This window comes from Streptomyces sp. WM4235 (genome assembly GCF_001279725.1).
GTDB lineage: Bacteria > Actinomycetota > Actinomycetes > Streptomycetales > Streptomycetaceae > Streptomyces.
Window position 1 is genome coordinate 1 of the sequence record NZ_LGDE01000428.1, and the last position, 51,117, is coordinate 51,117.

Consider the following 51,117-nt stretch of genomic DNA (forward strand, 5'->3'; position numbering starts at 1 on the left):
GAAACGCCCGGTTTACATTCCGAACCCGGAAGCTAAGCCTTTCAGCGCCGATGGTACTGCAGGGGGGACCCTGTGGGAGAGTAGGACGCCGCCGAACAACCCGCCCTTTTAGCTCAGTCGGTAGAGCGTCTCCATGGTAAGGAGAAGGTCAACGGTTCGATTCCGTTAAAGGGCTCAATCAAAAAGGCCCCCGCCTCATGGCGGGGGCCTTTTTGCGTTCCCGAGGCCTTTCGGTGGATGCCGGACCTTGGGTGCCGGACACAGAAAGGGCCGGCGCCGTGGAACGGGCCGGCCCTGACAGAGGGGACAGTGTTACTCGCCTTCGCGCTGATGCGGCACCCGGAAGGTGAGGATGGCCATGTCGTCCGAGGCGGGCTCGGCGGCGAAACGCTCGACGGCGCGCAGGACACGCGAGGCCACCGCGCCCGCGGTGAGGCCGGTACACGTGGTGAGAACCTCGGTGAGGCCGTCGTCGCCGAGCATGCGCGGGCCCTCGCGGCGTTCGGTGATGCCATCCGTGACACAGAGCAGGACATCGCCCGGATCCAGCATGAGGGTCTGCTCGTAGAGCTCCAGGTCATCCATGACACCGAGCAGGGGCTGCGGGTCCGCCGCAGGGGTGACCTCGCCGTTCGGACGCAGACGCAACGGCAGCGGATGGCCCGCGCAGACCACCTTCATCAAGGCGCCGCCATTGGGCTGGGGATGGAGCTCGCCGTAGAGAAGGGTGAGGAAGCGGCTGCGGGCACCCTCGTCGAGAATGGCCGCGTTCAGCCGTTCCAGGACGGCCGGGCCGCCGAGGCCCTCGCGAGCCAGGAGGCGCAGGGCGTGCCGGGCGAGACCCGTGACCGCGGCCGCCTCCGGGCCGGTACCGCAGACATCACCGATGGCGAAGCCGTACACACCAGGGCGGATCGGAAAGACGTCGTAGAAGTCACCGCCGACCTCGTTGCCCTCGCCCGCCGCTCGGTAGATGACCTCGACCTCCATGCCGGGGATGGCGGGAGAGCCGGGCGGCAGCAGACTGCGTTGCAGGGAGCGGCTGATGGCGGTGCGCTCGGAGTACAGGCGCGCGTTGTCGAGGGCGAGAGCCGCCCTGCGGGACAGGTCGTCGGCGAGTTCGAGGATCTCCTGACGGAAGTGTTCCTCGCTCGGCCGGCCGAGCGTCAGCATCCCGATCACACGGTTGCGCGCCAGCAGGGGCAGGACGACCGTTTCGCCGCCCACCGTCAAGGACGCGTCGGGCCACGGGCGGGCGCCCGCCTCACGGACCGGCTCGGGCGGACTGACCTGCGAGAGCAGGTCCTTGAGCCCGTCGATGCGTTCCTCGTCCTCGTGGAGCACGTACGACAGGTACGGATCGGAGGTCTGGTCGGCGATCGTGTAGACGGCACACCAGGTCGCCAGGGTCGGAACGGTCATCTGGGCCATGAGGGCCAGGGTCTGGTCCCGGTCGAGGGTGCCGGCCAGCAGGTCGGAGGCCTCCACGAGGAAGGAGAGGGAGCCGCGCCGCAGACGTTCGAGTTCGCCCAGGCGGGCCGACTCCACGGCGAGGGCGATCCGGTCCGCGGCGAACTGCAGCCGCAGGGCGTCCTCGTTGGAGTAGCGGCCCGGATACTCGGTGGCCACGCCCAGCGATCCGGTCAGCCGACCTTCGACCTTGAGCGGAACAGTGACCACCGACCGCATGCCGGTGGCCTCCAGGAGCGGCACGGCGCCCGGGACCGCGGAAAGGTCGTCGTGGACGGCGGGCATGCGCGCCGAGCCGTACCGATTGGTGCCGGCCTCGACCGGAACGCGGGCGAACCGCTGACGGGTCGAGGGAAGTCCGGTGGTGGCACGGACCTCCAACTCCGTTTCGTCGTCGGTCGCGAGCAGCAGGAAAGCCGAGTCCGCGTCGAGCATGTCGCGGGCGCGTTCGACGGTGCGCTGGAGCAGTCCGTCGAGGTCGTCGGGGGCCGGCGAACCGATGAACATCTCGAAGGGGTCCGGCAGTCGCGCCTCGTTGAGCTGGGCGCCATCGGAAGGAACCCGCAAGGGGCTCTGGAGCAGGGCGCGTTCGTCGTCGTGCACGAGCAGACAGACGATGGACGGTTCGCCGTGGGCGTCACGGACCCGCAAGTGGGAGGCGTAGACGGGGATGACGCGACCGTCGGCGCCGCGAATGCCGTAACTGCCCTCCCAGCGGGACAGCCTCAGCGCCTCGGCGATACCGGTACCGGTACCGGGAGTCTGCGGCCAGGCCGCGAGCTCGGCGAGCGGACGTCCGACGGCCTTCTCCGAGGGATGCCCGAAGATGTGCTCGGCATCCTCGTTCCAGGCGGAGACGGTGTCGGCGCCGTCGATCTGGAGGACGGCGACACGGACCCGGCTGTCGGCGAGGGGGAGCAACTGATCAGGGACGACGGGCCCGGCGGATCGGGTACCGACCGGACGGTCCGGGAGGTCCAGCCGGAACCACACGTGCTTGTGGGTGGCCGTGTACTCGACTCCCCAGCGGGTGGCGAGGGCGGCGCAGAGCATGAGGCCGCGGCCGTTCTCGCGGTCCGGATCGGCGTACGGGCGCTCTCCGGGGTGCTGGAGCGGAAGTTCACGCTCCGGGTACCTGTCGGCGACCTCGACGCGCACGCCGTCCTCGGCACGCAGGCACAGGACCTCGGCCCGGGTGCCGGCGTGGACCACGGCGTTGGTCACGAGTTCGCTGGTGAGCACCACCGCGTCGTCGACGATGTCCGCGAAGCCCCAGCCGTGGAGGGTGTCGCGGACGAACGCGCGGGCAGCGGCGACCGAACGCCCTAGAGGATCGAAACTGGCAGCCGCCCGTGCCGTGATCACAAGACTCCTTCGACGCGGTTGGACATCGGGTGCCAGGTTACTTACCTTCGCGGTTCCCGTGGTGCCGTCGTCCTGGATTCCACTCGCAGGGTACGGCCGGTGTGCGATGGTGCCGAAGTGTTATGGCCTGGTTCGGACAGGGTGAAACACTGGGCAGGCTTGAACAGCCGGGTTGTGGATAGAAGAGCCGGGTTGTGGTTGTTCGGAAATCCGGTGGAACAGTGGTCGACCCTTTCGGGAGGGACACGGTGGAGTCTGGCGCAGCGGTGCGGCGTACGGGAACGCGCCCCAAGGGGGGTCGCTCTCGACGCAGCGGTACGACGGAAGTCGATACCGCCGCTCTGAACAGGCTGCTCACGGCCCTGGTGTCGATGCGGGACGGGAACTTCCGCAAGCGGCTGACGGTGTCCGGCGAGGGCGTGATGGCGGAGATCGCCGCCGTCTACAACGAGGTCGCCGACCGGAATCTGCACCTGACCGGGGAGCTGTCCCGGGTCCGGCGGATGGTGGGCCGCGAGGGGAAGCTCGGCGAACGGCTGGAAACAGGCGCTTGCGAGGGCTCCTGGGCGTCCGCGATCGACGCCTCGAACCAGTTGGTCGACGACCTGGCCAGGCCGGTGTCCGAGGTGGGTCGGGTGCTGTCGGCGGTCGCCGACGGCGATCTGGACCAGCGGATGGAGTTGCGGACGCAGACGGCCGACGGGGCCGGGCATCCGCTGCGCGGGGAGTTCCTCAAGGTCGGGCGTACGGTCAACAACCTGGTCGACCAGCTGTCCGCGTTCACCGACGAGGTGACGCGTGTGGCGCTGGAGGTGGGCACCGAGGGCAAGCTCGGTGGTCAGGCCCAGGTGCGCGGGATGTCCGGGTCCTGGAAGGACCTGACCGATTCCGTCAACACGATGGCGTACCGGCTCACCGCCCAGGTGCGTGACATTGCTCTCGTCACGACGGCGGTCGCGAAGGGCGACCTGTCGCGCAAGGTCACGGTGCACGTGGCCGGCGAGATGCTCCAGCTGAAGAACACCGTGAACACGATGGTGGACCAGCTGTCGTCGTTCTCCTCCGAGGTGACCCGCGTCGCCCGGGAGGTGGGTACGGAAGGCGAGCTCGGTGGCCAGGCGAAGGTGCCCGGGGTCGCGGGCGTGTGGAAGGACCTGACCGACTCCGTCAACACGATGGCGGGGAACCTGACCGCCCAGGTGCGGGGAATCGCCCAGGTGACGACGGCCGTCGCGAACGGCGACCTGTCGCAGAAGGTGCGGGTCAGCGCGCGCGGCGAGGTGGCGCAGCTGGCCGAAACGATCAACCAGATGACCGAGACGCTGCGGACCTTCGCCGACGAGGTCACGCGCGTGGCCAGCGAGGTCGGGGCCAAGGGAACGCTCGGTGGCCAGGCGCAGGTGCCGGGGGCCGCGGGGACGTGGAAGGACCTCACCGACTCGGTGAACACGGTCTTCCGCAACCTCACCACGCAGGTGCGGGACATCGCGACGGTGACGACGGCGGTCGCCAACGGCGATCTGTCGCAGAAGGTCACGGTCGACGTGGCCGGCGAGATGCTGGAGTTGAAGAACACCGTCAACACGATGGTGGACCAGCTGCAGTCCTTCGGCGCGGAAGTGACGCGTGTGGCCCGCGAGGTCGGCGTGGAGGGCGAGCTGGGCGGGCAGGCGCAGGTGCCGGGGGCCGCGGGCACGTGGAAGGACCTCACCGACTCGGTGAACACCGCTTTCCGCAACCTCACCGGGCAGGTCCGCAACATCGCCCAGGTGACGACGGCGGTCGCGAACGGTGATCTGTCGCAGAAGGTCACCGTGGACGTCTCCGGCGAGATGCTCCAGTTGAAGAACACCGTGAACACGATGGTGGATCAGCTGTCCTCGTTCGCGGACCAGGTCACGCGGATGGCGCGGGACGTGGGCACGGAGGGCCGGCTCGGTGGTCAGGCGCGGGTCGAGGGGGTGTCCGGCACCTGGAAGGAACTCACCGACTCCGTCAACTTCATGGCCGGCAACCTCACGTCCCAGGTGCGGCAGATCGCCCAGGTGACCACGGCGGTGGCGCGCGGTGATCTGTCGCAGAAGATCGACGTGGACGCCCGGGGCGAGATCCTGGAGCTGAAGAACACCATCAACACGATGGTCGACCAGCTCTCGGCCTTCGCGGAGCAGGTGACCCGGGTGGCCCGGGACGTGGGCACGGAGGGCCGGCTCGGCGGTCAGGCGCAGGTGCCCGGCGTGGCCGGGGTGTGGCGCGACCTGACCGACTCGGTGAACGGCATGGCCGGGAACCTGACCTCGCAGGTGCGCAACATCGCGCAGGTCGCCACGGCGGTGGCGCGCGGTGATCTGTCGCAGAAGATCGACGTGGACGCCCGGGGCGAGATCCTGGAGCTGAAGAACACCCTCAACACGATGGTCGACCAGCTGTCCAACTTCGCGGAGCAGGTGACCCGCGTCGCCCGCGAGGTGGGCACGGAGGGCATCCTCGGCGGCCAGGCGGAGGTGAAGGGCGTCTCGGGCACCTGGAAGGACCTCACGCAGTCCGTCAACTTCATGGCGAACAACCTGACCTCGCAGGTGCGCAACATCGCCGAGGTGACCACGGCCGTCGCGATGGGTGACTTGTCGAAGAAGATCACGGTTGACGCCAAGGGCGAGATCCTGGAGCTCGTCACCACCGTGAACACGATGGTGGACCAGCTGTCCTCCTTCGCCGAGCAGGTGACGCGAGTGGCGCGCGAGGTGGGCACCGAGGGCATCCTCGGCGGCCAGGCCCGGGTGCGGGGCGTGACCGGCATCTGGAAGGACCTCAGCGACAACGTCAACACCATGGCCGGGAACCTGACGGCGCAGGTGCGCGGGATCGCGCAGGTCTCGGCGGCGGTCGCCAACGGCGATCTGACGAAGAAGGTCACGGTCGAGGCGCGCGGCGAGGTCGCGCAGCTCGCGGACACCGTGAACACGATGGTCAAGACGCTGTCCTCGTTCGCCGACGAGGTGACCCGGGTGGCCCGCGAGGTGGGCACCGAGGGACGGCTGGGCGGCCAGGCGCACGTGCCCGGTGTGTCGGGGACGTGGAAGGACCTCACCGACTCGGTGAACTTCATGGCGTCCAACCTCACCGGTCAGGTGCGGCAGATCGCCATGGTCACGACCGCCATCGCCAAGGGCGACATGACCAAGAAGATCGACATCGACGCCCGGGGCGAGATCCTGGAGCTCAAGACCACCATCAACACGATGGTCGACCAGCTGTCCTCCTTCGCCGACCAGGTGACCCGGGTGGCCCGTGAGGTGGGCACCGAGGGCATCCTCGGCGGCCAGGCGCGCGTGCGCGACGTGGACGGCACCTGGCGGGATCTGACCGAGTCCGTGAACGAGATGGCCGGGAACCTGACCCGGCAGGTGCGGGCCATCGCGGCCGTGGCGACCGCGGTGACCCGCGGGGACCTGAGCCTGAAGGTCGACGTGGACGCGGCCGGTGAGATCCAGGTCCTCCAGGACAACATCAACACGATGATCGTGAACCTGCGCGACACCACCTTGGCCAACAAGGAGCAGGACTGGCTCAAGGGCAACCTCGCCCGGATCTCCGCCCTGATGCAGGGACGCCGGGAGCTGGACGACGTGGCTTCGCTGATCATGAGCGAACTGACCCCCGTGGTCTCCGCGCAGCACGGCGCCTTCTTCCTGGCGCTGCCGGCCGGGGGGACCACCGAGATCGGGACGGAGGGCGGCGCGGACGGCTCGTACGAACTGCGGATGCGCGGCAGTTACGCGTACGCGGGCGGCCAGATGCCGATCTCGTTCCGGCCGGGGGAGGGGTTGATCGGGACGGTCGCGGAGGAGAAGCGGACGATCCTCGTCGAGAACACCCCGCCCGGCTATCTGAGGATCTCCTCGGGCCTGGGCGAGGCGCCGCCGGCGCACGTGATCGTGCTGCCGGTGCTGTTCGAGGGGAAGGTGCTCGGTGTGATCGAGCTGGCCTCCTTCACCCCGTTCACGCAGATCCAGAAGGACTTCCTGAGTCAGATCGCCGAGATGATCGGCACGAGCGTCAACACGATCAGCGTCAACTCCAAGACGGAGATGCTGCTCAAGCAGTCGCAGGAGATGACCGAGCAACTGCGAGAGCGCTCCGATGAGTTGGAGAACCGGCAGAAGGCGCTCCAGGCGGCGAACGCCGAGTTGGAGGAGAAGGCGGAGCTGCTGGCCCAGCAGAACCGCGACATCGAGGTGAAGAACACCGAGATCGAGGAGGCCCGGCAGGTCCTGGAGGAGCGCGCCGAGCAGCTCGCGGTGTCGATGCGGTACAAGTCCGAGTTCCTGGCGAACATGTCGCACGAGCTGCGGACCCCGCTCAACTCGCTGTTGATCCTGGCGAAGCTGCTGGCCGACAACGCGGACGAGAACCTGTCGCCGAAGCAGGTGGAGTTCGCGGAGACCATCCACGGCGCCGGTTCCGACCTGCTGCAGCTGATCAACGACATCCTCGACCTGTCGAAGGTCGAGGCCGGGAAGATGGACGTCTCGCCGACCCGGATCGCGCTGGTCCAGCTCGTGGACTACGTGGAGGCCACCTTCCGGCCGCTGACCGCGGAGAAGGGCCTGGACTTCTCGGTGCGGGTGTCACCTGAGCTCCCGGCGACCCTGCACACCGACGAGCAGCGGCTGCTCCAGGTGCTGCGCAACCTGCTGTCCAACGCGGTGAAGTTCACCGACGGCGGGGCGGTGGAACTGGTGATCCGGCCCGCCGGCGCGGACGTGCCGACGGCGATCCGGGAGCAGTTGCTGGAGGCGGGTTCGCTGCGCGAGGCGGACGCGGACCTGATCGCGTTCTCGGTGACCGACACCGGGATCGGGATCGCGGCGAGCAAGATGTTGGTGATCTTCGAGGCGTTCAAGCAGGCGGACGGCACCACCAGCAGGAAGTACGGAGGCACGGGGCTCGGACTGTCCATCAGTCGGGAGATCGCCCGCCTGCTGGGCGGTGAGATCCACGCGGCCAGCGAGCCCGGTCGGGGCTCGACCTTCACGCTGTACCTGCCGCTGCACCCGAGCGAGCTGCCGCCGCAGGGGTACGCCCCGCCGGCGCCCGGTGGCGCGCGCGGGGAGTACCGCAGGCCGGTCGAGGAGGCACGGCCCGCACCGGCGCTGCCGGCGGCGCCCGCGCCCGCACCGCAGGCCCAGGACCGGTCGGCGCGGCCCGCGCTGCCGGCGGCCGAGGTGGGCGGGGGCGGTCAGCAGAGCGGCCCGGCCGCGCTGTTCCGGCGGCGCCGCAAGTCGCTGAGCGACCTGGAGCCGCGTACGGCGGTTCCCGGGCAGCCCCACGCCGAGGACGGCTGGGGCGGCGCCGAGGACGAACTCCCGGTGGTTCCGCGCAAGTACGACTTCCATGGCGAGAAGGTGCTCATCGTGGACGACGACGTGCGCAACGTCTTCGCGCTCACCAGCGTCCTGGAACAGCACGGGTTGTCGGTGCTGTACGCGGAGAACGGGCGGGAGGGCATCGAGGTCCTGGAGCAGCACGACGACGTCACGGTCGTGTTGATGGACATCATGATGCCGGAGATGGACGGGTACGCCACGACCTCGGCGATCCGGCGGATGCCGCAGTTCGCGGGTCTGCCGATCATCGCGCTGACGGCGAAGGCGATGCAGGGCGACCGGGAGAAGGCGATCGATTCCGGCGCTTCCGACTACGTCACCAAGCCGGTTGAACCCGACTACCTGCTGTCGGTGATGGAGCAGTGGATGCGTGGGAAGTGATCGTCGGGCGACAACCCTGATATCAATTGTTGACTCAGTGTGGCCGTAACGGTGTGGGAGGACGGGATGCGGGGAACCTTCTGCTCTCCCACACCGTTTCTGCTTCGTGCACAGTGACATCTTGGTGACAGGGTGTGGCGATCTCGGGACTGGGGCTACGATGACCGGCACAAGGACGGACGGCGCAAGGATGCCGTCCTCTGGGGCGGGGCCCGGCGTACAGGCCGGTGCCCGGAGCCGGGGAGGCCCCATGCCGGGGCGAGGAGGACAGGGCATGGTGCAGAAGGCCAAGATCCTCCTGGTCGACGACCGGCCGGAGAATCTGCTGGCGCTGGAGGCCATCCTCTCCGCGCTCGATCAGACACTGGTCCGGGCGTCGTCCGGGGAGGAAGCGCTCAAGGCGCTGTTGACGGACGATTTCGCGGTCATCCTGCTGGATGTGCAGATGCCGGGCATGGACGGTTTCGAGACGGCCGCGCACATCAAGCGGCGGGAACGGACCCGGGACATCCCGATCATCTTCCTCACCGCGATCAATCACGGTCCGCACCACACCTTCCGCGGTTACGCGGCGGGCGCGGTCGACTACATCTCGAAACCGTTCGACCCGTGGGTGCTGCGCGCCAAGGTGTCGGTCTTCGTGGAGCTGTACACGAAGAACTGCCAGCTGCGGGAGCAGGCGGCGCTGCTGCGACTCCAACTGGAGGGCGGCGGGACCAACGGCGACGGCAGCAAGGAGACGGCCGGACTGCTGGCCGAGCTCTCCGCGCGGCTCGCGGCGGTCGAGGAACAGGCCGAGGCGCTGACGAAGCAACTCGGTGAGGAATCCGCCGACGCGGCCGTGGTGGCGACCGCGGCGCATCTGGAACGCAAGCTGACCGGACTGCGCAGAGCGCTGGACGCGCTCGAACCGGGAACCGGCGGCGGAGCGGCGGTACTGCCCGCCCAGGGCTGACGGCGTCGGCCCCGCGGGCCCCGGTGCGGGCCCGCCTGGGTGTGCGTCAGGTCTGGCGGTGCGTCAAAGCACCGCCGACCGCGGCGACACGAACGGGTGAAGGGGTGGGCACGCGCGTCCACCGGCGTGCGCACCGGTAACCTCGCCCCCATGGCCTCAAGTACGTCCGGCAAGGGTTCCCAGCGCGCCGCGGGCACCGCGAAGGGCCGCACCGGCCGTACGGCGGCCCCGGCGAAGAAGACCGCTCCCGCGCGCAAGCCGCCCGCGAAGAAGGTCGCGGCGGCCCGTCGCGCCCCGGTCAAGAAGGTGCCGGCCAAGCCCGCGCCGTCCCCGACCGGGGGCGTGGTGCGGCTGGTGCGCGCCTGTTGGCTCGGCCTCGCCCACGGGGTCGGCGCCGTCTTCCGCGGTGTCGGCCAGGGCGCCAGGAACCTCGACCCCGCGCACCGCAAGGACGGCCTCGCGCTGCTGCTCCTCGCCCTCGCGCTGATCGTCGCCGCCGGAACCTGGTCGAACCTGAGCGGTCCCGTCGGCGATCTGGTCACGATGTTGGTCACCGGTGCATTCGGGCGACTGGATCTGCTCGTACCGATCCTGCTCGGCGTGATGGCCGTGCGGTTCATCCGGCACCCCGAGCAGACCGACGCCAACGGCCGGATCGGCATCGGCCTGTCCGCGCTCGTGATCGGCGTCCTGGGCCTGGTCCACATCGGCTGCGGGGCACCCGGCCGCGACGAGGGCACCACCGCGATGCAGAACGCGGGCGGGCTCATCGGATGGGCCGCCTCCAAGCCGCTGATCTTCACCATGGGTGCGCCGCTGGCCGTGCCCATGCTGGTGCTGCTCACCGTCTTCGGCCTGCTGGTGGTCACGGCCACGCCGGTCAACGCGATCCCGCAGCGGCTGCGGCGGCTCGGGATCCGGCTCGGGATCATCGCGCCGAACGAGTACGACGAGGACTACGGGGACGCGGAGCAGCCCGCCGACCGGCACGACGCCGAGCGCTGGCGGGCCCGCGCCGGGGCGGAGGAGCCCGCCGGGCCGCTGGATCCCACCGACGCCGCCGAGGAGGCCGCGCTGGCCCGGCGCCGCAGGCCGAGGCGGTCCGCGCCCAGGACCGGCATGGACGCCGTCGACGTGGCGGCCGCGGCGGCCGCCGCACTGGACGGGGTGGTCTACGGCGGAATGCCGCCGTCCCCGCTGGTCGCGGACCTCACCCAGGGGATCTCCCCCGACCCCGAGGGCGCGGAGCTCACCACTCCCGTGCCGCCCGCGCGCGGTGCGCGGCCCGCCGTCCTCCCGGACCCCGCACCCGCCCCGAGGCCCGCGGCGCCCGAGCCCGCCGCGTCGGCCGCGTCCGCTCCGGCGGCCGTGCCCGCGTCCGCCGAGCGCCCGCACGACACCACCGCCGCGGCCTCCGGGACCCTGTCGGTACCGGACCTGACGAAGGCGTCGCCGGAACCCCGATCGCTGTCGCCGCGCTCCGAGCAGCTCCAGCTGCGCGGCGACATCACGTACGTCAAACCCCGGCTGGACCTGCTGGAGCGCGGCGGTCCCGGCAAGACCCGCAGCGCCGCCAACGACGCGGTCGTCGCCTCGCTGACCAACGTCTTCATGGAGTTCAAGGTCGACGCGTCCGTCACCGGTTTCACCCGGGGCCCGACGGTCACCCGCTACGAGGTGACGCTGGGCGCGGCCGTGAAGGTCGAGCGGATCACGGCGCTGGCCAAGAACATCGCCTACGCCGTCGCCTCGCCGGACGTACGGATCATCAGCCCCATCCCGGGCAAGTCGGCGGTCGGCATCGAGATCCCGAACACCGACCGCGAGATGGTCAACCTCGGCGACGTGCTGCGCCTCGCGGACGCCGCCGAGGACGACCACCCGATGCTGGTGGCGCTCGGCAAGGACGTCGAGGGCGGCTACGTCATGGCCAACCTCGCCAAGATGCCGCACGTGCTGGTCGCCGGCGCCACCGGCTCCGGCAAGTCCTCCTGCATCAACTGCCTGATCACCTCGGTGATGATCCGCGCCACCCCGGAGGAGGTGAAGATGGTGCTGGTCGACCCCAAGCGGGTGGAGCTGACCGCGTACGAGGGCATCCCGCACCTGATCACGCCGATCATCACCAACCCCAAGCGGGCCGCCGAGGCCCTGCAGTGGGTCGTACGCGAGATGGACCTGCGCTACGACGACCTCGCGGCCTTCGGGTACCGGCACATCGACGACTTCAACCAGGCCATCCGCGACGGCAAGATCAAACTGCCGCCGGGCAGCGAGCGTGAGCTCACCCCGTACCCGTATCTGCTGGTGATCGTGGACGAGCTCGCCGACCTGATGATGGTCGCGCCGCGCGACGTCGAGGACTCGATCGTCCGCATCACCCAGTTGGCCCGAGCGGCCGGCATCCATCTGGTGCTCGCCACCCAGCGGCCCTCGGTGGACGTGGTCACCGGCCTGATCAAGGCGAACGTGCCCTCGCGGCTCGCCTTCGCCACCTCCTCGCTCGCGGACAGCCGGGTCATCCTGGACCAGCCCGGTGCCGAGAAGCTGATCGGCAAGGGTGACGGACTGTTCCTGCCGATGGGCGCGAACAAGCCGGTCCGTCTCCAGGGGGCCTTCGTCACCGAGGAGGAGATCTCCGGGGTGGTCCAACACTGCAAGGAGCAGATGACCCCCGTCTTCCGCGACGACGTCACGGTCGGGCAGAAGCAGAAGAAGGAGATCGACGAGGAGATCGGCGACGACCTGGACCTCCTGTGCCAGGCGGCGGAGCTGGTCGTCTCCACCCAGTTCGGCTCCACCTCGATGCTCCAGCGCAAGCTGCGGGTCGGTTTCGCCAAGGCCGGACGGCTCATGGACCTGATGGAATCGCGCGGGATCGTCGGCCCCAGCGAGGGGTCGAAGGCCCGCGACGTGATGGTGAAACCGGACGAGCTGGACGAGTTCCTGGCCGTCATCCGAGGCGAGTCCCACCCGTAACAAATGGGCGGGCAACCGTTTCCCCTCGGCGCGCGTCAAGTTGAGGGAGACGCAGGCCCCGCGCCCTCGGCACGAGGTCGTCCCACCCGTTTCACCTGTTCCACTCGTCACGCACCGCTGCGGAATCCCCGCGCTGTTCGGATCACCATTCGGATGGCGTAGGGAGTCCACCCTCCGGTTGCTCCACCCTTTCGTCACCCCCCTAGACTGGTAATCCAGCAGGTGGCTACACGCTCGAAAGGCGCCCTCGTGTCCATCGGCAACGCCAACTCCCCCGAAGAAGAGCGGCCTTCGACCGACGACCGGTCCGAGGACCGCATCGTCGAACGTCCCGTCGAAGGACCGTCCATCGGGACGGCCCTCAAGAAGGCCCGGATCGTCGCCGGGCTCACTGTCGACGAGGTCAGTTCCACCACCCGCGTGCGCATCCCGATCGTGCACGCGATCGAAGAAGACGATTTCACGCGGTGCGGCGGCGACGTCTACGCCCGCGGTCACATCCGTACCCTCGCCCGTGCCGTGGGCCTCGATCCGGAACCCCTGGTCGACGCGTACGACGCGGCTCACGGCGGCCGGCCGGCACCCACCCCCGCCGCGCCGATGTTCGAAGCCGAGCGGATCCGTCCCGAACGGCAGCGGCCCAACTGGACCGCCGCCATGGTCGCCGCCATCGTCGCCGTGATCGGCTTCGTGGGCTTCACCGCCTTCAGCGGTGGCGACGAGAAGGGCAAGCGACCCGTCGCGGAGGGAACCGCCTCCCCGAAGCCCGCTCCCAAGCAGGCCGGGAAGCCGGCCGCCTCGCCGTCGCAGAGCCCGAAGGCCCCCAAGCCGGAGCCCTCGGACAGCGCCATCGCGGCCGCGCCCAAGGACCTCGTCACGGTGGTCCTGACGGCCGACAGCGGCGAGAGCTGGATCTCGGCGAAGGACCACAACGGCCGACTCCTGTTCGACGGCACTCTCGCGCAGGGTGAGTCGAAGACCTTCACGGACAAGGAGTCCATCGACCTCGTACTCGGCGACGCCGGGGCCGTGCACCTCTTCGTGAACGGCAAGGAGATCAAGGACACCTTCCAGGCGGGTCAAGTGGAACGTCTCACCTACACCAAGGACGACCCGCGCCAGGGCCAGGCCCAAGCGGGCTGAACCCCTACGGAACAAGCACTTCCGGATCCCCGGGACGCCGCGCCGCGTCCCGGGGATCCTGCCGTGGTGGGACGTGGGGCGGGGGCCGCCGCCGGGACGAAGTAGTCTTGAGTCCATGCCCGAACGCCGTACCGTCGCCCTTGTCACTCTTGGCTGCGCCCGTAACGAGGTGGACTCGGAGGAGCTCGCAGGCCGCTTGGCGGCGGATGGCTGGGAGCTCGTCGAGGACGCCGCCGACGCGGACGTCGCCGTCGTCAACACCTGCGGCTTCGTCGAAGCCGCAAAGAAGGATTCCGTAGACGCCCTGCTGGAAGCCAACGATCTCAAGGATCACGGCAAGACCCAGGCCGTCGTCGCCGTCGGCTGTATGGCCGAGCGCTACGGCAAGGAACTCGCCGAAGCGCTCCCCGAGGCCGACGGCGTGCTCGGATTCGACGACTACGCCGACATCTCCGACCGCCTCCAGACCATCCTCAACGGCGGCATCCACGCCTCCCACACCCCCCGCGACCGGCGCAAGCTGCTGCCGATCAGCCCCGCGGCCCGCCAGGACGCGGAGGTGGCCCTGCCCGGCCACGCGCAGGAGCCGATCGCCGAGGCGCCCGCCGACCTGCCCGACGGGCTCGCGCCCTCCTCCGGGCCGCGCGCCCCCCTGCGCCGCCGCCTGGACAAGAGCCCCGTCGCCTCCGTCAAGCTGGCCTCCGGCTGCGACCGGCGCTGCTCCTTCTGCGCCATCCCGTCCTTCCGCGGCTCCTTCATCTCGCGCCGTCCCAGCGACGTGCTGGGCGAGACCCGCTGGCTCGCGGAACAGGGCGTCAAGGAGATCATGCTGGTCTCCGAGAACAACACCTCGTACGGCAAGGACCTGGGCGACATCCGCCTGCTGGAGACCCTGCTGCCGGAGCTGGCCGAGGTGGAGGGCATCGAGCGCGTCCGCGTCAGCTACCTCCAGCCCGCCGAGATGCGGCCCGGGCTGATCGACGTGCTGACCTCGACCCCCAAGGTCGTCCCGTACTTCGACCTGTCCTTCCAGCACTCGGCCCCCGACGTGCTGCGCTCCATGCGCCGCTTCGGTGACACCGACCGGTTCCTGGAACTGCTCGACACCATCCGCTCCAAGGCCCCGCAGGCCGGCGTCCGGTCCAACTTCATCGTCGGGTTCCCCGGCGAGAAGGAGTCGGACTTCAAGGAGCTGGAGCGTTTCCTCACCCACGCGAGGCTCGACGCCATCGGCGTCTTCGGCTACTCGGACGAGGACGGCACCGAAGCCGTCACCTACGACGGCAAGCTGGACGAGGACACCATCGCGGAGCGGCTCGCGCACATGCAGCGGCTGGCCGAGGAGCTCACCTCGCAGCGCGCGGAGGAGCGGATCGGCGAGACCCTGGAGGTCCTCGTGGAGTCCGTCGAGTCCGTGGACGAGGACGGCGAGGGCGCCTACGGGCGCGCCGCCCACCAGGCCCCCGAAACGGACGGCCAGGTGGTCTTCACGGACGGCACGGGTCTGGTCCCCGGGCGTATCGTCACGGCAAAGGTGGTCGGCACCCTCGGTGTCGACCTGGTCGCGGAGCCCTTGGGCCTGGATCTTGAGGAGGCGGCCGGATGACCGGAGTCCCGGCGTCTGCGGCGGGCGGGACCGGCCGCCGGCCGGCACCCGGCGCGAAGGTCGGGGCTACGGCCGTCCATGAGGCGGGCCTGTGGAACATCGCCAACATCCTGACGATGATCCGGCTCGTGCTGGTGCCGGGATTCGTCCTGCTGCTGCTCGCCGACGGGGGATACGACCCCGTCTGGCGGGCGTGGGCGTGGGCGGCGTTCGCCGTGGCCATGATCACGGACATCTTCGACGGGCACCTCGCCCGGACGTACAACCTGGTCACGGATTTCGGGAAGATCGCCGACCCCATCGCCGACAAGGCGATCATGGGGTCGGCGCTGATCTGTCTCTCCTGGCTCGGTGACCTGCCCTGGTGGGTCACCGGGGTCATCCTCGGGAGGGAACTCGGGATCACGCTGATGCGCTTCTGGGTGATCCGCTACGGGGTCATCCCGGCGAGCCGGGGCGGCAAGATGAAGACCCTCGCGCAGGGGACGGCCGTGGGCATGTACGTCCTCGCGCTGACCGGACCGCTGGCCACGATGCGGTTCTGGGTGATGGCGGTCGCCGTCGTGTTGACCGTGGTCACCGGCCTGGACTACATCCGGCAGGCCGTCGTACTGCGTCGCAAGGGCCTCGCCGCGGAGCTGGCCGTGGAGCGGGCCGCGAGGTGACGCACGGCGCGGGTGATTTCTCGGTGGCCGATGGTGCGGCGGAAGCCGGCGCCGGGGTCGTCGAGATGGCCGGAGACGTACTGCGACTGCTCGCGGAGAGTGACCAGACGGTCGCCGTCGCGGAGTCCCTCACCGGCGGCATGGTGGCCGCGGGGATCACCTCCGTGCCCGGAGCGTCGAAGTCCTTCCGCGGCTCGGTCACGGCGTACGCGACCGAGCTCAAACACCGGATCCTCGGAGTGGACGCCGATCTGCTGGCCGCCGAGGGCGCCGTGAACGCCCAGGTGGCGCTGGAGATGGCCACCGGCGTCCGACGGATCACGGGGGCGTCGTGGGGGATCGCGACGACCGGGGTGGCCGGTCCGGACCCGCAGGACGGGCAGCCGGTGGGAACGGTTTTCATCGCCGTGGTGGGGCCCGCGGGCAGGAAAACAGCCCGGCTGTGGTTGAACGGCTCCCGTACGGAAATCCGTAGGGAGAGTGCACGGACAGTGCTCGAACTTCTCTCGAGCGAACTCCGCGAGAATCTGCGGGGGCAGGATACGGAACAGAACGGGGGGATTTGATGTTTGCAGCCCTGAGTGAACACGACATAGCTCCCCGCACGGCCGCGGCGCGAGGCGGTACGGTGGGGCGTGAAGGTTACGGCTACACGGTCAGAGGAGGGAGCCACCGATGATTCTGCTCCGTCGCCTGCTGGGTGACGTGCTGCGTCGGCAGCGCCAGCGCCAGGGCCGTACTCTGCGCGAGGTCTCCTCGTCCGCCCGAGTTTCGCTCGGCTACCTCTCCGAGGTGGAGCGGGGGCAGAAGGAGGCATCTTCCGAGCTGCTCTCCGCGATCTGCGACGCGCTTGACGTACGGATGTCCGAGCTGATGCGGGAAGTCAGCGACGAACTGTCGTTGGCAGAGCTTGCGCAGTCGGCCGCGGCAAGCGAACCGGTGCCGGCACCGGTGCGCCCGATGCTCAATTCGGTCTCCGTGACCTCGGTCGCGGGAACCACGGAACGGGTGACCATCAAGGCCCCCGTGGAAGCGGTGAACGTCGTAGCCGCGTGAGTCCAAGCGTATGAGTGTGGCTGGAGCCCCGGTCGGTGCGAGATGCATCGGGTGGGGTTCCTTGCTGTGTGCCCTTCGTCGTCGCGCTCCGTGCCTCAGGTGTCTCCGCGGGAGCGTGCCGGGTCGTTCTGGGTGCGGCGGGCAGGGGGGTGCGGGAGGATGGGCGCGTCCGGATCCCCGCCTCCCGGGAGGCAGCCGTGCGGCGGCTACTGATACCCCTTGCGCTGACCGTGGGCGTGCTGTGGTGGTGGGCCGTGCTGCGGCTGGCCCTGGCGCCCGTGGAGTCCGGACCCGTGGAGGGTGCGGTGGCGATCGGCGGCTGGGGGCTGGGGCTCCTGCCGGTGCACTGCGTCCCGAGGCCCGAGCGGGCGCGCCGGAAGGGGGGACCGGGGGACGGGGGAACCGTCGTACCGGGTGTCACGACCTCGGCCGTGCCCGCCGGTCCGGCGTCTACCAGGGCATCGACACTCCACCGTTCGGGCGAAGGATCTGGCCCGTCATGAAGGACGAGGCGTCCGAGGCGAGGTAGAGCACGGCCTGCGCGATGTCCTCGGGCTCGCCGACCCGGCCGAGCGGGGACATCCGTACCATCATCGCCTCGGTCCGCTCCTGCGCCCGCGCGCCGTGGCGGCCGGTCATGGGGGTGCGGATCCACCCCGGCGCGACGGCGTTGACGCGGATGCCGTGCGGGCCCGTCTCGGTGGCCAGGGTCTTGGTCAGCTGGACGACGGCGGCCTTGGCGGCGCTGTAGCAGAGCAGACCGGGCTGGGCGGCGTCCACGGCGCCGGATGCCATGGTGACGATCGAGCCGGGGCGGCCGGCGGCGATCATGGCGCGGGCGGATTCCTGGCAGGTGCGCAGGACACCCTTGAAGTTGATGTCCAGGACCCGGTCGAGGTCCTCGTCGGTGGTCTCCAGGACGCTGCTGGTGTGCATGATCCCGGCGATGGCGGCCGTGATGTCGAGGGGGCCCGCGGCCGCGACGGCCGCCCGGAGCGCGGTGCGGTCCGTGACGTCGAGGGCGTGGACGGTGGCCCGTCCGCCGGCCTTGGCGACCAGGTCGGCGGTCTCCCGAAGGCCGTGCGTGTCCCGGTCCGCGCAGTGCACGGCCGCACCGGCCTCGGCGAGGAGCACGGCGGTGGCGCGGCCGATGCCGCTCGCGGCGCCGGTGATCAGCGCGGTGCGGCCGGTGAGGTCGTACGAGGCTGTGGACATGTCGGGACCGTACGACCGAACCTGACGGACCGTCAACTACGGGGTCGGGCCGGATTGGCAGCTCGGACACCAGTAGGTGGGCCGGTCGTCCTGCGGGGCCTCGCGGACCGGGGTGCCGCAGCGCAGGCAGGGGCGGCGCAGGCGGCCGTAGACGAACAGGTCCTGCCCGGGGCGGCGACTGCCGGTGGTGTTGCGGTGGCCGTCGTGGCCGCCGCGCTCGCCGATGTTGGCGCGCAGGAGCCGGTGCGCGGCCCCGGCGAGCCGGACGGTCGTGACCTCGGGGTCGGGGAGGGCGCCCACCGGGGTCCACGGGGTCACCTGGGCCAGGAAGCAGAGCTCGGACTTGTAGATGTTGCCGATGCCGGCCAGGTTGCGTTGGTCGAGGAGGGCCTCGCCGAGGGGGCGGTCGGGGGCGGCGAGGAGGTTCGCGGCGGCCCGGGCGGCATCCCAGTCCGGGCCGAGGAGGTCCGGGCCGAGGTGGCCGACGACGCGTTCCTCGTCGGCGGTGCGGATCAGTTCCACGACGGGGAGGCGGTAGCCGACGGCGGTGGAGTCGGCGGTGCCGAGGACGACGCGGATCTCGTGGACGGGGCCCCCGCGCCACTTCGCGGCCGCGGGGAAGACGTGCCAGGCGCCGTCCATGCGGAGGTGCGTGTGGAGGGTGAGGCCGTCGTCCCCGTCGCCCCCCTCGAAGCGGGCCAGGAGGTGCTTGCCGCGGGGGATGACGTCGAGGGTGGTGCGGCCCGTGAGGTCGGCGGTGGCGAAGCGGGGAACGCGCAGGTCGGAGCGCGTGAGCCGTTTCCCGGCCAGGGCCTCGTGGAGGCGGGCCGCCGCGCGCCAGACGCTGTCTCCTTCGGGCATGGGCCCATTGTCGACCTCGGGGCGGGGATTCTGTGCCGCACCCCGGTGTACGGCGAGCCCCCGCGGCCGTTCGCCGCGGGGGCCCGAGTGGCGGCTGGGCCTACTTCCAGGTGAGGCCCTTCTTGTCGCTCAGGGAGTTGTAGGGCTCGCCCCAGTACTCGGCGCCGACCACCTTGGTCTGGGCCGAGGGGGCCAGGGCGACGGCGCAGTTGGTCTGCGACTTGCCGTTGGTGAAGTCGCGCGGCAGCGAGTCGTCGTCACACTTCTCGAACGTGCCGATGATCGAGAGGCCCTGGGCCTCGCTGCCGTCCGGGAGGAGGCCCTTGATGTGGCCCACGGAGGTGTGCGACAGATCGGTGGTGCCGACGTTCTTGACCGAGTAGCGGATGTAGTACGGAACCATCCCCTTGACCTTGTCGCCGAGCTTGAGCGCGGCGAGGTCGGAGGCCTGGCCCTGCTCGATGCCGGTCACGGTGAGGGCGATGGTGCCGGCCTTCTCCGTGCCGTACTTGAACGGGACGGTGGCCGCCTCGCCGATCTTGAAGCTCTGGCCGGACTTGGCGGTGCCCGCGGTCCCGGGGGCCGGTGCGTCGCCGCCTCCGGCCGACGGGGAGGCGCTCGTGTCGGGCTCCGCGGACTTGGAGGGCTGGGCGGCGGACGGGGAGGACGCCGGCGCCGGGTCCTTCTCCTCGTTGCCGCTCTTGCAGCCGGTCAGAGCCAGGCCGACGACCGCCAGGCCGATGAAGCCGACCGCGGTCCCGCGGGTGCCTATGCTGCTCACTGTTCTCGTCCCCCATGAATGTGCGTCGGGCATCTGGATGTGCGTCGGGCATCGCGTCGAACGCGACGCCTTATGCGATCTTGATAACGCACAAAAGGCCGCGATTGCCAGGTGGGCGGGGTCTCGTGACGTGTTCAGTACAAGACCGGCACACTTGGGTCCGTTTCGTGGAGATCAGTTGCGCAGCCGCAGGCCCCGCGGGGTCGCATGGAAGCCGGCAGCCTCCAGGGCCGGCCCCAGGGGCGAGGTCAGCGCCGGCGCGGCATTGATCCGCTCCACCGTCAGGGCGGGGACGGTGCCCGCGCGCGAGGCCGCGACGAGCGCCGCCGTCGCCGCGGCGAGGCGCGGGTCCTCCGCCGGCGGCCAGGCCAGCAGGGTCTTGCCACCACGCTCCAGATACAGCGTGAGTTCACCGTCGACCAGCACCACGAGGGAGCCCGCCTTGCGGCCCGGCTTGTGGGTGGCGTCGGCCGGGGGCTCCGGCCAGGGCAGGGCAGCGCCGTACGCGTTCGCCGGGTCGGCCGCGGCCAGGACCACCGCCGCCAGGGGAGGCGGGGTGCGCTCGGCAGCGCGCAGCCGGTCCACCGCGCCGTCCATCGCGAACTGGGCCGCACCCAGACCCTCGACCACATACCCCCGGCGGGCCTGACCGCTGTCCTCGAAGGCCGACAGGACGCGGTAGACCGCGCTGAAGCCGCCCTGCACCCCCTCCGCCGCGACCGCGCCCCGGGTGACCACCCCGTGCCGGTCCAGCAGGGTGCGGGCCAGGGCGTGGGCCCGGTGGGTGGGGTCCGGGGCGTGCGTCGGCAGGAGGGACCAGCGACCCGAGACCGTGGGCGGGCCCGTACGGGACACGGTGGCGCCGAGGGTGCCGTAGCGGCCGCGCGGGACGGTGCGCCGCGCCCGATGGGCGGTGGCCCCCGCCGTGCGCCCCGAACCCAACAGGGACCGCAGCGGGGCCAGGGTGTCGTTGGTCAGCCGGCCCGACCAGGCCAGGTCCCAGACGGCGGAGGAGAGTTCGGCGTCCGAGACCGCGGGGTGCCCGGCCCGCACGGCCTCGGTGAGCTGGCGGAAGAACAGGCCGTACCCGCCCGATAGGGCGTCCAGGACGGCCTGGTGGATCGGGGTCGTCTCCAGCGGATGCGCCGGCGGGAGGAGCAGGGGCGCCGTCTCCGCGAGGTAGAGGGAGACCCAGCCGTCCTTGCCGGGCAGTGCCCCGGCGCCGGCCCAGATCACCTCGCCGGTGGTGGTCAGTTCGTCCAGCAGGGTCGGGGAGTAGCCCGCGACCCGGGAGGGCAGGATCAGGCGCTCCAGTGCGGAGGCCGGCACCGGGGCCCCCTGGAGTTGCTCCACCGCCCGGGCCAGGCCGTCGATCCCGCGCAGGGTCCCGCCCAGGTGCTGCCACTGCGGCAGGAACGTGGCCAGCGCCGTCGGCGGTACGGGCTCCAGCTCCTGCCGGAGCGCCGCCAGCGAGCGGCGACGCAGCCGGCGCAGCACGGCCGCGTCGCACCACTCCTGACCGATGCCGGCCGGATGGAACTCGCCCTGGACCACCCGGCCCGACGCGGCGAGCCGGTGCAGGGCGCCGTCGGTGACGGCCCCGCCCAGACCGAGGCGGGCGGCGGCCGCGGCCGTGGTGAACGGTCCGTGGGTGCGGGCGTACCGGGCCAGGAGATCGCCGAGCGGGTCCTTGACCGGTTCGGTGAACGCCTCGGGGACCCCGACCGGGAGCGCGGTGCCCAGGGCGTCGCGCAGCCGGCCCGCGTCCTCGATCGCGGCCCAGTGCTCGGCTCCGCCGATCCGTACCCGGATGGCCCGGCGGGCGGCGGCGAGTTCACCGGCCCAGGAGGACTCGGCCCCGCGCTCGACCAGTTCGGCGTCGGTCAGCGGGCCCAGCATGCGCAGCAGGTCGGCCACCGACTCGGCGTCCTTGGCCCGGCGGTCCTCGGTGAGCCACTGGAGCTCCCGCTCCAACTCCTCCAGCACCGAGGCGTCGAGCAGCTCGCGCAGCTCCGCCTGGCCGAGGAGTTCGGCGAGCAGGCGGGAGTCCAGGGAGAGCGCGGCGGCTCTGCGCTCGGCCAGCGGCGAGTCGCCCTCGTACAGGAACTGGGCGACATAGCCGAAGAGGAGGGAGCGGGCGAACGGCGAGGGCTCGGGTGTGGTGACCTCGACCAGGCGGACCCGGCGCGCCTCGATGTCCCCCATCAGCTCGGTCAGGCCCGGCACGTCGAAGACGTCCTGGAGGCATTCCCGTACGGCTTCCAGCACGATCGGGAAGGAACCGAACTCCGAGGCCACCTGGAGGAGTTGCGAGGCGCGCTGGCGTTGCTGCCACAGCGGGGTGCGCTTGCCCGGACTGCGGCGCGGCAGCAGCAGGGCGCGGGCGGCGCACTCGCGGAACCGGGAGGCGAACAGGGCCGAGCCGCCCACCTGGTCGGTGACGATCTGGTTGATCTCGCCATGGTCGAAGGCGACGTCGGCGGCGCCCAGCGGGGCCTTCTCGTCGTCGAACTCGAAGGAGCGGTCGGGCTGCGCGGGGTCGTGGTCCAGCAGGTCCATGCTCAGGAGGTCGGCGTCCGGCAGGCGCAGCACGATGCCGTCGTCGGCGTGCATGACCTGCGCGTCCATTCCGTACCGCTCGGCGAGGCGGGCGCCGAGGGCGAGCGCCCACGGGGCGTGCACCTGCGCACCGAAGGGGGAGTGGACCACGACCCGCCAGTCACCCAGCTCGTCGCGGAACCGCTCCACCACGATGGTGCGGTCGTCGGGGACGTGGCCGCAGGCCTCGCGCTGCTCGGAGAGGTACGCGAGGACGTTGTCCGAGGCCCAGGCGTCCAGGCCGGCCGCCAGGAGGCGCAGTCGGGCGTCCTCGTCGCTCAGGGCCCCCAGCTCGCGCAGGAACGCGCCGACGGCGCGGCCCAGTTCGAGGGGGCGGCCCAGCTGGTCGCCCTTCCAGAAGGGCAGCCGCCCGGGAACCCCCGGGGCGGGCGACACCAGGACCCGGTCCCGGGTGATGTCCTCGATCCGCCAGGAACTGGTGCCCAGGGTGAAGACGTCCCCGACGCGCGACTCGTAGACCATCTCCTCGTCGAGCTCACCGACCCGGCCGCCGCCCTTCTTCGGGTCCGCGCCCGCGAGGAAGACGCCGAACAGGCCCCTGTCCGGGATCGTGCCGCCGGAGGTTACCGCCAGCCGCTGGGCGCCCGGCCGGCCGGTGATCGTCCCTGCGACCCGGTCCCACACCACGCGCGGTCGCAGTTCGGCGAACGCGTCCGACGGGTAGCGGCCCGCCAGCATGTCCAGGACCGACGTGAACGCAGAGTCGGGCAGCGCCGCGAACGGCGCGGCCCGCCGCACCAGGGCCAGCAGGTCGTCCAGTTGCCAGGTGTCCATGGCCGTCATCGCGACCAGCTGCTGGGCCAGGACGTCGAGCGGATTGGACGGGACGCGCAGCGCCTCGATCGAACCGGTGCGCATCCGCTCGGTGACCACCGCCGCCTGCACCAGGTCCCCCCGGTACTTGGGGAAGACCACACCCGTGGAGACCGCGCCCACCTGGTGTCCGGCGCGGCCCACGCGCTGGAGCCCGGAAGCGACCGAGGGCGGGGACTCGACCTGCACCACCAGGTCCACCGCGCCCATGTCGATGCCCAGTTCCAGGCTGGAGGTGGCGACCACGGCAGGCAACCGGCCCGCCTTGAGGTCCTCCTCGACCAGCGCCCGCTGTTCCTTCGACACCGACCCGTGGTGTGCGCGGGCCAGCACCGGCGGGGCGCCCCGCGCGGCCCCCGACTGGGCCATGATCTCCGCCGGCGGGGCGTCCTCGGGCAGCTTCTCACCCGTGGCGCGCTCGTACGCGATCTCGTTGAGCCGGTTGCAGAGCCGCTCGGCGAGCCGGCGGGAGTTGGCGAACACGATCGTCGAGCGGTGCGCCTGGACGAGGTCCGCGATCCGCTCCTCCACATGCGGCCAGATGGACGGCTTGTCGCCGCCGTCCTTGCCCTCGGACGCGGGGGAGCCCCCCAACTCGCCCATGTCCTGGACGGGGACGACCACCGACAGGTCGAACTCCTTCGTCGAGGGCGGCTGGACGATCTCCACCTTGCCGCGCGGCGCCAGGTACCGGGCCACCTCGTCCACCGGGCGGACCGTCGCCGACAGGCCGATCCGGCGGGCCGGACGCGGCAGCAGTTCGTCCAACCGCTCCAGCGACAGGGCGAGATGGGCGCCGCGCTTGGTCCCCGCGACCGCGTGCACCTCGTCCAGGATCACCGTCTCGACGCCCGCCAGGGCGTCCCGGGCGGCCGAGGTCAGCATCAGGAACAGGGACTCGGGGGTGGTGATCAGGATGTCCGGCGGTCGGGTCACCAGGGACCGGCGCTCGGCGGGCGGGGTGTCCCCGGAACGGATGCCGACCCGGATGTCCGGCTCCGGCGACCCCAGCCGGACGGACTCCTGCCGGATGCCGGTCAGCGGGCTGCGGAGATTGCGCTCCACGTCGACGGCCAGCGCCTTCAGCGGCGACACGTACAACACCCGGCAGCGCTTCTTCGGCTCGGCGGGCGGCGGGACGGACGCCAGCCGGTCGAGGGCCGCCAGGAAGGCCGCCAGGGTCTTCCCGGAGCCGGTGGGCGCCACGACGAGCACGTCCGATCCGGCGCCGATCGCCCGCCAGGCACCCTCCTGCGCGGCCGTGGGCATGTCGAAGGCCCCCGTGAACCACGAGCGGGTCGCGGGGGAGAACGAGTCGAGCGCGCTACCGGACATGCCCCCATCGTGCACCCGGCCACTGACAACCGGCCGGACCTGCGCAAACGTGCCGCGCTCCCGGGGCGCAGAATGGGGGGATGGGCACGGACGAGGGCCGCCGGGAATGGGCACGGCACTGGCGGCACGCGGAGCTGCCGGGCCTGGACCTGCTGCGCGCCCACTACGTACGGCACACCTTCCCGCGCCACGCCCACGACGGCTACGTCATCGCGGCCGTCACCGGCGGCATCGAGGAGATCGGCCTGCCCGGCACCACCCTGCGCGCCGGCCCGGGCAGCGTGGTCCTGATCAACCCCGAGGTCCCGCACACGGCCCGCGCCGGCGTTCCCGAGGGCTGGGCGTACGCCACCCTCTACCCGTCCCGGGAGCTGATCACCGAGGTCGCCGCCGAGATCGGCACCCTGCGGGGAACGCCGGGCTTCACGGTCGACATGGTCACCGATCCGCACACCTCCCGGGTGATCGCCGAGGTGCACCGGGCCGCCGAGGCCGGCAACGCGCTGGCCGCCGACACCCTGCTGCGGGGCGCGGTCGCACGGATGCTGACCCGGCACGCCGGACCGCTGCCGGCCCGCGAGTCGCGCCGGGCGGGCGCCTCGGACGCCGAACGGGCCCGGAGCGTCCTGGAGGACCGGATGGCCGAGCCGCCCTCGCTGGAGGGGCTGGCGACGGAACTGGGCACGAGCCCGTTCGCCCTGCTGCGGGCCTTCCGGGAGCGGTACGGAATGCCCCCGCACACCTGGCTCACCGACGCCCGGGTCCGCCGGGCGCGCCGGCTGCTGGACGCGGGCACCCCGCCCGCCGAGGCGGCGGTCGCCGTCGGCTTCACCGACCAGCCGCACCTGAACCGCCACTTCACCCGGATCGTGGGCGTGCCCCCGGGCGCCTACCGGCGGGAGCGGGCCGCCTGGGGCCCCGTCCCGTAGGCGGCGGGTCCGCGCCCGAGGCGAGAAGGACGGAACGCGGGGATCCGGGCCGCAAGAACGTACAAGACCGGACCGTCCCTCCCCGCTTAGGTTCGCGGGGTGGGAGAACATCAGATGGTGATACGAGAGGCCCCCGACGAAGGGGTCGTCGACAAGCCGCGGGCCGCCGTCGTCCGGGACGCCCTCGGTGTCGGCGTGGCCGTCGGGCTGTCCGGATTCGCGTTCGGCGTGACGGCGGCCGGGGCGGGCGTCAGCGTGCTCCAGGCCTGCGTGCTGAGCCTGCTGGTGTTCACCGGGGCCTCGCAGTTCGCGCTGGTCGGGGCGCTGGCGGCGGGCGGGAACCCGTTCACCGCCGCCGCCGGGGCCTTCTTCCTCGGCACCCGCAACGCCTTCTACGGGCTGCGGCTGTCCCAGCTGCTGGCCCTCCCCAAGGCGGTACGGCCCTTCGCCGCGCACTGGGTGATCGACGAGACCACCGCGGTGGCCCTGGCCCAGCCCGACCGGAAGTCGGCGCGACTCGGCTTCACCGTGACCGGGCTGACCCTGTACGCCCTCTGGAACCTGACCACGCTGCTGGGCGCCCTCGGCGCCGAGGCCATCGGGGACACCCGCGTGTGGGGTCTGGACGCCGCCGGGCCCGCCGTGTTCCTGGCCCTGCTCGCGCCGATGCTGAAGACCTCCACCGAGCGGGCGGTGGCCGCCCTCGCCCTGGTGCTCGGGCTGGGCCTGCTGCCCGTGCTGCCCTCCGGGGTGCCCGTGCTGATCGCGGCGCTGGCCGCGCCGATCGTGCTGTGGATGAAGGGACGCCGCTCGTGAACGTCTGGATCGCCATCGCGGTGACCGTCGTCGGCTGCTACGCGGTCAAACTCGTCGGTCTCCTCGTCCCCGCCGAGGCCCTGGAACGGCCCTCGGTACGCCAACTCGCCGCGCTGCTGCCCGTCGCCCTGCTCGCCGCGCTCACCGCCCAGCAGACCTTCAGCACCGGGCAGGAACTGGTACTGGACGCCCGGGCCGCAGGGCTGGCCGCCGCCGGGATCGCCCTGCTGCTGCGTGCCCCGTTCCTGGTGGTGGTCGGGGCCGCGGTCGCCGTCACCGCGGGGCTGCGGGCCCTGACCGGGTGACCGGGGCGAGCGGACGACCGTACGCCCGCAGGGTCAGCAGCGCCTCGACCGTGGCGATGGGCCGTCGCTCCAGGGAACTGCCCGGGGCCCAGGCCCTGCGACGCACCGGCCAACCGCCGTCCTGCTGCTGCTCGGCCGTGAGGAAGTCCAGGGCGCGCTCCATCTCCGCGTCGGTGAACCACCCCCGCGCCAGCGACTCCGGGCGGCGCGCGAAGTCGTACGGGAACAGCCGTTCGCCCGGCGCGTAGCCCGCGGCCGGAGGCTGCTCCTCGCGGCGTTCCGGATCCAGCACGACGAGCCCCCGCTCCCGCACCAGCCGCCCGAGCCGGTCCGCGGCCGCCGCCGCGCGCCCCCGGTCGGGCACCCCGTCGAGGAAGGCGACCGCGCTCTGGATCTCGTACGGATGCGAGTGGCGCAGGGTCTCGACCCGGTCCCAACAGAAGTCCGTGGCCCGGAACAGCCACGCGTGCCAGACCCGGTTGCGGTGGAGCAGGCCGACGACGGGCCCCGTGGTCAGCAGCTCGCTCGGGGGATCGTCGCGCATCGGGTGGTAGGGGGCCGCCGGGTAGTCGCGCGGGGCCGGGAAGACCAGGGGGAGCGCGCCCTCCGGGGTGGAGACCAGGGTCAGGTGGCGGCAGAGCCGCTCGATGCGCCGGCCCGTGCAGCGGCCCAGGGCGTCGAGGACGCGCAGGGCGTGCGCGGTGTGCAGGGGCTGGCTCAGCGGGCCGCGCAGGTCCGGGTCCAGCGCGTGACCGTAGCCCCCGTCCTCGCCCAGGTACGCGCCGAGGGCGGCGTCCACCGCGTCGGCGTCCCCGCCGAGGAAGTGGAACGCGAACCGGCGCTGCTCCAGCACCCGGGCGGTGAGCCAGATGAACTGCTCGGCACGGGCCAGCGGGGCGGTCGGCGCCGGTGACGCCGCCGGGGCCAGCGAGGAAGCTTCGTCTCCAGGCATGCGTGAAACCGTAGGGCGCACGGATGCGGCGGCGGGGCCCGAACGCGGTCGGTGCACTCTCCGGGGCGCGATACTGGTGGCATGCGGTTGACGATTTTCTGGGAACGGATGGCCGAGCACTTCGGCGCGGGCTACGCGGACTCCTTCGCGCGCGACCACGTCATGACGGAACTCGGCGGACGCACCGTCCACCAGGCCCTCGACGCCGGCTGGGAGGCCAAGGACGTGTGGCGCGCGGTGTGCGCGGCGATGGACGTGCCGGCCTCGCTGCGCTGAGCCGCACGCCCGTTTCCTCACAAGCGCCGCAGGTGGGACACACTGGGCGGCGTGGCAGCGACAGAAGAGACGACCGAACAGCCCGCGCCGGCCCCCGCCGATCCCGAAGACCGGCCGCGTGACGGCGGCCCGGACCGGGTGCCGTCGCCCGCAGGGGGCCCGGCCGAGGCGCGGATGCCGCGGTGGTTGCCGCGCGCGGTGATCCTCGTACTGGCCCTGGTCGCCTGTTTCCAACTCGGCAGCTGGGCCTTCCATCAGCTCATCGGGCTGCTCGTCAACATCCTGATCGCCTTCTTCCTCGCCCTCGCGATAGAGCCCGCGGTGGCGCGGATGGCGGCCCGCGGCATGCGCCGCGGGTTCGCCACCTTCCTGGTCTACCTGGGCGTTCTCGTCGCGACCGCGGGATTCGTCGCGCTGCTCGGCTCGATGCTCGCCGGGCAGATCGTGGACATGGTGGAGGGCTTCCCGAAGTACCTGGACTCGGTGATCGGATCGATCAACGACACCTTCCACACCGAACTGTCCCGGCTGTCGATCCAGGACAGCCTGCTGCACTCGGACTGGTTGCAGAAGTACGTGCAGAACAGTGCGACCGGCGTGCTCGACGTGTCCGCCACCGTCCTCGGCGGACTCTTCAGGCTGCTGACGATCGGGCTGTTCTCCTTCTACTTCGCCGCGGACGGTCCGCGACTGCGGCGCGCGCTGTGCTCCGTGCTGCCGCCCGGCAAGCAGTCGGAGGTGCTGCGCGCCTGGGAGATCGCCGTCGCCAAGACGGGCGGGTACCTCTACTCGCGCGGGCTGATGGCGCTGATCTCCGGGATCGCGCACTACATCCTGTTCGCGGTCCTCGGTGTGCCCTACGCGCCCGCCCTCGCGGTGTGGGTGGGGCTGGTGTCCCAGTTCATCCCCACCATCGGTACCTACCTGGCGGGCGCGCTGCCGATGCTGATCGCCTTCACGATCGACCCCTGGTACGCGCTGTACGTCCTCGGGTTCGTGGTGGTCTACCAGCAGTTCGAGAACTACGTGCTCCAGCCCAAGCTGACGTCGCGGACCGTGGACATCCATCCGGCGGTCGCCTTCGGCTCGGTCATCGCGGGCACCGCCCTGCTCGGCGCGGTCGGGGCGCTCATCGCGATCCCCGCCGTCGCCACGCTCCAGGCCTTCCTCGGCGCGTACGTGAAGCGGTACGAGCTGACGGAGGGCGCGGACGCGTCTACTTCTTCCCGTCCGCGTCGGCGAGTACGGCTGCCAGGGCTTCGGTGACGTTCGCCTCGACGCCGGCCTTGTCGACGCCCAGGCCGCTCAGCACGCCCTCGCCGTTCTCCAGCTCCAGCAGGGCGAGCAGGAGGTGCTCGGTACCGACGAAGTTGTGGCCCAGCCGCAGGGCCTCGCGGAAGGTGAGCTCCAGGGCCTTCTTGGCGCCGGCGTCGAAGGGGACGAGGTCGGGTACCTCCGCGACGGCCTCCGGCAGCGCCGCGCCGGCGGCGGCGCGGACGTCGTCCGTCGCGACCCGCTGGGCCCGCAGGGCCCGAGCGGCGAGCGACTCGGGGTCCGCGAGCAGACCGAGGACCAGGTGCTCGGTGCGGATCTCGGTGTTGCCTGCGGCGCGGGCCTCGTTCTGCGCGGTCATCACGACATTGCGGGCGCGGGGGGTGAATCGGGCGAAGCCCTGCGCGGAGTCGAGGTCGCCTTCGGCGCCGTCGCCCTTGTCGCTCTTGGGGACGAAGCGCTTCTGGGCGGCCTGGCGGGTGACGCCCATGCTGCGGCCGATGTCGGTCCAGGAGGCGCCGGAGCGGCGGGCCTGGTCGACGAAGTGGCCGATGAGGTGATCGGCGACGTCCCCGAGCGCCTCGGCGGCGACGACGGCGCCGCTGAGCTGCTCCAGGGTGTCGGAGTGGACCTTCTTGATGGCCTCGATGAGGTCGTCGAGGCGTACCGGATTGGTCATGCGAACGGGTTCCACGGGAGGGTTCGTCATGGAGGCAACCGTAGGTTGACAGTCACGCGACTGTCAACCATGGGTTGTCACTCGCGTGACTGGCCGCGGCCCCGACCGGGGGTCGGCGCGGTCGGATCGGGAGAGGTGCGGCGTGCCCGCAGGGCCGACTGCCACGTTCGGCGCGCCACGTTCCGTATCGGATCGGCTACGTTACGCACGTGCGCGATGGGCGCGCCCGGAGTGGAGGAGACCGCAGTGACGACATCGGAAGACGAGCGGACGGGCGGCCCCGAGGCCCGGCTCGGATTCGAGCCCGGCCAGGTCGTCCAGGAGATCGGCCTGGGCGACGACGTCGACGAGGAGCTGCGCGCGGGCATCGCGCGGGTCATCGGCCAGGAATTGGTCGGCGAGGACTACGACGACGTCGTGGACGTCGTCCTCCTGTGGTTCCGGGAGGAGGACGGCGACCTCACCGACGGGCTCGTCGACTGCATCGCGCTGCTGGAGGACGGTGGCGTGATCTGGCTCCTCACCCCGAAGGTCGGGCTGGACGGACACGTGGAGCCGAGCGACATCGCCGAGGCCGTGACGACGGCCGGCCTCTCGCAGGCCCGACCCGTCAGCGTGACCAAGCGCTGGGCCGGAGCCAGGCTCACCACCCCCAAGTCCCGGAGGTAGGGCGGGCGGCGGCGACGTTTGTCCGGTGACCGGTCGACCCATCCGAGGGATGGGTCGACCGGTCTCTCGCGTTCGGTCGCGTCGCGTCGGCGGGCGGGATCGCGCGGGGGTGTGGGGGTTCGGATCCGGCCACCCCTTCGGTGATAACGCCTTTCGTCGACTCGCCACGCCCTCTTGTGGGTTGGTCGTGACCTCTTAACAATGCGCATGACAACCGAAGGATCTTCGGTCGCATTGTCACGGGCGAACCCAGCCCTCGATTCGAGAGGGGAACCCCCCACGTGAACAAGCCTCTCGCCGGCGCCCTGCTCTCCGTGCTCCTGATCGGAGCGGCGGCGGCCCCGGCCGTGGCCTCCGTACCCCTGGAGGAGAAGGCGGCCCCGGCCGTCGCCGTCACCTTCGCGGGAACGGTCGCGCTCAGCAACTGTTCCGGCTCCGTCGTGCGCGCCCCCGCCTCCCAACCGAACGACCCCGCCCTGGTCCTCTCCAACGGACACTGCCTGGAGACCGGCTTCCCGGCGGCCGGCGAGGTCGTCAAGGACCGGGCGTCCAACCGCTCCTTCTCGCTGCTCAACGCCTCGGGTTCCAAGGTGGCGACCCTCAGGGCAAGCAAGATCGCGTACGGCACGATGACCGACACGGACGTGTCGATCTACCAACTCACCAAGACTTACGCGCAGATACAGAGTCAGTACGGCATCGGCGCGCTCACCCTCAACGACGTGCGCCCGGTGCAGGGCTCGGCGATCAAGGTGGTGTCGGGGTACTGGAAGCGCACCTACAGCTGCAACGTCGACGGGTTCGCCTACCGGCTCAAGGAGGGCGAGTGGACCTGGAAGGACTCGGTCCGCTACACCTCGGCCTGCAACACCATCGGCGGCACCTCGGGCTCGCCGGTGATCGACACGACGACGGGCAAGGTCGTCGCCGTCAACAACACCGGTAACGAGGACGGCGGCCGGTGCACCGACAACAACCCGTGTGAGGTGGACCAGAACGGCAACGTGACGGTCCGTCGGGGCATCAACTACGCCCAGGAGACGTACGCGATCGTCCCCTGCATAGGCGCCGGCAACGTGATCGACCTGAACCGCCCCGGCTGCACGCTGCCCAAGCCGTAGCGCTCCGCGTCCGCCCGTCGCCGCGTCCGCCGTCGTACCGGTGCGCGCGGGGGCGGGCGGTCGCCCGTCGCCGCCCGGGGCGGCCGCCGCATCGCCGCCCCGACCGCCTCAGGCCGGAAGCAGCACGGCCGCGGCGATCTCGCGGACCCGGTCGAGGGTGATCCCGGTGCGCTGCTCGACGGCGAGGGGGTGTGCGGTGGGCTCCAGCTCGATGAAGGGGCGCCGCCCCACCGGGCGCGTATGGCAGGTCGTCCTCAGGTTGACGGTGCCGGGGGAGTAGAGCGCGAGTTCCGTGCTGAGCCAGCCGAAGTACGGCTTCTCGGCCTCGCGGCCCTCCGTGTGCCACAGGTCGAGGGCGCGGCCGAAGTTCTCCTTGCTGAGCGAGATCCAGACGCCCCACGAGAAGACGTGGCCGCTGTCGACCACGGGTATCTCGATCAGACCCCTGATGAAGAAGTGCCGACCCTGGATGACGCACTGCTCCGACGACAGCGTGCTGTCCGGATCGGCCTCGAAGCCGGGATTCCAGGCCTCGGGCGCCGGTGTCGAGTAGCTCAGGGGGAGCTCCGCGTGGTGCTCGCCGCAGCGTGAACACGTGAATCCGAGATCGTTGGCCATGCCGCGAGCCTAATGACCGGACCCGGGTGAGAGGCTCCCGGGCCGCCGCCCGCCCGGCGCCCGGCTGTCTTGCGCTCGCCCGAAGGACCGCCCGTCGCCCCGCCCGCCGGACCGCCGCGTGTGCCGGGTGCGACGGAGTGGCTGCTTCCGAATCCTTGTTCGCCGGCCCGCCCGAGGGGTGGGTCGGCGCGCCCTCCTCGCGTCCGCGCCGGCCGTCACGGCAGGTCGGAGGGGAGTGGGGCGGGGTGGGCGTGGTGCGCTTGACAGGGAAATCGAACATCCATTCTCATGAGTTATCCACAGCTGAGCAGTGCGTGGGAGCGCATTGTCAGTGGCAGGCGTTAGCGTCAATGGCGTGAAGCGATCGACTCAAGCAAATCGGGTGGAACCCATGGCAGGCACCGACCGCGAGAAGGCTCTCGACGCCGCTCTCGCACAGATTGAACGGCAATTCGGCAAGGGTGCGGTCATGCGCCTCGGCGACAAGCCGAACGACCCCATCGAGGTCATCCCCACCGGGTCGACCGCGCTGGACATCGCCCTGGGCGTCGGCGGGCTCCCCCGCGGCCGTGTGATCGAGGTGTACGGACCGGAGTCCTCCGGTAAGACCACCCTGACCCTGCACGCCGTGGCCAACGCACAGAAGGCGGGCGGCACCGTCGCCTTCGTGGACGCCGAGCACGCGCTGGACCCCGAGTACGCCAAGGCCCTCGGCGTCGACACCGACAACCTCATCCTGTCCCAGCCGGACACCGGCGAGCAGGCGCTGGAGATCGTGGACATGCTGGTCCGCTCCGGTGCCCTCGACCTGATCGTCATCGACTCCGTCGCGGCGCTCGTGCCGCGCGCCGAGATCGAGGGCGAGATGGGTGACTCCCACGTGGGTCTCCAGGCCCGACTGATGAGCCAGGCGCTCCGGAAGATCACCGGTGCCCTCAACCAGTCCAAGACCACCGCCATCTTCATCAACCAGCTCCGCGAGAAGATCGGCGTCATGTTCGGCTCGCCGGAGACCACCACCGGTGGTCGCGCGCTGAAGTTCTACGCCTCGGTGCGTCTCGACATCCGCCGTATCGAGACCCTGAAGGACGGCACGGACGCGGTCGGCAACCGCACCCGCGTCAAGGTCGTCAAGAACAAGGTCGCGCCGCCGTTCAAGCAGGCCGAGTTCGACATCCTCTACGGCCAGGGCATCAGCCGCGAGGGCGGCCTGATCGACATGGGCGTGGAGCACGGCTTCGTGCGCAAGGCCGGCGCCTGGTACACGTACGAGGGCGACCAGCTCGGCCAGGGCAAGGAGAACGCCCGCAACTTCCTGAAGGACAACCCGGCCCTCGCCGACGAGATCGAGCGGAAGATCAAGGAGAAGCTGGGCGTGGGCGTGCGCAAGGTCGCCGAGGCCCCCGCCGAGACCGGCGCGGACGCCCCCGCCGATGCCGCGGCCGTGCCCGCTCCGGCATCGAAGGCGAAGACGACGGCCAAGGCCGCCGTAGCCAAGAGCTGACCCGTGCGGGAGCAGGAAAGGGGCGGCGGAGCCGGTCGGGAGGGCCGCCGGGAGGGCGGCCGCGAAGCCCGCGGTGCGCTGCCGCCCCAGAGTCCCGAGGAGCAGGCGCGGGCGATCTGTCTGCGCCTGCTCACCGGGATGCCGCGAACCCGGCGGCAACTCGCGGACGCCCTGGAGAAGCGGGGCATCCCCGAGGAGGTGTCACAGGAGGTCCTCTCCCGGTACGAGGAGGTGGGCCTGATCGACGACGCCGCCTTCGCCGGTGCCTGGGTGGAGTCCCGCCACCGCGGTCGGGGCCTGGCGCGACGGGCGCTCGCGCAGGAGCTGCGGACCAAGGGAGTACACGCCACCCTCGTACAGGAGGCGCTGGAACAACTGGACTCCGAGCAGGAGGAAGAGACGGCCCGGGAGCTCGTGGAGCGCAAGCTCCGCTCGACCAGGGGCCTGGAGCGGGACAAGCGGATCCGGCGCCTCGCCGGGATGCTGGCCCGCAAGGGGTACCCGGAGGGCATGGCCCTGCGGGTGGTCCGCCGCGCGTTGGAGACGGAGGACGTCGACGACGTCGACGCCCCGGAGTACCCCGGCGGCTGAACCGGTCCCCGGCCCGGCCCGCAGGGGGACGGGCGGCGGGCCGGCGCGGCGGCCGAGAGCGGGCCGGCGGCCTACACGGACAGGCAGGCCGGGCCGGCGCCCCGCGGGTCGGCGCGCCCGGGCCGGTGCGTGCGGGGCCGGTGCGTGCGGGGGTGCGTCAGACGGCGGTGGTGGGGAGGCCGGCCGATCTCCAGGCCTGGAAGCCGCCCGTCAGGTCCGTCGCCCGATGGAGCCCCAGGGCGTGGAGGGAGACCGCGGCCAGGGTGGAGGCGTAGCCCTCGTTGCAGATGACGACGACCCCGATGTCATGGCTCGTCGCCTCGGGCAGCCGGTGCGACCCCTGGGGGTCGAGGCGCCACTCCAGTTCGTTGCGTTCGACGACCAGCGCGCCCGGGATCAGACCGTCACGCTCGCGCAGCGCCTGGTACCGGATGTCGACGAGGAGCGAGCCCTCGCGGGAGGCGGCGTACGCCTGCTCCGGCGAGACCCGGGCGTAGGTGGTCCTGAGGCGGTCGACGAGGGCGTCGATGCCCTCCGGTACGGCGCTCACTGCCAGTCCGCCGGACGCTCGACGTGCTCCAGCCGCAGGACCTGCCCGCTGCGGCTGTAGCGGCGGATCAACGGGAGCGGAGGGTAGTACGCGTGGACGGAGACGGCGTGCTCGGCCGGGGACTCGTTGAGCACCTCGTGCACGTGGTGCAGGCCGAAGCCGCGGCCCGTGCCCTCCGTCAGGTCGCGCCTGCGGTCCACGTCGGGGGTGAGTTCCAGGGACTTCCAGCCCTCGGAGGGAAGGCGGACGGCCAGGGAGTGCTCGGTGAGCCGGCCGCGCGCGGTGGCGAACGCGCCCCGCGATTCGGCGTGGTCGTGCCAGCCGGTGCCGGTGCCCGGAGGCCAACCGATCAACCAGGCCTCGCTGCCGCCGGGCCCGTCCAGCCGTACCCACGTACGGCCTTCGGGGTCGAGCGGGAGCGAGCCCACGATCTCGGGGTCCGCCGTGGTGCGCAGCGCGAAGTCGAGAAGCTCGGCGGTCGTCGGACCGGCCGAGATCAGGGTGGGGGAAGACATGGAATGACCGTCCTGGAGGTTCGCGAAGGTGCGCGCGGGCCCGGAAGGGCACGGGGCGCGCGGGGGAAAGGGCGAATCAACAGGAAGGGCGACACACGCAGCCCGCGTAGCGGAGCAGGTCCATGTGAACCCTCCGCCACAGGCGTACGTCGTTGCCGGTCATGTCCGCGAGTGAAGCACGTGAGCGGGAGACCGGTCAATCGATCACGGAGGTGGGAGCGGTCACGGCCGGGGTGATCGAGGGCGCGCGCGCCGGTTCGGGCGCCCCGCAGCGGACGGCGTCCGCCGCCTCGTACAGCTCGGCCGGTCGGACCCCCGCGAAGGTCGCCGCCAGATGCCCGTCGGGCCGTACCAGCAGCACGGTGTGCGCCGGAGCACCCGGATAGCTGTCCGCGACCAGCAGGTCCGCACGCGTCGGGAGCGCGCTGACCGCCGCCGCGAGACGGGGCATCAGACCGGCGCCGAGCCAGTGGCGGCGGTCCCAGACCCCGGTCCCCGGGGCGACGAGGAGCACCAGCAGCCGGCCCCGCCCGAGCAGGTCGCGCAACGGCACGGTGGTGCCGTCGGGAGCGGTCACCGGGACATCGGCCACCGGGCCGCCCGGTTCCGTGGCCGTCGGGACCTCCCGTACCGCCACCGGAGGGGCGTACGCGGGCTCCGCGCCCAGCGGTCCCCGGCCGAGGTGGCCGTCGGTGAGCAGGCCCTCGGCGGAACGTGCCGCACCGGGGAGGTAGGTGCGCAGGCCGCCCCCGCCGCGCAGCGCCGGCATGGCCTGGTCGGCGGCGCGCAGCCGGGCGGCGACCGCCCTGCGCCGCTCGTCCTCGTACCCGTCGAGCAGCGCCTCGGAGGCCCCCTGGTGCCAGGCCACCGCCAGCCTCCAGGCCAGGTTCTCGGCGTCCCGCAACCCCTCCTCGACGCCCTGGGTGCCGAGCGCGCCCAGCAGGTGCGCCGCGTCCCCGGCGAGGTAGGCCCGGCCGTCGCGCCAGCGCCGGGCGAGCCGGTGGTGCAGGGTGTGCACCCCGGTGTCGATCAGGTCGTACGGGGGAGTCGTGCCCCCGCACCACGCCGCGAGGGTGTCCCGGATGAGGGTCACCAGGGCGTCCGGGGTGACGAGTTCGCCGCGCGAGGGGAGCAGCCAGTCCAGCCGCCACACCCCGTCGGGCAGCGGTCGGGCGGTGACCTCGTGGTCCGCGCCGCGGTACAGCAACGCCTCGCCGGGCCAGGGGAGTTCGGTACGGAGCGCGGCCACCGCGTGCCGTTCCACGGCGGTCCGGCCGGGGAAGCGGATCCCGAGCAGCTTGCGGACGGTGGAACGGGCCCCGTCGCAGCCCACGAGGTGGCTGCCGCGCCACCAGGTCGTCTCCCCGCCCCGGGTGTGCGCGGTGATGCCGCGCTCGTCCTGTTCCAGGGCGTCCAGCCGACAGTCGGTCACCAGCCGGACCAGCGGGTGCGCGCCGGCGGCGTCCCGCAGTCCGCGCGTCAGGGCGTGCTGGGGCAGGTGCAGCGGGGCCGGATGGTCCTCGAAGGTGATCCGACGCGAGTCCCGGCCGCGCCGCATGGTGCGCCACGCGGCGAAGTAGGCGCCCTCGTCGCGCAGCGTCGTACAGCCGAGTCGGTGTGCCATCGCGGCGGTGTCGGCGTGCAGGACGACGGAGCGGGCGGGGCGCGGGTCGTCCTTGCCCGGGCCCTCGTCGAGTACGACGGTGGGTACGCCCGCGCCGGCCAGCGCGAGGCAGAGCGCGAGCCCGACGGGGCCCGCGCCGACGACGATCACCGGGTCCATGACGCGGCTCCCGATGTCCGGTATGTGATCACACAACGTATGCAACCGACTGGAAGTGCCTGCGTCAAGTGACACTCGTCGGCGCAACGCGGTGTGGTGCGGCGGAAGGTCTCCGCCGCACCACACAGGCTACGCACCATGACTGACTTGGTGTCAGTCGACCCGTCGGTCAGGCGCCACCACTGTTCGCGCCGGTGGCCATGTCGTCGACCCGCGCCGGGACCACGGCGCCGGTGCTCCGCTTGGACTTGCGCTGCCGGCTCTCCATCCAGGACGCGAAACTGGTGAGGGCGAAGTTGACCGCGACGTAGATCAGCGCGATCACCACGAAGGTCGCGATCGTGTTGCTGTAGTTCGCCGAGATCTGCCGGGACATCGACATCAGCTCGCCGAGGCCGAGCACCGTGCCGCCGAGCGCGGTGTCCTTGAGGATCACGACCAGCTGGCTGACCAGGGCCGGCAGCATCGCGGTGACGGCCTGCGGGATCAGCACGTGGACCATGGTCTGGCCCTTGCGCATGCCGATCGCCTTGGCGGCGTCGGTCTGCCCGTTCGGGAGGGACAGCACGCCCGCCCGGACGATCTCGGCGATGACCGAGGCGTTGTACAGCACCAGGCCCGTGACCACCGCGTACAGCGGGCGGACGTCGGAGGACACACCGGTGTACTGGACGTACAGGGCGTAGCCGAACAGCATCAGCATGAGCACCGGGATGGCGCGGAAGAACTCGACGAACGCGCCGACGGGCGTCCGGACCCAGGCGTGGTCGGACAGTCGGCCGATACCCAGCAGGGCGCCCAGCGGCAGGGCGATCACCATGGCGATCACGCCGGCCTTGAGGGTCTCCAACAGGCCGGGGATCAGGAACGTCGTCCAGATCTGGCTGTCGGTGACGAAGGGGCTCCACTTGTCGGCGTCGAGCTGGTTCTTGTCGGCCATGAGTCCCAGCGCCCACCACACGGCGAGGCCGAGGAGCACGAGGAAGACGCCGGAGTAGATCCAGTTCCGGGCCTTCGCCTTCGGACCCGGTGCGTCGTACAGCACGGACGTCATCGCTTCACCGCCGCTCGCTTGGCCACCCAGCCCAGCAGCAGGCCGGTGGGCAGGGTCAGCAGGACGAAGCCCAGGGCGAAGACCCCGAAGACGGCGAAGAGCGCGTCGGCCTCGTTCTCGATCATTTCCTTCATCAGCAGGGCCGCTTCGGCCACGCCGATGGCCGCGGCCACCGTGGTGTTCTTGGTGAGCGCGATCAGTACGTTGGTGAGCGGCGCGATGACCGCCCGGAAGGCCTGGGGGAGCACGATCAGCCGGAGCACCTGGAAGAAGCTCAGGCCCAGCGCGCGCGCCGCCTCGGCCTGGCCCACGGGCACCGTGTTGATGCCCGAGCGCAGTGCCTCACAGACGAAGGTGCCGGTGTAGGCCGTCAGTCCGAGGACCGCCAGTCGGAAACCGGTCTCCTTGAACGTGGTGCCGCCCAAGGTGATGCCGAGGGTCTCGCTGAGACCCAGCGAGCAGCCGATGATCACCAAGGTCAGCGGGGTGTTGCGCACCACGTTGACGTACGTGGTGCCGAAGCCGCGCATCAGCGGGACCGGGCTGACCCGCATTCCCGCCAGGGCGGTGCCCCATATGAGGGACCCGATCGCCGAGTAGAGGGTGAGCTGAACCGTCACCCAGAAGGCTCCGAGCACGTCGTACTGCCCGGAATCAAGAAAGTCGAACACGTTGCCCTGCGCTCTCCCCAGGATGGCCGGTGAGGGGCGCCACCGCCCGCGGCAGGCGGGCGGCGACGCTCCTCACCGAGGAATCAGCTGCCTTCGGTGATCTGCGGGGCAGGCTCGTTCTTGTAGCCGGCGGGGCCGAAGTTCGTCTTCACGGCCGCCTCCCAGGCACCGTCCGCGACCATCTTCTTGAGCGCGGCGTTGATCTTGGTCTGGAGCTCCTTGTCGCCCTTCTTCAGACCGATGCCGTAGTTCTCGTTGCTCAGGCTCAGCCCGGCCAGCTTGAACTTGCCCTTGTTCTTCTCCTGCGCGGCGTAGCCGGCCAGGATCGAGTTGTCCGTGGTCAGGGCGTCGACGGCCTTGCTCTCCAGGGCGGTCAGGCACTCGGAGTAGCCGGCGTTCTGCTTGAGGTCGGCCTCGGGGGCCAGCTTCTCCTTGACGTTCTGCGCCGAGGTGGAGCCGGTGACAGAGCAGAGCTTCTTCTTGTTCAGGTCCTCGGGCTTGGTGATCGACGTGTCGTCGGCACGGACCAGCAGGTCCTGGTGCGCGAGGAGGTACGGGCCGGCGAAGTCGACCTTCGCCTTGCGCTTCTCGTTGATCGAGTAGCTCGCGACGACGAACTTCACGTCACCGTTGGAGATCAGGTTCTCGCGCTCGGCGCTGATGGCCTGCTTGAACTCGATCTGGTCGGGCTGGTAGCCGAGTTCCTTGGCCACGTAGGTCGCCACGTCGACGTCGAACCCGGTGAACTTGCCGTCCGGGTTCTTCAGACCGATGCCGGGCTGGTCGAACTTGATGCCGATGACGACCTTGTCCTTCTTGGCGCCACCGCTCGAACCGGCGTCACCGGACGCCTTGTCGCCGCTGCCGCCACAGGCGGTCGCGGTCAGGGCGAGAGCCACGGCCGCGGCGACGGCCGCTCCGGCCTTGTAAAGCTTCATGGTGAACTTCCCTCGGATGAGACGTGGTTGAACGCCGAACGAGACGTGTCGCGTCGGCGGGCCCGGTCGTGTCAGGGTTCTGACACCGGATCACTACCAGACGAGACCGTCAGTGATGCAGGATCTTCGACAGGAAGTCCTTGGCGCGGTCGCTGCGGGGGTTGCTGAAGAACTGCTCGGGCACCGCCTCTTCGACGATCTTTCCGTCGGCCATGAAGACGACCCGGTTGGCGGCGGAGCGGGCGAAGCCCATCTCGTGCGTGACGACCACCATGGTCATCCCCTCCCGGGCGAGCTGCTGCATGACCTCCAGCACCTCGTTGATCATCTCCGGGTCGAGAGCCGACGTCGGCTCGTCGAACAGCATCACCTTCGGGTCCATCGCCAGCGCGCGGGCGATGGCCACGCGCTGCTGCTGACCACCGGAGAGCTGCGCCGGGTACTTGTCCGCCTGGGAACCGACGCCGACGCGGTCGAGCAGCGCCTTCGCCTTCTCCGTCGCCTCCGCCGCGTTCGTCTTGCGGACCTTCAGCTGGCCCAACATGACGTTCTGCAGGACCGTCTTGTGCGCGAACAGGTTGAACGACTGGAAGACCATGCCGACATCGGCTCGCAGTCGCGCCAATTCCTTGCCCTCGGAAGGCAGTTCCTTGCCGTCGACCGTGATGGTTCCCGAGTCGATGGTCTCCAGCCTGTTGATCGTCCGGCACAACGTGGACTTGCCCGATCCCGAGGGACCGATCACCACGACGACCTCACCGCGGGCAATGCTCAGATCGATGTCCTGAAGCACGTGCAGCGCGCCGAAGTGCTTGTTGACGTTGCTCAGTACGACCAGGCTGTCCGCGGCAGCGGCCGCGTCCTGTACGTCCTTGGTCACTGATACTCCGCTCATCGGCTTCTTGCTCCGTCCTCCGTCGGTTGGGAGGACAGTAGTGACGAGGCGCGCACACCGTCATCACATCTGAGGGAGAATTGAGCATAACGATCCGGCCTCGCCCGGATACGCTCCGTGCGCGACGCCCGCGACGGCGCCCCTGTACTCGTACCGGGTACATAACGGAAGACTCGCGCAAGCGGAACTCCCTTGACGTGGGACTCTGCATCAGCGTGGATGCATGGTGGCCATGAAACCGACATGACGCCGCAATGAAACCGCCACTACGGCGCCACCCCGCCGACCGGACGGGACGGACGAGGGAAGGGTGACGCAGTGAGACTGCTGCTCGTCGAGGACGACGACCACGTCGCCGCCGCGCTGTCCGCGATCCTCGCCCGGCACGGCTTCCGGGTGACCCACGCCCGCAACGGCGAGGAGGCGCTGCAGGCGCTCCTGCCGGCGGACGCCCCGCCCTTCGGCGTGGTCCTGCTCGACCTGGGCCTGCCCGACCAGGACGGCTACGAGGTGTGCGGAAAGATCCGCAAGCGCACCGCCACCCCCGTGATCATGGTGACCGCGCGTGGTGACGTGCGCTCACGCATCCACGGCCTGAACATGGGCGCCGACGACTACGTGGTCAAGCCCTACGACACCGGCGAACTCCTCGCCCGGATCCACGCCGTCGCCCGGCGCACCGGCGCCTCCGAGGAGGCCGCCGCCACCGGCACCGGGGCCCCCGCCATCGTCCGACTCGGTCCGGTCAGCATCGAACTGCCCACCCGCCGGGTCATCGTCGACGGCGCCGACGTACCGCTCACCCGCAAGGAATTCGACCTGCTGGCCCTGCTCGCACAGCGGCCCGGCGTCGTCTTCCGCCGCGAACAGATCATCAGCGAGGTGTGGCGCACCAGCTGGGAAGGCACCGGCCGGACCCTGGAGGTCCACGTCGCCTCGCTGCGCTCCAAGCTGAGCATGCCCGCACTCATCGAGACCGTCCGCGGTGTGGGCTACCGGCTCGTCACCCCGGCCGGCCCCTAGCGGGGTCCCGTCGTGCGTGCCCGACTGCTTCCGCTCCTCGTCGTCCTGATGGCGGGCGTCCTGCTGGCGCTCGGCTTCCCGCTCGCCGTCAGCCTCGCCGCCGGACAGCAGCAGCGGGTCGTGGTCGACCGGATCGACGACAGCGCCCGCTTCGCCGCCCTCGCCCAGTTCGTCATCGACGCCGAGGGTTCCGGTTCCACCGGCGCCGACGAACGCCGCGACACCCTCCAACTGGAACTCGCCCGCTACCAGGAGCTGTACGGCATCCGCGTCGGCATCTTCTACCGCGACGACAACGCCATGGCCCGCGCGCCCGGCTGGTGGCAGCTCCCCGATTCCAGGGAAGGGCGCCGGGCCTTCGAGGATGCCCTCGCCGGACGCCGCAGCCACGACCCGGGCCAGGTGTGGCCCTGGCAGACCGACGGCAGACTCCTCGTCGTCTCCCCGGTCGTCCTCGACGGCGACGTCGTCGCCGTCGTCGCCACCGAATCGCCCACCGACCAGATGCGGGGCCGGATCCTGCAGGGATGGCTCCTCATCGCGGGCGGCCTCGCCGCCGCCATGCTGGTCGCCTTCGGAGCCGCGCTGCGGCTCACCAGCTGGGTGCTCAAGCCCGTCCAGACCCTGGACGCGGCCGCCCACGGCATCTCCACCGGCAAGATGAACTCCCGGGTCGCGGCCGACAGCGGACCGCCGGAACTGCGACGACTGGCCCACTCGTTCAACGAGATGGCGGACAACGTCGAAGAGGTGCTGGAGCAGCAGCGGGCGTTCGTCGCGGACGCCTCCCACCAACTGCGCAACCCGCTCGCCGCGCTGCTCCTGAGGATCGAACTCCTCGCCCTCGAACTGCCCGAGGGAAACGAGGAGATCGCCTCCGTGCGCACCGAGGGCAGACGCCTGACCCAGGTCCTCGACGACCTGCTCGACCTGGCGCTGGCCGAGCACGCCGCCGCCGAGATCTGCCTGATCGACATCGGCGGGCTGGCCGCCGAGCGGGTCACCGCGTGGCGCCCCTTCGCCGAGGACAAGGGCGTGGAGCTCACCGAGCCCGGCCCCGAGGCCGTCACCGGCTGGGCCGACCCCATCGCCCTGTCCAGCGCCCTCGACGCCGTCATCGACAACGCCCTCAAGTTCACCCCCCGGGGAGAGCGCGTCGAGGTCGAGGTCTCCACCGAGGGGCGCCTCGCGCTCGTCACCGTCGCCGACCGGGGCCCCGGGCTCACCCCCGAGGAACTGGTGCGCGTCGGCGACCGCTTCTGGCGCAGCGGACGCCACCAGAACGTCAAGGGATCCGGGCTGGGCCTGTCCATCTCCCGCGCACTGCTCGCCTCGGGCGGCGGGTCCCTCGCGTACGAGACGAACCCGCCGCACGGACTGCGGGTGACGGTGGCCGTGCCGCACACCGACCCCCACGCGGACTAGCCAGGGCGGTTCACTCGGGATCGTCCCAGGTCAGGGTGGTGCTGGCCGGGTCGGACAGCGTGTACAGCTCGTCCACGGCCCGTACCTCGAAGCCGGCCGCGCGTTCCCGTCCGGCGCGGGTGACGGCCGGCAGGTGCAGGGCCGCGCCGCAGGTGCCGCCAAGGAAGCGGCGGGTCCCGTCCGGCAGCAGGCGGTACACCTCGTGGTGGCGGATCGTCCCGGGCGCGCGGCGCCACGACAGCCGGACCGAGGCCTCGCCGTCCCGCTGGGCCACCGCGTCCACCCGCAGGGCGCTCGGGGCGGCGGGCCGGCGCCGAGCGGCGGTGTCGTGGACCGTCAGGGCCCCGAGCCGCCAGCGCACCGGTCCGGTCCCGTGAGCGGTGATCCGTACGGCCAGGGCGTACGCGGTTCTCCCGGCCCGCGTCCCGAGATCCACCCGGCCGGTGTGCCAGCCGGGACCGGAGCCGGGGCCGTCGACCCCGAACCACGCGTACGGGACCGGCTCACCCGGGGCGGCGGGCTCGCGCACGGCAACGCCCACCTCCACGGTGACCGGGACGCCGCCCGGGGCGCGGGCGTGGACCAGGTCCAGGACCGTCGTACGGGTCAGGGGCAGCCGGGTGGCGTGCAGCCCGACGGCGACGGGCGCGGTGAGGACGCCGTCGACCAGGAGACTGGAGCCGCCGCGCCACGCCTCGTCGAAGTCCAGGGTGACCGAGGGGCGCGGGCCGTCGGTGTCGACCACCCAACGCCGCCCGGGCAGCACGTCCTGGAGGCCGAGCCGGTTCCAGGGCGCCGGCGAGGTGACCTCGCCGGCCTCGTACCAGCGCTCCCCGTGCCCCGTGTTGAACGAGCAGCCGAAGGGGAGCGCGGCGACGGTGGAGCGGTCGGCGACCACGGTGGCGGGCGCGCGCCAACCGCTCTCCGGCGCCGGGCGGGCTGGGTCCAGGGACTCGCCCGTCCAGAACCGGTCGTCGGCCCGGTGGAAGGCGCCCGGGGACCGGTCGGTGAGGTGGTTGCGCGTCCACTCGGGCCGGTAGAACCCGATGCCGACGACATGGTCCCGCCCGCGCGGAACGATCGCGTCCCAGTCCACGTCCGCGTCCCAGCCGCGGGACTCGGTGTCCACCGCCGCCCACAGTTCGTGACGGCTGCGGCCCAATCGCTCGGCGAGGGCGCCGGACTCCGCGAGGCTCCGGGCCGTCCAGCGGAAATCCACGAACATGCTGTCCGCGACCGTCCCGACCCGGTCCTCGAAGAAGTCCCGGTTCAGCGCGTTCAGCGCCCCCTGCCACCCGACCCGACCGGTGCTGTTCATCGCGTCGTACCAGGTGACGCGCAGCCCGTGCGGTTCACCCGCCGCCCGCAGGGCGCGCAGGAACCCCCGCGTCCGGCTCGCGAGCGCGCTGTCGCCGCCGTCGGTCTCGGCGTTGACGAACCAGCCGTCGAACCCGTACGTCCGCGCCACCCGGACGAGCTGCTCCGCGATCGGGAACCGGCCCGAGGCGTCCCGTCGCACCAGGTCACGGGTCCAGCGCAGGTCACCGCCGTACGCGACGGGCGGCAGGAACACGTTGCCCAGCACCCGGACCCCGTTGCGGTGGGCCGCGTCGACCACGGGCGCGTTCGGGGCCAGCACGATCCCCTCGCCGGACGACCCGCCCCAGAAGACCAACTCGTCGATGTACGCCCAGTGCGTGAGCGCGTAGTGGTCGGCGGTCGCGGAACCCTGCGACGGGTTCCCCGCGGTCGGCCCGAAGGACACCAGCGAGGAGATCCGGGCCTGCCCGACGCGGGCGCCGGGATGCGGCGGCACGGGTGTGAAGCGGCGCGCGAGGGGCACCGTCGCGGTGTTGTGGGCGAGGTCTGGATCCGAGGCCGGGCTCCACTCGCGTAGGGAGCGCCAGATGATCCCGGGGCCGGGGGACCCCTCCGGGAGCGAGTCCGGGAACCAGTACGAGGCGTACGGGGCGAGATCCGGCAGGAGCGTCGGCCCGCCGGCCGGCTCCTCCCCGGCGGCCGTGGCCCGCGCGGGCCACGCGGGCGCTGCGGCGATCCCCACCCCGGCGGCGAGCACGGCCCGTCGGGTCGGCCGGCCGGGGGACCTGCGGGGGAGCGGGGCAGTGCGCGGGTCGACACCGTGATCGGGCTCGTACATGCGGGGCTCCTCTGCGGAAGGGACGCTCGGTCAGACCTCGTTCACACCTCGGTCACCTCAGGCGTCTCGGTCACCTCGGTCACGCGCAGCACCTCGGTGATGCCCCGCGCGGACAGGTGCGCCCGGTCCTCGGCGTGTTCCGCCAGGACCACCGCGGGGCGCACCCCCTGGGCCGTGAGCGCGGCCCACGCCTCGAAGAAGGTCCCGCCCGGGGCGCACACCGACCGTTCGGGCGCGGTGAGCGCCCCGCCGACGTCCACGACGAGCGCGGTGGACCGGACGGGCGGGCGGTGCTCCCGGCCCCGCCACCACTCGGCGATCCGGGCGATGGCCGCCCCCTGGGGCTTGACCCGACGGTCGTTGGTGAGCAATCCGAGGCCGTACTCCAACTCCGGGAAGTCCGCGAGGTCCCGGGACACGTCGTGCGAACACCACCAGGTCACGCCCCACACGTCCGGGCAGTCCAGCACGTTGGCCACGGTCGCCTCCGTGAACTCCGCCGCGTGCTCCGGCTGGACCAGTGGCGCGGGCGCCCCGACCTCCTGGAGCCACACCGGGCGGTGCGGGTCCGTGGCCCAGGCCTTGGACAGTTCGACCAGGTAGGCACCGTGATGCTCGGTGGCGGTCCCGGTGCGCCCGTGGCGCTGGGCGGTCCCGTTGAACACCCACGAGTGCACGGCCGTGGCCGCGCCGAGCCGGGCCGCCTGCGCCGCCGTGAAGGGGTGCCCGTCCCGGTACCAGGCCGCGTCGTACTCGGCGTGCAGGTGGAACCGCCCCGGGGCCCCCTTCTCGCACGCGGCCAGCATCCGCTCCAGCCACCGCTGCGCCTGCGCCTGGGTGATCCGGTCGGGGTCGGGGTGCGGTGAGTCGGAGAACTGGTTGATCTCGTTGCCCACGGTCATCCCGAGGAAGTTGGGCCGGTCGCCGAGGGCGGCGGCCAGCGTGCGCAGGTACTCCTCCTGCGCCTCCACCACACGGGGGTCGCTGAAGATGTTGCGCCGGTGCCAGGTCCCGGTCCAGGCGGGCAGGAAGTCGAAGCTCGACAGGTGCCCCTGCAATCCGTCGACGGTGACGTCGAGCCCCCGTTCGGCGGCGGCGTCGCCGAGCGCGACGAGCTGTTCGACGGCGCGCGGGCGGATCAGCGTGCGGTTCGGCTGGAACAACGGCCACAGCGGGAAGACCCGTACGTGGTCCAGCCCGAGCGCGGCGATCGAGTCGAGGTCGGCCCGGACCTCGTCGAGATCGAAGTCGAGCCAGTGGTGGAACCACCCGCGTGTCGGCGTGTAGTTGGCGCCGAACCGGAGCCGGCGGGGGAGGGCAGGAGGGACGGTGCCGTCGTGCATGAATGATCCTGGAGTTCAGGGGAATTCACCGGACGCCCCACAACGTGCCGCCCGTTCCGAGGGAAAGTCAACAGGTCCGGTACGGGCAATCCGGTCCACCCGACCATGAATGTGCGCCTCCTGAAGGGTGGTTGGCGACTTATGCGCTTCAGTCCAAGGCGCGGTAGGGGAGTTGACGATCAAGGCCTCCGTGCTAATGCGGTTTAGCTGTCAACCGGAAGTCGCGGTCCGGGGGAAAGGGAGGGGAAATGGCCAACGTCGACAACAGGGGTGTTGACAGTCGTACGCGGAATCCGGTAAGGCGCCGGGACGGGGTGAACGGAAGCCTGGCGCAACGTCGTTCGCCTCGGCACCCGCCGGCGGTGGTGGCCGCCTTTCGGGGGCCGGATCGCGTACGGTCCCGCCATCGGAGTCCGCGGCGGCGGAGTCCGCGGCGGCGAAGGATGAGGCAGGCATGGCGCGCAGACCCACCATCAAGGACATCGCCCGCCGGTCGGGGGTGTCGGAGAGCGCCGTCTCCTTCGCGCTCAACGACCGTCCCGGGGTGTCCGAGGACACCCGTGCCCGTGTCCGTCGGATCGCCGAGGAGCTCGGTTGGCAGCCCAACAGCGCCGCTCGCGCGCTGTCCGGGGAACGCTCCGGCGCCGTCGGGCTGGTCCTCGCCCGACCCGCGCACACCCTCGGGGTGGAGTCGTTCTTCCTCCGGCTCGTCTCCGGTGTCCAGGAGGTGCTGTCGGCGGGGCGGATCGCGCTGCTCTTCCAGGTGGTGGAGGACGTGGACGCCGAGTGCGCCGTGTACCGCCGGTGGTGGGCCGAACGACGGGTGGACGGGGTCATCGTCGTCGACCCCCGGATCGACGACCCGCGACCGGAACTCCTCGCCGGGTTGGGGCTGCCGGCCGTGATGGTGGGCGGCCCGGACGTCCCCGGGGCGGACACCACGGGCTCGGATCCCTCGGAGTCGACCGTGGCTCGGGCCGTCCCGCCGGCCGTCCCGCCCTCCCGCCGGCCATCCACCATCCGGGCCGACGACGCCGGCGCGATGATCCAGGTGCTGGAGCACCTCCACGGACTCGGCCACCGCCGGATCACCCACCTCGCCGGCCTCCCCGGCCTCGCCCACACCGCCCGGCGGACGGCCTCGCTGCGCACCTGGTCCGAGGGGCGCGGGCTCGGCCCCGACCGGGTGCGCTCGGTGGTGACGGACTACTCCGACGCCGAGGGCGCCGCCGCGACCCGCAGGGTCCTCGCCGAGCCGGAGCCGCCCACGGCCCTGGTCTACGACAACGACGTGATGGCGTTGGCCGGTCTCGCCGTCGCCACCGAGCTGGGCATCGCGGTCCCCGGCCGGCTCTCGATCGTCGCCTGGGACGATTCCGCGCTCTGCCGGGTCACCCACCCCCGGCTCACCGCCCTGGTCCGTGACACGGCCGCGTTCGGGCGGCTCGCCGCCGAGGAGCTGCTGGCCGTACTCGCCGGGGGCGTGCCCCGCACCCGGCAGAGCGAGCTGCCGCGACTGGAGCCCCGCGAGAGTACGGCGCCACCCCCGGCCGCATACTGAGTTCCGACCCCTCCCTGGAGCGCCACCGTGACCAGTTCCACCCCAGCCCTCCCCACCCCTCGCGCCGCCGCCCCGGGCACCGGCCCGACCGTGGCGATCGACATCGGCGGAACGAAGATCGCCGGCGCTCTGGTGCACCCGGACGGAACGATGACGGCCGGAACCCGCCGCCCCACGCCGCGCGCGGCGAGCGCCGACGCGGTGATGGCGGCCGTCGCCGAGGTCGTCGCGGACCTGGCACGCAGCCCGTTGTGGCCCTCGGTGGTCCGCTGCGGCGTCGGCAGCGCGGGCCCGGTGGACACCTCCCGGGGCACGGTCAGCCCGGTCAACATCGGCGCTTGGCGGGAGTTCCCCGTACAGGCCCGGATCGCGGCGGAACTGGCCGCCCACGGGGCCCGGATCCCGACCGTCCTGGCGGGCGACGGGGTCGCGATGACGGCCGCCGAGCACTGGCTGGGCGCCGCCAAGGGGCACGCCAACGCCCTGTGCATGGTCGTCTCCACCGGTGTCGGGGGCGGCCTCGTCCTGAACAACCGGCTCCACCCCGGTCCCACCGGCAACGCGGGCCACATCGGGCACATCAGCGTGGCCTTCGACGGGGACCCCTGCGTCTGCGGCGGCCGCGGCTGTGTGGAGTCCCTCGCCTCCGGCACCGCCATCGCCGCCTGGGCCCTCGCCGAGGGCTGGACCCCGGCCGACGATCAGGAGGCCACCGCCGCAGGCGTCGCGGCCGCCGCCCGGGCGGGCGACCCCGTCGCCGAGGCCGCCTTCGACCGGGCGGGCCGCGCCCTGGCCGCCGCCATCGCCGCCACCGCCACCCTGGTCGAGACCCGCATCGCGGTCATCGGCGGCGGCGTCGCCGCCTCGGGCGACACCCTCTTCGCACCGATCCGGCGGCACCTGGCCTCGTACGCCACCCTGTCGTTCGTCCGGGACATCGAGGTCGTTCCGGCGAGCCTGGGCACCGACGCGGGCCTCATCGGGGCGGCCGCCGCGGCGATGCTGCTGCCCGAGGGCGCTTCGACCTGAGAGCCCGCGATCCGGCCCGGCCCCGGAACTCCGTCCGGAGACCGGGCGCTCCCGGCTCGACCGGGCGCTACGGCTTGACCGAGCGGTAGTACCGCCGGGCGCCCTCGTGCAGGTCCAAGGGATCCGTGTAGATCGCCGTCCGCAGATCCACCAACTGCGCGGCGTGCACCGCGCGCCCGATCCGGTCGCGGCTTTTGATCACGGTCCGGGTGAACTGTTCCGTCAGCTCCGCGCTCGTGTCCTCGCGGGTCACGAGCAGGTTCGGCACGGCGAGCGTGGCCACCGCCGCGGTGTTGCGGGCCCGCGCGTACGCCTCCTGCGGCATCACCGCCGCCCGGTAGTAGCGGGCGGGACTGCCACTGCCCTGGAGCTTCTCCACCAGGTCGCCCAGCGGCACCAGCCGGATCTCGAAGCGCTCCGACAGCTCGTGCACCGCGTTCGTCGGGAGACCGCCGGACCAGAAGAAGGCGTCGATCCGCCCCTTCTCCAGCTCGGCCGGCATGGTGTCGATGCCTATGGACACCGGGGTGATGTCCTTCCGCGGGTCCAGCTTGGCCGCCGACAGCAGCCGCTCCGAGATCAGTCGGACGCCGGAGCCGTCCTGGCCGACCGCGACCCGCTTGCCCCGCAGGTCCCGCGTCGACTGCACCGAGGACCCGGCGGGCACCACCAGCTGTACGTAGTCGTCGTACAGCCGCGCCACCCCGCGCAGCCGGTCGGCGCCCGGCTTCCCGTCGAGCCGGTACTTGGACACCGCGTCCGCCGTCGCCACCGTGAAGTCGGCCTGCCCGGCGGCCACCCGCTGGAGGTTCTGCTGCGAGCCCTCACTGGGGTCCAGCCGCACCTTCACACCGGGGATGTCCTCGGCGAGGTCCTCCTTCAGGAGCTGCCCGTAGCGGTGGTAGACGCCGGTGGGGACACCCGTGCTGAACGCGAGGTCGCCCTTGAGTTCCGGCTCCCCGAACGGCCTCAGCCACCAGGCCAGCACGCCGAAGACCGTCACCACGGCCGCCAGGCCCCACAGGGCGCGGCGCCGGCTGATCCGGGGCACTCGGGACGGCAGGAGCGGCATGCTCGCGATCCTACCTTCGGGCCCGTACCGCCCCGGGGCGGGAGCGGCACGGTCCCTCAGCCACCGGGGCCCGCCGCCGCCGCGCTGCCCGCGTCCGCCGGCTCCGAGGTCCGGGCGTGCGCCGGTTCCACGTCGCCCGACGACGCCGCCTCCGTCAGGCCCGCCCGCAGCCGGGCCAGGAGATGCGCCGCAGCCGGACCCGGCGGGACGCCCGTCCGCCAGGCCAGCGCCACCCGACCGCTCAGCGCCGGTTCGACGATCCGCAGCGCCACCAGGTCGCCGGCGCCCCCCGCCTCCGCCCCGGCCGGCACCACCGCCGCCCCCAGCCCCCGCGCGGCCAACCGGACCAGTACGGGTGGCGCCGCCGCCTCGAAGTCCACCCGGGGCGCGAATCCGGCTTCCGCGCACGCCCGCTCCAACACCGCGCGCAGGCCCGTCCCGCGCGGCAGACTGATCAGTGCCCGCCCGCGCAGCGCCGCCAGCGGGATCCGGCCGTGCGCGGACTCCCGCACGAGCGGATCGCCGGCCCGAACCAACGCCACGAGGGGCTGGTCGAGCACCACCTGGAACGCGATCCCGGGCGGCGGGTCACCGGCCGGCCCGATCACCGCCAGGTCCAGCTCCCCGCTCGACAAACCGGCCAGCATCCGCTCCGAGGTGTCCTCCGACAGCGCGATCTCCACTCCGGGGTGCGCTTCGTGGAAGTCGCCGAGCACCCCCACCACGTCCAGCCC

At 71.7% G+C, this 51,117-nt stretch carries 41 protein-coding genes, 1 tRNA gene and 1 rRNA gene; 23 read left to right on the forward strand and 20 right to left on the reverse strand.

Annotated elements, in window-relative coordinates:
• Both rrf and ADK55_RS26045 read left to right on the forward strand, forming a co-directional pair.
• Positions 1 to 97 (forward strand): 5S ribosomal RNA (rrf, locus tag ADK55_RS26040); the annotation flags it as partial.
• A gap of 5 nt (positions 98 to 102) precedes the next feature.
• A tRNA-Thr gene (locus tag ADK55_RS26045) sits at positions 103 to 175 on the forward strand.
• A 137-nt stretch (positions 176 to 312) separates the two neighbouring features.
• Here the strand turns inward: ADK55_RS26045 and ADK55_RS26050 are convergent.
• The gene (locus tag ADK55_RS26050; protein WP_053682240.1) at positions 313 to 2,835 is read right to left on the reverse strand and encodes a SpoIIE family protein phosphatase; all 2,523 of its coding nucleotides are present in this window, start codon (positions 2,833 to 2,835) and stop codon (positions 313 to 315) included.
• 248 nt (positions 2,836 to 3,083) lie between these two features.
• On the opposite strand from ADK55_RS26050, the gene ADK55_RS26055 reads away from it, so the two are divergent.
• From ADK55_RS26055 to ADK55_RS26090, 8 genes are all read left to right on the forward strand, one after another.
• Complete coding sequence (locus tag ADK55_RS26055) at positions 3,084 to 8,606, forward strand: HAMP domain-containing protein (protein WP_199826627.1); 5,523 nt, start codon at positions 3,084 to 3,086, stop codon at positions 8,604 to 8,606.
• 274 nt (positions 8,607 to 8,880) lie between these two features.
• Positions 8,881 to 9,561 carry a response regulator gene (locus ADK55_RS26060; protein ID WP_053682241.1) on the forward strand — a complete coding sequence of 227 codons (681 nt, stop codon included), beginning with the start codon at positions 8,881 to 8,883 and terminating at the stop codon, positions 9,559 to 9,561.
• A 150-nt stretch (positions 9,562 to 9,711) separates the two neighbouring features.
• Positions 9,712 to 12,540 carry an FtsK/SpoIIIE family DNA translocase gene (locus ADK55_RS26065; RefSeq protein ID WP_053682275.1) on the forward strand — a complete coding sequence of 943 codons (2,829 nt, stop codon included), beginning with the start codon at positions 9,712 to 9,714 and terminating at the stop codon, positions 12,538 to 12,540.
• 249 nt (positions 12,541 to 12,789) lie between these two features.
• Positions 12,790 to 13,683 (forward strand): helix-turn-helix domain-containing protein, encoded by an 894-nt coding sequence (locus ADK55_RS26070; protein WP_053682242.1) that lies wholly within the window; start codon positions 12,790 to 12,792, stop codon positions 13,681 to 13,683.
• A gap of 115 nt (positions 13,684 to 13,798) precedes the next feature.
• Positions 13,799 to 15,289 carry a 30S ribosomal protein S12 methylthiotransferase RimO gene (gene rimO / locus ADK55_RS26075; protein WP_053682243.1) on the forward strand — a complete coding sequence of 497 codons (1,491 nt, stop codon included), beginning with the start codon at positions 13,799 to 13,801 and terminating at the stop codon, positions 15,287 to 15,289.
• Positions 15,286 to 15,954 (forward strand): CDP-diacylglycerol--glycerol-3-phosphate 3-phosphatidyltransferase, encoded by a 669-nt coding sequence (gene pgsA / locus ADK55_RS26080; protein WP_053682244.1) that lies wholly within the window; start codon positions 15,286 to 15,288, stop codon positions 15,952 to 15,954. Before rimO ends, pgsA begins: the two co-directional genes overlap by 4 nt.
• 65 nt (positions 15,955 to 16,019) lie before the next feature.
• Positions 16,020 to 16,520: a CinA family protein gene (locus ADK55_RS26085; protein WP_053682276.1), complete on the forward strand. Its 501-nt coding sequence runs from the start codon at positions 16,020 to 16,022 to the stop codon at positions 16,518 to 16,520.
• A gap of 109 nt (positions 16,521 to 16,629) precedes the next feature.
• Positions 16,630 to 17,010, forward strand: a complete 381-nt coding sequence (locus tag ADK55_RS26090) for a helix-turn-helix domain-containing protein (RefSeq protein WP_053682245.1) — start codon at positions 16,630 to 16,632, stop codon at positions 17,008 to 17,010.
• Between the two features lie 450 nt (positions 17,011 to 17,460).
• On the opposite strand, the gene ADK55_RS26095 is transcribed toward ADK55_RS26090, so the two are convergent.
• The 4 genes from ADK55_RS26095 to ADK55_RS26110 all read right to left on the reverse strand — a co-directional run bounded on the left by ADK55_RS26095 (position 17,461) and on the right by ADK55_RS26110 (position 24,634).
• On the reverse strand, positions 17,461 to 18,225 hold the full coding sequence (locus tag ADK55_RS26095; protein ID WP_053682246.1) for an SDR family NAD(P)-dependent oxidoreductase: 765 nt from the start codon (positions 18,223 to 18,225) through the stop codon (positions 17,461 to 17,463).
• 36 nt (positions 18,226 to 18,261) lie between these two features.
• A complete protein-coding gene (locus ADK55_RS26100) occupies positions 18,262 to 19,086 on the reverse strand; it encodes an Fpg/Nei family DNA glycosylase (protein ID WP_053682247.1) in 825 nt (274 codons plus the stop codon).
• Positions 19,087 to 19,186: 100 nt separating this feature from the next.
• Positions 19,187 to 19,867 (reverse strand): hypothetical protein, encoded by a 681-nt coding sequence (locus ADK55_RS26105; RefSeq protein ID WP_053682248.1) that lies wholly within the window; start codon positions 19,865 to 19,867, stop codon positions 19,187 to 19,189.
• A gap of 174 nt (positions 19,868 to 20,041) precedes the next feature.
• Positions 20,042 to 24,634, reverse strand: a complete 4,593-nt coding sequence (locus tag ADK55_RS26110) for an ATP-dependent helicase (protein ID WP_053682249.1) — start codon at positions 24,632 to 24,634, stop codon at positions 20,042 to 20,044.
• Between the two features lie 80 nt (positions 24,635 to 24,714).
• Between ADK55_RS26110 and ADK55_RS26115 the strand changes: the two genes are divergently transcribed.
• The 3 genes from ADK55_RS26115 (at position 24,715) to ADK55_RS26125 (ending at position 26,684) form a co-directional block, all read left to right on the forward strand.
• The gene (locus ADK55_RS26115; RefSeq protein ID WP_053682250.1) at positions 24,715 to 25,563 is read left to right on the forward strand and encodes an AraC family transcriptional regulator; all 849 of its coding nucleotides are present in this window, start codon (positions 24,715 to 24,717) and stop codon (positions 25,561 to 25,563) included.
• A gap of 114 nt (positions 25,564 to 25,677) precedes the next feature.
• Positions 25,678 to 26,379: an AzlC family ABC transporter permease gene (locus tag ADK55_RS26120; RefSeq protein WP_053682251.1), complete on the forward strand. Its 702-nt coding sequence runs from the start codon at positions 25,678 to 25,680 to the stop codon at positions 26,377 to 26,379.
• Positions 26,376 to 26,684 (forward strand): AzlD domain-containing protein, encoded by a 309-nt coding sequence (locus ADK55_RS26125; protein ID WP_053682252.1) that lies wholly within the window; start codon positions 26,376 to 26,378, stop codon positions 26,682 to 26,684. Before ADK55_RS26120 ends, ADK55_RS26125 begins: the two co-directional genes overlap by 4 nt.
• Here ADK55_RS26125 and ADK55_RS26130 read toward each other — a convergent pair.
• Complete coding sequence (locus ADK55_RS26130) at positions 26,653 to 27,636, reverse strand: hypothetical protein (protein ID WP_053682253.1); 984 nt, start codon at positions 27,634 to 27,636, stop codon at positions 26,653 to 26,655. The genes ADK55_RS26125 and ADK55_RS26130 overlap by 32 nt on opposite strands.
• An 81-nt stretch (positions 27,637 to 27,717) precedes the next feature.
• Between ADK55_RS26130 and ADK55_RS26135 the strand changes: the two genes are divergently transcribed.
• Both ADK55_RS26135 and ADK55_RS26140 read left to right on the forward strand, forming a co-directional pair.
• The gene (locus ADK55_RS26135; RefSeq protein ID WP_053682254.1) at positions 27,718 to 27,912 is read left to right on the forward strand and encodes a DUF3046 domain-containing protein; all 195 of its coding nucleotides are present in this window, start codon (positions 27,718 to 27,720) and stop codon (positions 27,910 to 27,912) included.
• A 174-nt stretch (positions 27,913 to 28,086) separates the two neighbouring features.
• On the forward strand, positions 28,087 to 29,178 hold the full coding sequence (locus ADK55_RS26140; protein WP_053682255.1) for an AI-2E family transporter: 1,092 nt from the start codon (positions 28,087 to 28,089) through the stop codon (positions 29,176 to 29,178).
• Here ADK55_RS26140 and ADK55_RS26145 read toward each other — a convergent pair.
• Positions 29,129 to 29,893 (reverse strand): Clp protease N-terminal domain-containing protein, encoded by a 765-nt coding sequence (locus ADK55_RS26145; protein ID WP_053682256.1) that lies wholly within the window; start codon positions 29,891 to 29,893, stop codon positions 29,129 to 29,131. The genes ADK55_RS26140 and ADK55_RS26145 overlap by 50 nt on opposite strands.
• Positions 29,894 to 30,079: 186 nt before the next feature.
• Here ADK55_RS26145 and ADK55_RS26150 point away from each other — a divergent pair, with 186 nt between their 5' ends.
• Both ADK55_RS26150 and ADK55_RS26155 read left to right on the forward strand, forming a co-directional pair.
• Complete coding sequence (locus tag ADK55_RS26150; RefSeq protein WP_053682257.1) at positions 30,080 to 30,532, forward strand: DUF3052 domain-containing protein; 453 nt, start codon at positions 30,080 to 30,082, stop codon at positions 30,530 to 30,532.
• 281 nt (positions 30,533 to 30,813) lie between these two features.
• Positions 30,814 to 31,653 (forward strand): S1 family peptidase, encoded by an 840-nt coding sequence (locus ADK55_RS26155; protein WP_053682258.1) that lies wholly within the window; start codon positions 30,814 to 30,816, stop codon positions 31,651 to 31,653.
• Positions 31,654 to 31,761: 108 nt separating this feature from the next.
• Here the strand turns inward: ADK55_RS26155 and ADK55_RS26160 are convergent, their stop codons facing one another.
• Positions 31,762 to 32,271, reverse strand: a complete 510-nt coding sequence (locus ADK55_RS26160; RefSeq protein WP_078999416.1) for a DUF2199 domain-containing protein — start codon at positions 32,269 to 32,271, stop codon at positions 31,762 to 31,764.
• Positions 32,272 to 32,662: 391 nt separating this feature from the next.
• On the opposite strand from ADK55_RS26160, the gene recA reads away from it, so the two are divergent.
• Positions 32,663 to 33,775: a recombinase RecA gene (gene recA, locus ADK55_RS26165; protein ID WP_053682259.1), complete on the forward strand. Its 1,113-nt coding sequence runs from the start codon at positions 32,663 to 32,665 to the stop codon at positions 33,773 to 33,775.
• Between the two features lie 3 nt (positions 33,776 to 33,778).
• Positions 33,779 to 34,366, forward strand: a complete 588-nt coding sequence (gene recX, locus ADK55_RS26170) for a recombination regulator RecX (protein ID WP_078999418.1) — start codon at positions 33,779 to 33,781, stop codon at positions 34,364 to 34,366.
• A gap of 157 nt (positions 34,367 to 34,523) precedes the next feature.
• Here the strand turns inward: recX and ADK55_RS26175 are convergent, their stop codons facing one another.
• The 8 genes from ADK55_RS26175 to ADK55_RS26205 all read right to left on the reverse strand — a co-directional run bounded on the left by ADK55_RS26175 (position 34,524) and on the right by ADK55_RS26205 (position 40,772).
• Positions 34,524 to 34,916: a rhodanese-like domain-containing protein gene (locus ADK55_RS26175; RefSeq protein WP_053682260.1), complete on the reverse strand. Its 393-nt coding sequence runs from the start codon at positions 34,914 to 34,916 to the stop codon at positions 34,524 to 34,526.
• The gene (locus tag ADK55_RS26180) at positions 34,913 to 35,431 is read right to left on the reverse strand and encodes a cysteine dioxygenase (RefSeq protein ID WP_053682261.1); all 519 of its coding nucleotides are present in this window, start codon (positions 35,429 to 35,431) and stop codon (positions 34,913 to 34,915) included. Before ADK55_RS26180 ends, ADK55_RS26175 begins: the two co-directional genes overlap by 4 nt.
• A 76-nt stretch (positions 35,432 to 35,507) precedes the next feature.
• On the reverse strand, positions 35,508 to 35,594 hold the full coding sequence (locus ADK55_RS41045) for a putative leader peptide (protein WP_311318651.1): 87 nt from the start codon (positions 35,592 to 35,594) through the stop codon (positions 35,508 to 35,510).
• Positions 35,595 to 35,627: 33 nt separating this feature from the next.
• Positions 35,628 to 37,214, reverse strand: a complete 1,587-nt coding sequence (locus tag ADK55_RS26185; RefSeq protein ID WP_053682262.1) for an FAD-dependent monooxygenase — start codon at positions 37,212 to 37,214, stop codon at positions 35,628 to 35,630.
• Positions 37,215 to 37,383: 169 nt separating this feature from the next.
• Positions 37,384 to 38,268, reverse strand: coding sequence for an amino acid ABC transporter permease (locus tag ADK55_RS26190; RefSeq protein WP_053682263.1), 885 nt, complete (start codon positions 38,266 to 38,268; stop codon positions 37,384 to 37,386).
• Complete coding sequence (locus ADK55_RS26195; protein WP_053682264.1) at positions 38,265 to 38,939, reverse strand: amino acid ABC transporter permease; 675 nt, start codon at positions 38,937 to 38,939, stop codon at positions 38,265 to 38,267. The genes ADK55_RS26190 and ADK55_RS26195 overlap by 4 nt, the downstream gene beginning before the upstream one ends.
• Before the next feature lie 83 nt (positions 38,940 to 39,022).
• Complete coding sequence (locus ADK55_RS26200) at positions 39,023 to 39,877, reverse strand: glutamate ABC transporter substrate-binding protein (protein ID WP_053682265.1); 855 nt, start codon at positions 39,875 to 39,877, stop codon at positions 39,023 to 39,025.
• Positions 39,878 to 39,986: 109 nt separating this feature from the next.
• Positions 39,987 to 40,772, reverse strand: a complete 786-nt coding sequence (locus tag ADK55_RS26205; RefSeq protein ID WP_053682266.1) for an amino acid ABC transporter ATP-binding protein — start codon at positions 40,770 to 40,772, stop codon at positions 39,987 to 39,989.
• Positions 40,773 to 41,090: 318 nt separating this feature from the next.
• Here ADK55_RS26205 and ADK55_RS26210 point away from each other — a divergent pair, with 318 nt between their 5' ends.
• Both ADK55_RS26210 and ADK55_RS26215 read left to right on the forward strand, forming a co-directional pair.
• Entirely contained in the window at positions 41,091 to 41,795 is a 705-nt protein-coding gene (locus tag ADK55_RS26210) for a response regulator transcription factor (RefSeq protein ID WP_053682267.1), read from the forward strand.
• Between the two features lie 12 nt (positions 41,796 to 41,807).
• Positions 41,808 to 43,220, forward strand: coding sequence for a sensor histidine kinase (locus ADK55_RS26215; protein WP_053682268.1), 1,413 nt, complete (start codon positions 41,808 to 41,810; stop codon positions 43,218 to 43,220).
• A gap of 10 nt (positions 43,221 to 43,230) precedes the next feature.
• Here the strand turns inward: ADK55_RS26215 and ADK55_RS26220 are convergent, their stop codons facing one another.
• Together ADK55_RS26220 and ADK55_RS26225 are read right to left on the reverse strand one after the other, a co-directional pair.
• On the reverse strand, positions 43,231 to 45,378 hold the full coding sequence (locus tag ADK55_RS26220; RefSeq protein WP_053682269.1) for an endo-beta-N-acetylglucosaminidase: 2,148 nt from the start codon (positions 45,376 to 45,378) through the stop codon (positions 43,231 to 43,233).
• A gap of 41 nt (positions 45,379 to 45,419) precedes the next feature.
• A complete protein-coding gene (locus tag ADK55_RS26225; protein WP_053682270.1) occupies positions 45,420 to 46,721 on the reverse strand; it encodes a glycoside hydrolase 5 family protein in 1,302 nt (433 codons plus the stop codon).
• A 454-nt stretch (positions 46,722 to 47,175) separates the two neighbouring features.
• On the opposite strand from ADK55_RS26225, the gene ADK55_RS26230 reads away from it, so the two are divergent.
• Together ADK55_RS26230 and ADK55_RS26235 are read left to right on the forward strand one after the other, a co-directional pair.
• Positions 47,176 to 48,282, forward strand: a complete 1,107-nt coding sequence (locus ADK55_RS26230) for a LacI family DNA-binding transcriptional regulator (protein ID WP_053682271.1) — start codon at positions 47,176 to 47,178, stop codon at positions 48,280 to 48,282.
• A gap of 27 nt (positions 48,283 to 48,309) precedes the next feature.
• Positions 48,310 to 49,311: an ROK family protein gene (locus tag ADK55_RS26235; RefSeq protein ID WP_420713684.1), complete on the forward strand. Its 1,002-nt coding sequence runs from the start codon at positions 48,310 to 48,312 to the stop codon at positions 49,309 to 49,311.
• Positions 49,312 to 49,378: 67 nt separating this feature from the next.
• Here ADK55_RS26235 and ADK55_RS26240 read toward each other — a convergent pair whose 3' ends face one another.
• Together ADK55_RS26240 and ADK55_RS26245 are read right to left on the reverse strand one after the other, a co-directional pair.
• Positions 49,379 to 50,383, reverse strand: a complete 1,005-nt coding sequence (locus tag ADK55_RS26240; protein ID WP_053682272.1) for a TAXI family TRAP transporter solute-binding subunit — start codon at positions 50,381 to 50,383, stop codon at positions 49,379 to 49,381.
• A gap of 56 nt (positions 50,384 to 50,439) precedes the next feature.
• Positions 50,440 to 51,117, reverse strand: a 678-nt coding sequence (locus tag ADK55_RS26245; RefSeq protein ID WP_107089306.1) for a LysR substrate-binding domain-containing protein, incomplete at its 5' end; no start/stop codon positions are given.

Bases quoted from the DNA above. Each gene is read 5' to 3' on its own strand.
- ADK55_RS26060 (WP_053682241.1), top strand. From the start codon at position 8,881: ATGGTGCAGAAGGCCAAGATCCTCCTGGTCGACGACCGGCCGGAGAAT.
- ADK55_RS26220 (WP_053682269.1), bottom strand. From the start codon at position 45,378: ATGTACGAGCCCGATCACGGTGTCGACCCGCGCACTGCCCCGCTCCCC.
- recA (WP_053682259.1), top strand. From the start codon at position 32,663: ATGGCAGGCACCGACCGCGAGAAGGCTCTCGACGCCGCTCTCGCACAG.
- ADK55_RS41045 (WP_311318651.1), bottom strand. From the start codon at position 35,594: ATGACCGGCAACGACGTACGCCTGTGGCGGAGGGTTCACATGGACCTG.
- ADK55_RS26180 (WP_053682261.1), bottom strand. From the start codon at position 35,431: ATGTCTTCCCCCACCCTGATCTCGGCCGGTCCGACGACCGCCGAGCTT.
- rimO (WP_053682243.1), top strand. From the start codon at position 13,799: ATGCCCGAACGCCGTACCGTCGCCCTTGTCACTCTTGGCTGCGCCCGT.
- ADK55_RS26240 (WP_053682272.1), bottom strand. From the start codon at position 50,383: ATGCCGCTCCTGCCGTCCCGAGTGCCCCGGATCAGCCGGCGCCGCGCC.
- ADK55_RS26110 (WP_053682249.1), bottom strand. From the start codon at position 24,634: ATGTCCGGTAGCGCGCTCGACTCGTTCTCCCCCGCGACCCGCTCGTGG.
- ADK55_RS26145 (WP_053682256.1), bottom strand. From the start codon at position 29,893: ATGACGAACCCTCCCGTGGAACCCGTTCGCATGACCAATCCGGTACGC.
- ADK55_RS26190 (WP_053682263.1), bottom strand. From the start codon at position 38,268: ATGACGTCCGTGCTGTACGACGCACCGGGTCCGAAGGCGAAGGCCCGG.
- ADK55_RS26150 (WP_053682257.1), top strand. From the start codon at position 30,080: ATGGGCGCGCCCGGAGTGGAGGAGACCGCAGTGACGACATCGGAAGAC.
- ADK55_RS26205 (WP_053682266.1), bottom strand. From the start codon at position 40,772: ATGAGCGGAGTATCAGTGACCAAGGACGTACAGGACGCGGCCGCTGCC.
- ADK55_RS26200 (WP_053682265.1), bottom strand. From the start codon at position 39,877: ATGAAGCTTTACAAGGCCGGAGCGGCCGTCGCCGCGGCCGTGGCTCTC.
- ADK55_RS26135 (WP_053682254.1), top strand. From the start codon at position 27,718: ATGCGGTTGACGATTTTCTGGGAACGGATGGCCGAGCACTTCGGCGCG.
- ADK55_RS26095 (WP_053682246.1), bottom strand. From the start codon at position 18,225: ATGTCCACAGCCTCGTACGACCTCACCGGCCGCACCGCGCTGATCACC.
- ADK55_RS26120 (WP_053682251.1), top strand. From the start codon at position 25,678: ATGGTGATACGAGAGGCCCCCGACGAAGGGGTCGTCGACAAGCCGCGG.
- ADK55_RS26185 (WP_053682262.1), bottom strand. From the start codon at position 37,214: ATGGACCCGGTGATCGTCGTCGGCGCGGGCCCCGTCGGGCTCGCGCTC.
- ADK55_RS26230 (WP_053682271.1), top strand. From the start codon at position 47,176: ATGGCGCGCAGACCCACCATCAAGGACATCGCCCGCCGGTCGGGGGTG.
- ADK55_RS26160 (WP_078999416.1), bottom strand. From the start codon at position 32,271: ATGGCCAACGATCTCGGATTCACGTGTTCACGCTGCGGCGAGCACCAC.
- ADK55_RS26085 (WP_053682276.1), top strand. From the start codon at position 16,020: ATGGCCGGAGACGTACTGCGACTGCTCGCGGAGAGTGACCAGACGGTC.
- ADK55_RS26090 (WP_053682245.1), top strand. From the start codon at position 16,630: ATGATTCTGCTCCGTCGCCTGCTGGGTGACGTGCTGCGTCGGCAGCGC.
- ADK55_RS26100 (WP_053682247.1), bottom strand. From the start codon at position 19,086: ATGCCCGAAGGAGACAGCGTCTGGCGCGCGGCGGCCCGCCTCCACGAG.
- ADK55_RS26225 (WP_053682270.1), bottom strand. From the start codon at position 46,721: ATGCACGACGGCACCGTCCCTCCTGCCCTCCCCCGCCGGCTCCGGTTC.
- ADK55_RS26115 (WP_053682250.1), top strand. From the start codon at position 24,715: ATGGGCACGGACGAGGGCCGCCGGGAATGGGCACGGCACTGGCGGCAC.
- ADK55_RS26130 (WP_053682253.1), bottom strand. From the start codon at position 27,636: ATGCCTGGAGACGAAGCTTCCTCGCTGGCCCCGGCGGCGTCACCGGCG.
- ADK55_RS26140 (WP_053682255.1), top strand. From the start codon at position 28,087: ATGCCGCGGTGGTTGCCGCGCGCGGTGATCCTCGTACTGGCCCTGGTC.
- pgsA (WP_053682244.1), top strand. From the start codon at position 15,286: ATGACCGGAGTCCCGGCGTCTGCGGCGGGCGGGACCGGCCGCCGGCCG.
- ADK55_RS26065 (WP_053682275.1), top strand. From the start codon at position 9,712: ATGGCCTCAAGTACGTCCGGCAAGGGTTCCCAGCGCGCCGCGGGCACC.